Here is a 56984-nt window from a genome sequence, read left to right as displayed (position 1 = left end):
GGAGTGGACGGCGTACAGGTCCTCGACGACCGTGCCGTCCGTGGTGACGCCGACGAAGTCGTCGTACGCGATCGTCTGGCCGAAGCCGCCGCCGGGCGGCGGGCCCGACGGGGTGGCGCTCGCCGTGGCGTCCGCGGAGCCGGTCTCCTCGGCGCCGGCCGAGGAGGCGGCCCAGCCGCCCATGACCGCGACGGCGGAGACGCCGCCCGCGAGCAGGGCCTTGTTCATGAACCAGCGACGGGAACGATGGGCCGCCTGAGTACGCGGCTTGTGTCCGTGGTTTTCGTTGACCATGAGTCCAACGATTTCGTCAACACTTCACGATGCCGTAGCAGCGACCTGTGCATGACATAGGAATCGGAGCCGGTCCTGTGCGAGCGGCGCGCACTCAGACCGAGCGGTCCGGGACGCCCCCGGGGAAGACCGTTTCCCGGGCGAGGAAGGCGAGTTGGGCGCGCTTCTCCGGGAGCTGGACGTCGGGAAGGTCGACCTCCGGCAGCACGACCACCGGGCCTGGAGTGAACCCCTGGCGGCGGAAGCGGGCGATGGCCCTCTCGTTGCGCACGTCCGGGTCGACCACGACGCGGGCGCGGTCCAGGCCCAGCAGGACATACGACGCCACCGCGCTCAGCAGCGCCGTGGTCCAGCCGGGCCGTCCACCGCCGGGTCCGGCCGGCGCCATCAGCAGATGGACGCCGATGTCACCGGGTTCGACCGCGTAGCAGTCACCGACCCGGTCGGCCGCCGGCTCGTACGTCTGGAGCAGCGCGACCGGTTCGCCGTCCTTCACGAGCAGATGGGCGTGATGGGTGTCGAGCGCTTCCATGTGGGCGTATATCGCGGTGACCTCGGCCTCGGCCAGGCCTCTCATGCCCCAGAAGGCGGCCCGGTCCGCGTTCACCCAGCCATGAACCACCGGGCCGTCGAGCTCCGCGTCCATGGGCAGGACGCGGACGGTGCCGTACCCGTCGACGAACTGCTCGTGCAGAGCCGCGCGCGTGGAATATGTGTCGGACATCGGTCCCCCTCGTTCAGCCGGTCACGGTCGTGCGCCGGCGCTTTCCTGTGACCGTCCTGTGCGCCACTCGGTCATATTAGGTTAGGCTCACCTAACTGATTACCAGAGTGAAGTCGTACCGAAGGGTGAGGAAGCGATGGGGCAGGCGCAGGGGCGGGGTTGGGAAGGCGCGGTTCTCAAACTGCTGCGGGCGAAGGACTACGCGTTCACCGTGACGGGCGCCGAGGACGTCACGGCGGAGTTCCGCCGGGTCCACTTCACCGACGGGGGCATGCTGGCGGTGACCGGCGTCCACCCGACGATGTGGGTGAGGCTGTGGTTCGACAACGCGGGCAAGCCCCACCAGCGGGCGTACACCCTGGTCGACCCGGATCCGACGGCCGGAACCTTCAGTCTGGAGTTCGCCCTGCACGAGGGACGCGCGAGCGACTGGGCCAGGGCGGCGAAGCCGGGGGACCGCATCGAGGCGACCGTCCAGGGCACGGGCTTCGAGCACCCCGAACCCGCGCCCTCGCATGTCGTCGCCGTGGCCGACCCGGCCTCCCTGCCCGCGCTGAACTCCCTGCTCACGGCGCTCGGCCCGGTCCCCGCGACGATCTGGTTCGAGGGCAGCCTGGAGGGCCTGCCCTACCGGGCCGCCGCGCACCACGACGTACGGCAGGTGACGCGCCGCGACGGCGGACGCCATCTGGTCGACGAGGTGAAGGCGGGCCTGCCCGAGCTGCTGAAGGACAGCCCGCAGCCGTACGTGTGGATCGCGTGCGACACGGCGACCACGCGTGCGCTGTCGGCACATGTCCGCAAGGAGTTGTCGGTGCCGAAACAGCGGGTCAACGCGCTCGGCTACTGGCGAGCGAGCTGAGCGTGCACGCGTGACGGGGTGCGGGGGCCGACGGGTACGAAACCCGGGCCCACTGCCCTCGAACCGCGGGCCGCGGGCCCACTGCCCGCGAAGTGAGCAAGCCGCGGCCGACCCGGCCACCCCTCCGCCGCCCTGACCGCCCTGGCGGCCCCGGTCGACCTTGCCGCCCCAACCGCCCTGGCCGCTCTGACCGGCCTGGCTGGCCATGCGGCCGGGCCGGCCTGACCGCTCTGGCCGGCCCGGCCGCGATGACCGTCCTGGCGGACCCGGCTGGCCTGGGCGGACGGCTCTGGCCGTGCTGGTCGGCCTGGCCACCCTGCCCCGTCCTGGCGGCTTCGGCCGACCCGACCGACCTGACCACTCTGGCCGACCTGGCCGACCCGGCTGGCCTGGCCGACCCGGCTGACCTGGGCGGACGGCTCTGGCCGCGCTGGCCGCCCTGGCCACGCTGACCCGTCCTGGCGGCTTCGGCCGACCCGACCGACCTGACCACTCTGGCCGACCTAGCCGACCCGGCTGGCCTGGCCGACCCGGCTGGCCCGGCCACTGTGACCGCCCTGGCGGCCCGGTCGACCTGAGCGCTCTCACCGTCCCGGCCATGCTGACCACCCTGACCGTCCTGACCGCTCTGACCGCTTGGCCGGCCCGGTCGGCCTGACCGCTCTGGCCGACCTGTTCGGTGTGACCACTCTGGGCGGCCCGGCCGGTCACCGCCCGGTACCGCCCGTTCGGCGGCGCTGAACGGGGGGCGGGCCAGGAATCCATCCAGCATGCAGTCCCCCACGCAGTCGCCCCCGCAGTCCCCGGCACCGATCGTCGCCGCCGGACAACCCGCGTCCGGATCCGCCGGAACCGCTCCACCCGTCGCCGCCCAGCCCGAGGGGCGTGGCGGCGACGGTCTGGAGGCCCGCCTGGCCGCGGTCAAAGGCGAGATGGACGCCCGTCTCGCGCTGGCGGCCGTCGCCTACGAGGTGAACACGGCCCACATCGAGACCCCGCCGGTCGACTGGTCCCGCATCGGGGCTCCGGTCGCGCCCGCCCCCACCGCTCCCCCGGGCCTCGCCCCGCCCGCCACCCCCATCGCGGCCCTCCTGCACCGCGCGTCACTGCGCCTGCGGACGGACGGCTGGTGCGCGGGAGCGCTGGTCGACGAGGACGGCCACCTGTGCGCGCAGGGCGCGATCCGCCGGGAGTCGGGCGGCGACCGTCACGCCGAGGCGCAGGCGATGACGGTGCTGCTGGAGGCGATCCGCAGACGGTTCGGCCCGCGCGTGGAGTCCGTACCGTCCTTCAACGACGCCTGGGGCAACGGCCGCGAGCCGACCCGCATGCTCGAACAGGCCGCGATCCTGGCCGACGCGCGCGGCATCTGAAGCGCGAACCGACCGGGGAGGTCCGGAACCGCGGTCTCCGTCAGCCGGGACCGGCGCCGAGGACGGTACGGAACGTCACCGACACCCGCCGGCCCCGGGGCACCCTGCACGCGCCGTCCGGGTCACTCTTGCGGGCCGCGATGCCGTGGCGCCACGCGTACCGGGCCGCCCCCGTCATCACACACAGACTTCCGGGAGCGAGGAGGACACCGGTCTTCCTCCCGTCCTCGGGCTGGGTGAAGTCCATGACGCAGCCGGAGCCGAGGGATATCGCCGCGACGACCGGCCCGAAGCAGGGGACGCAGTCGACGTGCGCGCTGATGCCCTGTCCCGGCCGGTACTCGTTGATGATGACCTGGTCGGCTCGGGGATCCATGATCCCTTCCCGGGCCAGCCGATCGGCCTGCCGGAGCGCCCAGGGCGGCAGCGGCGGCGCATCCGCCGCCGTCCGGGCGCCCGCCGTCACCGAGCGCCGACCGTAGTCGTACCGGTGACCGTAGTGCTGCACTCGCCGTCTCAGTTCCGTCGACCACACCCCGGCCTCGATCCGCGCGAGCATCTCCTGGCACGCGTCGGGGTCGAGCCAGCCCGGGATGTAGCGCAACCCCGGAACCGCCACGGAGTCCGCCTCGTCCCCCGCGTCGAACGACAACTGCCCAAGCCCCTCGGTCATGCTCGAAGACTAGCCAGCGCCACTGACATGCCGGTGGCGGCGACGCAGGTACGAGCCTGGAGCCGAGCCCGGTCCGGGCGGGAGACGGCGATCTCAGCGGAACGCGGCGATGTGGCGCCGGGCCCAGTCGGCGAACGTGCCGGGCGCACGGCCCAGGACCCGCTCGATGTCGGGGCTGATGCGCAGTTCGGCCGGGGTGGGTTCACCGAGGATGGACAGCGTGGTCTCCACCACGGGCTCCGGCATGAACCGCAGCATCCGCGCGCGAGCTTCGTCGCGGGTCTGCTCGATGAACCGGACGGGCTCGCCGAGCGCGTCGGCGATCGCCTCGGCCTGCCGGCGGGGCGTGTTGAGCGCGGGACCGGTCAGCTCGTAGACCCGTCCCGCGTGGCCGTCCTCGCGCAGGGCCGCGGCGGCGACCTCGGCGATGTCGTCCGGGTCGACCGTCGGCAGGCCGATGTCGGCGAACGGCGCGGCGACGGTCCGCTCGGCGCGGACCGACTCGGCCCACGCGTAAGCGTTGGAGTCGAAGCCTCCGGGCCGCAGGATCGTCCAGGCCAGGCCGGATTCCCGGACGGCGTCCTCGATGGAACGCGCGGTGTCGCCGTGCGAGGCCGACCCGGGCCGGGTCGCGACTCCCTGCGAGGACAGCAGGACCACTCGCCCGACGCCGCCGGCCTTGGCGACGTCGAGGATGTCCCGCGGACTCAGCAGCTGCGCGCTGGGGCCACCGTTCTGGAGGAACAGCGCCTCGGCTCCGTCGAACACGGGCCGAAGGCTCTCGGGATCGGTCAGGTCGGACCGCGTGTGGTGGACACCCTGCGGCACGTCCGCGTCCGAGATCGCCCGCGATGTCGCGGTCACCCGGGCACCGCCGGTCGCGAGGAACCGGACGAGCGACCCGCCCACGTTGCCGGTCGCCCCCGTCACTACAAACATGAACAACTCCCGTGTCGATTCAGCATGGTTGCCGCGCCCGCGCGGGCGGGACCGTCGCGGAGAAGGGTTCTCCCGGCGACACGAGGGACGCTAACAGCGCCGATATAGTAGGTACCTAGAGGAAAGTGACTATCCCCAGGGGCGTCCGTGGCCGACAACACCGACTGGGTGGCGGCCGACGCCGTCGACCCTCAACTCGCCTGTCCCACCAGCGCGGTTGTCGACATCGTGTTCAGCCGGTGGACCACACCGATCCTGTGGACGCTCAACGCGCACGGCCGCATGCGTTTCGTCGAGCTGGAGCGACGGATCGGCACGATCACTCCGAAGGTGCTGACCCAGCGACTGCGGCAGTTGGAGCGCGACGGCATGGTCGTCCGCACGTACCACCCGGAAGTCCCCCCTCGGGTCGAGTACGAGATCACCGAGCTGGGCCGCAGCCTGGCCCCGCTCTTCGCCCACCTCGCCGGATGGGCGGCCGCCAACCTGGACAAGGTCGAACAGGCCCGGCAGGACTACGACACCGATCCGCCCCGCTGAGCGGACGTCACGAGGGTTCCCCCTGGGCGGACGGCTCGGTGGCCGTGGCCCAGAGTTCGTTGAACGTCCTCACCTCTCCGTCGACCCGGCGGCCGTCCGCGTCCAGCCGGGTCTTCACGTTGCCGTCCTGGTGGTCGGGGTCGAACTCCAGGCACAGTTCGCTGTCGAAGATGACGACGTCGCGGGCCGCCGTCGCCCTGCGGTTCCGCCGCCCCGGGGAGCCGTTGGAGGAAAGGACCCGGTAGCGCACGTCGATGCTGAAGGCACGCTGCTCCTCGCAGAGTTCGAGGAACCGCGTCATGAACTCGGAGTCGTTCTTCTCGGACTCCTTGATCATGAAGAGCCGCCGGATGGTCACGTCCCGGACCCGCATCGCCTCGATCTGGGCGTCCAGATACGGCTTCGCCGAGTCGGTGTCCCAGAAGGGCTGATCGACCGAACTGCTCGTGGCGTCGATCGTGCGGCGCGCGCATTCGGTGAGCCTGATCAGCCATTCGGTGTTGTCCCGGGGCCACTGCGCGGTCATCGCGGTCAGATCGGTGACGACGAACGCGAGGCTCTCCGTCTCGGCCCTGGCGAACGCCTTCACGATCTCCGGCCCCTGCTGCCCGACCCGGCTCAGGCTCCGGATCAGACGCGTCGCGTCACCGGCGCTCATCCCCGCCTGGTCCAGCTCCCGCAGCAGGCCGGCGGCCTCGCTGAGCTGCAGGAAGTGTTCCTGGTTCTCCCGGTTGCGCTCCCGCTGGCCGGTCTCCATGTCCGCCAGCCGCTGCTCGAAGTCGACCATGTACTGGATGATCAGGGCGGATCCGCCGATGACGACGGACACCGCGATCTTCCACAGTTCGTCCCCGGACTGGTGCACCAGGTTGGTGAGCACGTACGCGATGGTGCTCACGACGATGGTGACCAGTGTCTTGAGGACGATGGGCGCTATCCGTGTTCCGCCGGTCGGCCCCGGTGTCCCCGATGCTCCATGCATGCCTGTCACTCCCCCGCCCAGGTGTCTCCTGGATGGTGCCCGATCAGCGCGGAGTCGGCACCTCTTGAGGCAACTGGATCGCGTGGAGGGCGAGTTGATCCCGAATACGCTGTGTCGACGCGTTCCACTGCCTGCTGTAACCCGGTCTCTCCTCCAGGTGGTTCCACGTGGCGTGCAGGCCGGTGTCGAGGCGGGCCCGGGGCATCCACAGATGCAGCAGGTGGTCCACGAGCGGGCGCACCACCTTCACCATGCTCCGCACGTCACCGGAACCGGCCGCCAGTCCGTCGAGTTTGCCCACGACGGTCGTGAGGAGCCAGTCGTGCAGAGCCAGGTCCTCGCAGAGCGCGGCGGCCCCGGTGAGCGGTGTTCCGGGCGCCAGGCGCAGGCGCAGGGTCCGCAGGCCGTCCTCGGCCAGCGTGAAAAGGGACGACGGTTCCTCGTCGGCGGCGGCCTGCGTCGCCGTCCAACGCAGCCTGGTGTCAGTGGTGTTGAGGGGGGCGTCGTGGTCGAGGACAGGATGCCGGGTGATCCGCGCGAGCATGCTCTCGGCGATCGACCCGACGTCCAGATGCCCGGGCCGGGTTCCGCCGAGAAGACCCTTGGCGACCGGATGCCGCGGGAGCCGTCCCACGGTGACCAGGGTTCCGGGCCGGGCGAGGTAATAGCCCCAGGGCTGGCGCCTGTCGGTCCCGGAGGCGGGGATCGAGAAGGAGGCGGTGGACTGCAGGACCCGGCCCTCGGTGAGCACCGCTCGCGTGGTCACCGTACCCACTCCGCGCACGCGGGCACCCGTGGAGGTGGGCAGGGCGCAGTCCACGCCGGTGAGGACGTCCGGGGAGACCACGAGACGGTTGGGGCGCCGGGAGGCCCTGACCCGTTCGTCGGCCCGCAGGTCCAGCACGCGCAGGGCGGCCCGTTCGTCCAGCGCCTCGCGGGTGGGCAGCATGCAGGTGCGTACCTCGCCGCAGGCGAGGACGGGTGGAGCGAGCCCTGGGTGATCGCCCCTCACAGGTCCGGTGCCGCCCCTCACAGGTCCGGTGCCGCCCGTCGCAGACCCGGTGCCGCCCGTCACAGGCCCGGTGCCGGCCATCACGGGTCCGGTGGAAACACGTAGGACGTACGGTCGGCGATGTCGGCGGGCACGGTGAACCCCTCCCGTGCCGCACGCGACATCGCCTGGTCCAGCGCGGCGGCCTCCAGGTGGACCTGTCCGAGGACGATGCGTACGGCGTGTTCCACGGGGAGGAACCGGGTGGGGAGCACACTGCAGGTGGAGTAGGCGCTGAAGGGCTGGGCCCGGGAGTTCAACCGCACGACGGGGGGAAGTTCGTCCCAGTCCTCGGGGAACTCCCGGTCGTCCCAGAGGACCGGCGTGAGGACCGCGCGGCCGTTGTCGCGCAGGAGCCCCAGCCGGACCAACTGCCAGACGGAGGCGAGGAAGGCACAGGACCACGTCCTCTCCTCCCCCGAGTCGCTCCACAACTCGACGTCCATGAAGACCGAGTGGCCGCGTGCTGTGTTCTCGCTCGGGGGCTGCCAGCTCGCTCCCGTGGAGTCCAGGGCAGCGGAGGTCCGTTGAGCCGGGGTACGGCGGCCGTTGCTGAGCCAGCCGGTGCGGCTGACGGGCGGCCGGAACCCTCCGGTGCCGGGCGGCGGGGACTCCACCAGCCGGTGCAGAACGGACTCGGCGAGGCGCACCTCCGTGCCGTCGGTGCCGGGTGCGACCGCGCAGCCGGATTCGCGGGCGAGGTAGTCGATGGTCAGCCCCGCGTCGGCGGCGGCGCTCAGGAGGGGCGGGATCAGCCGGTCGGGGGTGGACAGCCGTGAGAAGTAGTCGTCGATCAGGAAGCAGGTGCTGACCCGTGCCCTCCCGTTCGCGAGCCGGGCCGCGGTACTCGCCCTGACCGCCTCGGCCCAGGGCCGCGCCGTCGCGAAGTGCCGGCGCAGCCGGTCGGCCCCCTCGGCGAAGTCCTCCATGTACAAGTGCCCGAGTTCCAGGGAGACATGAGAGAACGGGACGGACTCCGTGTGCGGTTCGGCGCTGGTCTCCCGGAAGGCCCCGGTCGATCGGCTCACAACTCCCCCCAGTGTGCGTCGTCGTGCAGGCGTCGGACCAGGTCGTCCAAGGAGTCCAGGGTTGCCTTGCCGGCGATCCTGCGGTCGACCACGTCCTCGTCGGTGATGAGGCGTTCCTGCCACTGGAGTACGGGCTCCAGCGGAATCGACGCGAGGACCCGGCTCTCGCCGATGCCCAGTTCGGCGGCGAGTCGCTCCAGTCTCTGGTCGCACTTCCGCAACCAGGCGTACTGAGCGGGTGTCACCTGGGCCCACAGAGGCGAGTCCAGATCGGCCACGGCGGCCCGGACGAAACGGATGGAGCCGTCGAGCTCCCCCGGTTCGTGCCCCAGGTCCTGGCCGGCCCGCAGGATGCCGCGTTCACCGAAGGTGAGTTCGGCGGCCGCCCTCACGTGCTGGTGGGTCCAGCGATGGAACACGAGCCAGCGGCGCGTCAGTCTGCCGAGCCCGCCGCGGGGAGCGGTGGCGGCGAGGACCAGGTCCATCGCGTAACTGCGCCCGGCGCTGAGGTCGACGACGATGAGGTCGAATTCCCTTTTGAGGCGCAGTACGAGGTCGACGCAGCGGTGGAGTTGATCGTCGCCGGTGACGAACTCGCCGCCGGAGCGGTCGCCCGGGAACAGGACGAGGCTGCCGGAGCCGCTGGGCCGGTCGCGCAGGTCGGGGTGTTCCGTGCGGGTCCAGACATCCACGCGGTGCGGTTCGCCGATCGCACCCCGGAGATAGGAGTGGAGACCGGTCTCGCGGACGTCCAGGTCGGCGGCGGGCAGGTCGAACACGGCGGTGGCGGTCGGCGAGCCGAAGTCGAAGTCCAGGAAGCAGACGTCGTCCCCGGCCAGGGCACTGCGGTAGGCGAGGTTGGCGCTGGTGACGGAGCGGCCGGTGCCTCCCTTGTCCGAGGCGGCGAAGACGAGCACGCTCACCCCTCCCCGTCCGTGGCACGGGCGAGGGTGTCCAGTCGCGCTAGGACGCCGAGCGCGAGCGCGAGCGAGGTCCCGGGCCGGTCCTCGATCAGCTCCCGGGCGCGGCGGAGATCCGCTTCGACACCCTTGATCCATTCCCCCTGCCGGGACCCGCTGAGCGGTGCCGGGTGGTTCTTCTGTTCCCGTCCCAGCAGATGGGCGGCCTCGCTGATCACCTCCTTCGCCGCCGCGGTCGCTTCGACGCTCCGGATCGGCGAACGGTCGTACAGGGCGTGGGCGGCGACCATGCATTCGGTGACTCGCTCGGTGATGCTCCAGGACGGTGTGGTCGCCGGAGCCGACGTCTCGGGATGGACGCCGGGCACGTTGTCCCAGAGTCCGACGCCCTCGCCCTGGGTGATGCGTCGGCGCCATACGTGGTCGAGGACGCTCTCGGCCAGTCGCAGCAGCCGGTCCTGGGAGCCGATGTCGTTCGCCAGGGAGCAGAGCTGGACGGCCCGCTTGAGCAACTGCGTGGAGAAGTCGTTCATCACCCAGGTCATGGCCGGGCCCCGTTCGCCGCCGCCCAGCAGGGGCATGACGATCCCCGGACTGTGCAGCGCGACGGCCGGGTCCTCGTGGAGGGCCCGGCCGGTGATCCTTCCGCGTTCGGCGAGACGTTCCATGACGGCGACGATCCGGCTGAGGTCGTGGTCGGTGGTTCTCCGGCGCATCAGGTCGTGGACCAGGATGGAGACGACGGTGAGGGAGAAGTACTCCGACTCGGCCTGCCGGCGCGTGGTGCGCCAGGGGATCTCCTCCAGGAGCCAGGCGTCCCCGTCGAAGCGGGCGATGCCCGACCAGTACTGCTGGGTGATCTCGAAGCGCAGTCTCAGGGCCGAGGCCAGGTGCTGCTGCTCGGCGTCGAGCAGTCCGAGGGTGAGGGTGCGCTCCGAGAGGAGGTCGATGATGCCGTCCAGGGCCACGACGGTGAAGTGGAGGTAGGGAACGGGGTGCGCCGTCCCTTCCGGCTGTCGGCTGCCCTCGGGGTCGGACGTCGTGGAGACCACCGGGGCGTTCTTGACCACGCTCCACGCCCAGCCGCACTCGAACAGGCGGTTCTCGTTGCGCAGTTCGTCGCAGACGTCGGTGTCGAGGCCGAGGGCGAGGCTTTCGGTGATGAGGGCGCGCAGCGGTTTGAAACGGTGCTGGAAGCGCTGCACGACCTGCCGGTCGGACAGCCGGCCCCGGCCGAGCCGGCGCGCGAGCGCTTGGCCCTGGTCGGAGGACACGTCGACGACGTCGACGGTGAAGGAGCGCAGCAGGCCCACCATCGCCGCGGTCAGCCGGCCGCTGGTCTCCTCGCGCAGTTCGTCGATGCGGGCGACGGCGGACGCGCGTGTCGTCGTGTTCCGGTACACCTTGAGGAATCCGAGGGTGGCCAGGCACAGGCTCACGGACATGGAGTAGGAGTCGACGACGTCCGACTCCCGCTGTTCTTGGGACAGTTCGAGGCCGGGGTCGGCGGACCCGAAGGAGTGGCCGCCGGCGAACGTGGGTGATTCACCGTCGTGGTGCCTCTTCATGAACTCACCCAGGATCTCGATGAGCCGCACGGGAATGTCCGTGGAGTCCCCCACCTGACGCAGGGCCTTGCCCACGTCCCGCTGGGTGGTGTCGGGATCGTCCAGGCGAAACGCCGGGATCTCCGTCGCGGGGTACAGGAGGCAGAGCAGCCGTTCCGCGTCCGCGACGCTGCTGAGGACGCCCTGCTCGCCCCAGGACCATCCTCCTTGCCCGAAGGAATGACGAGCCCATGCCTGCCACATGTCCAACAGTTGCTGGCGTGGTTTGATCTGCATTCCGCGCTCCCCCATTACGGAACCTCGTCCCGGCGACCCCTCAACCTTGGCCCCACGGCCGTGTCCGCGCCCGTGCCCGTGCTCCGGAAATGACCTTCGAATACCGTCGGGTCACCGGAATCCGCACGCGAGAATCATGGACGTATAGCCGGGACGCACCTCCCCCGGACTGCCGATCCGGTGGGTCCGCACGTGCTGGGTCAGACGCTCGATACTTGCGGTGATCTCGGCCTGTTTCATCTCGCAGGCGGGAAACCAGGTGTCCCCCACCCGATACCCCTCGGAGTTCTCCATGAAAGCGGCCGCGAACGGCGCTCCCGGAGCAAGGGATTCCAGGAAGTGCTCGACGGCGCTGTGGAATTCGTCGGGCGATGTGGAGATCGACTCGGCGACGAAGAACATCGTGCCTATCTGCCACTTCTCGCGCCGCTCGACGGGTCGCAGGACATCACCCTGCTCGACGCGGGCCACCTCGCTCAGCCGCTGCCAGGGGCCGCCGGGCATCGAGGCGTATGCGTCGTCCTGGCAGAGCTTGCGCCAGAAGTCGTCCCAACTGCCGTCGTGCCGGGCGATCTGCCGCCGCAGGTAGCGGAGGTTGGGCCGCGCCTTGTCCAGCAGGGTGATCTCGTCGCACCAAGGCAGCATCGACAGGGCCGGATAGAGATTGGCTCCGGCTCCCACGTCGATGCCCCGGACCGGCCGGGCCGGAGCGGCACGGAAATGATCGCTGAAGTGAGCTCGTACGATCGACATGATCGCCTCGTCCACGGAAAGCACCGTGCGGTAGTTGTTCTCGACGTATTGTGCGGGGTCGAAGGCGTCCCACGGCGCGTCCGCGTTCAACTGCGCCTGTTTTCCCGGTGATCCCAAAGGCATGCCCCACGGTATCAATGCTCCCGATCCCCGACTTCCTCTCCTTCGGAATCCCCTCCCGATGAAGGAGGCATGAGGGGCGCACGGTCGCACAGGGCTCCCGACACTTGGGCCGAAGACTTGAACAGCGCGAGTGGCGGGGCGATTCTGGTCCGATGCCAGCACTTCACTCTTCGGTCGTTCGGGTCGGCAAGGCCGGCGATCAAGACTTGTCCGAACTGATCGACCTGGATCATCACGCCTTTCCTGCCGACCCGTTCCCCTTTTCGCTCATGCGCCAGTTCATGGACATGTACCCGGACCACTTGCTCGTCGCGGAGGGCGACGACGGGCGCATCTGCGGATACGCGCTGGCCACACCACCGAACAAGGGGCAGAGCTGGATCGTCAGCCTGGCGGTCGATCGCGGCGTACGAGGCAAAGGAGTGGGGCGGCAGTTGATGCTGGAAAGCCTCAAGTCCCTGCGCGCCGCCGGCGCCAGGACCGTCCGACTGTGGGTGGAGCCGACCAACGTCCACGCCATAGCGCTGTACGAGTCCCTGCGGTTCGTCCCCGATCCGGCGGGTCCTCGGCCCGACCATTTCGGCCCCGGCGCCCATCGCCTCCTGATGTCGCTGGCTTTGAGTAGCTGAACGGGGCACGCGCTGAACGGGGGACGCGGTCCCCCGCCGAACGGGGCACGGCATCCCCCGTCACCACACGTGCAACCGAACCGACCTGTGCTGCCGCCCGGACGCTCCGGGTACGGCAGCACAGGTCGGACCCACCTACGCCCTATGCGACTTGACCGGGCGGCACCCGGACGTGCCCGCCGCTAGGACGCCGAAGGGCCCTCGGTCTCGCGTCGCCTCGCGAGCAGCGCCTTCGCCAGGACCTTGTCCCGGAAGGGGTTCGCGGGGCTCAGGGCCTTCGCCACCTCCACCGCCTCGTCCAGCAGCGCCATCCGCTGCTCGGGCAGGTCCCGTACCAACGGCGAGGCGCTCGCCTCCACCAGGACGTACGCCAGCTTCGACCCGTACACTTCCGGCTCGACCGGTGTCAGGATCCGGTAGATCCACAGCCCCCTGGCTCCGCGCACCACCCGCGCGTTGGCGCTCAGCAGCATGACCCGCGCCCGCATCACCATGTCCTGATGCATCAGTCCCCCTTCGCTCCACCACCCTCGGCCCGCCCCGGCACACGACGAGACAGCACAACGAACGCGCCGACAGCCCGATACGGGTGCCGGCACGCATGCCGATGAGTGGATGACGACGAGTCTGCGGGCAGGCCACCGCCGCTGCCAAGACCGAAAGGACGTGCGCTCCGTCCTACCGCGAACGCCCCCGAACAGGCATGATGGACCTGACACTCTGCCAGACCCATCCCACGCGCGGCCTGTACGTCACCACGCGAGCGCCAGCAGGCCCTGCTGCTGCGCGACGACGAGAAGGACGGGGCGCCGACGAACCGTACGGCGGTGGACCTGGACGGAGGAACGGCGGTCATCCGGACGCTGGCCGCGGGCCGCCGATAGCCCGCTCCGCGCCGCGCCGTGCATAGGATCACCGGCATGGCACTGCGACCTGTTCACGTGAACGTCAAGGCCGTCGACGCTTCGGCGGTCGGCCGGTTCTGGGCCGAGGCGCTCGGCTGGAGTGCGTACAGCCCCGGCGTGACGACCTACGTCGGGCCTCCCGGCGGTCCGGTCTGGCCGGACCCCGTCGTTCTCGGCATCGACGTCGTTCCGGTACCGGAGCCCAAGCCAGCGACGAAGAACCGGGTGCACCTCGATCTCGCCAGCAGCTCGGCCGCCCATCAGGCCGAGCTGGTCGACCGCTTGAGGACGCTCGGCGCGACGCCCGTCGACGTGGGCCAGGGCGACGTGCCGTGGACGGTCCTCGCCGATCCGGAAGGCAACGAGTTCTGCGTGCTGGAGCCCCGCGACATCTACCGGGACACCGGGCCGATCGCCACCGTGGTGGTCGACTGCGCGGATCCGGGAGCCATGGCCCGGTTCTGGGGTGAGGCGATCGACTGGACCGTGCACGAGGTGACCGACGATCACGCGAGGCTGCGGTCCGCCAAGGGTGTCGGCCCCTATCTCGAATTCCTCCGCATCCCCGGGACGAAGGCCCTGCCGGACCGCGTCCACCTCGACCTGCTGCCGTACCCCGGCGACGACAAGGAGGCGGAGGTGGCCCGGTTGCGGGCCCTCGGCGCCACCGATCTCGACGTCGGCCAGGGAGACGTGCCGTGGACGTGCCTGACCGACCCGGAGGGGCACGAGTTCTGCGTGCTCACCCTGTCCTGACACGGCGCGGCGCCCCGCCGGCAGACGCCACGCCGAGGCGTCATCGCCGTTCGTAGAGCATGTAGAAGCTCCACTGTGCCACCGCGAGTCCTCCGACGAGCACGAGGATTTTGGGGCGCAGCAAGGGTCGCAGCAAGGTCGCCGTCCTGCCGACCAGGGTCATCACCAGCATGCAGAGGAATCCGGCCGAGACGAACACGGCCGCCCCGGCGGATGCCTGACCTCCCGAGGCCTGGCTGATGTCGGCGATGGCTGTGGCCGCCACGAGGCCGGCGAGCACTCCGACCACGACGGGCCCGCCGGTACGGGCCCTGTGGTGCGGCGGCGACACCACTGCCGCGCCGCGTTCCTCGTCGTGCCCCGTGAGCCGCGCGCCTGCGGGCGGGGACGCCGCGGCCCTCGCGAGGCCTTCGGCGCCCTGCCCCTGCTGTGGCGGCACGGTCGCCTGCTCTCGTAGTTCGTGGGCCAGGCGCATCACCTCCTGCCGTCGCAGGACGAGTTCGTCCGGTGTGATGTCGTCCCGTTCGTCGAACCGCAGGCGTTCCCGCACGCTGTGATCGTCGGTCGGGTGCTTCGGTTCGACGCGGCGGGTGGTGGCGGCGGTCGACGGATCTCCTTCAGGGCGCGCTTCGACTGCACGCGGGCCGAGAACCACATCGGAGACTTTCGCCGCGATGGCGGTGAGTGCGGCGGGAAGTCGTCCTCGTGCGCGCAGTGGGCGGTCCGTGAGGCGGCCGCTGAATTCACCTTGGCTCGGTGTGGTCATTCCTGATCCTCCATGATGGGCTGCACCGGGGGTCGCTACCCCATTTCTTGTGTCTTGATCCTGCATTGGGCACGGGCTCGATTGAGACGGATACGGACCGCCCCTGACGTTTCGCCGGACATTTTGGCGATCTCGGCGGGCTTGAATCCCGCATACGTGAGAAGCAGAACTTCCTGGTGTTCCGGGGTGAGCTGTGTCAGCATCTCGACGAATCCCCGGAACACCAGCACTTCTTCCCCGTGGTCGGGGCCGCTCGGTTCCTTGACGTAGGACTCTCCCTCGGCGCTCGTCCGAACAATGGGCACCGTGGAAACGGTTCGCTCGTTCTTCCGAATGTGATCCTTGAGTTGATTGGTGAACACCCGCAGGACCCATCCCACGGGATTGTCGACTTCGCTGTACTCCAGGGCGAGTTTGGCGAGCGTCAGGTTCATCTCACCCGCGTGGTCGAAGTCCTGTACCCCCGCGCCGACCTTCTTGGCCCAGCCGTACAGGCGCCGACCCGATCGTTCATAGAACAAGTCCCATGTCGCGGGCTTGGGCCCGCTCGATGAGATCCGCTCTTTACTCATGTTGTTCCCCGCCCGATGTGTAGCGCCGCACCGTCGCCGGCCTCACGGGCCGACCACGCCACACCCGCGGTGATGAACCAGGGGCGCAGTCGCGACAAGTCTTACGACGGCGGGCCGGACGGATTCGTTACGAACCTCCCCGCCGACCCACGCGCGATTTCGAAAGCCCGTCACCTTATCGACGGGCTTGTGCGCTGATAGCACGATCCCGCCATGATCAAGGCTTTCGCCGGTACCCGAGGGTCTTTCCGGGTATTCGCCTGGCATATGAAATTCAAATATCTGCACGCGATTGATCTCGCCTGTTTGCACCTGGTGCATAAATGTTCGGCGCGCTTCATGCATATATGCGGCGCTGCCGAGCGGGCGCTCGGAAAGGGCACTTCGCATCGTCGCAGCGGGCCGGCGTGGCCGAAGTGCGACGCGCAACGGCCGGTTGACCGGTTTTCGGCTCCGGCGGCACTCGACGACCCACCGACGTCTCCGACGACACCGGCGAGCCCCGGACACACGGAGGCGGCCCCGGCAATCGGGGCCGCCTCCGTGACCAGGGGATCAACCGCCGTACCCACGGGTCCTGTCGCTCAGTCCATGGGGAGGAAGTACTCCCACGGCCAGACCAGGCCGTACAGATGCAGCCAGTACGTGAGCACGTACATCACCGGTTCCATCAGCACGGCCGCGACGGCGGCGAACACGAGCGCGAGCTTCCACTCGTGCAGCAGCCCACTGCGGCGCCGCCCCGTCGCCTTCTCCCTCTGCCGGGTGTGGACGTCCAGTTCGAGGACCGCCGCCTTGCCGAGGAGCCAGTCGAGCCAGGCGGCCGCGACCGTGCCGGGGAAGGCCGCGACATGACTGCCCGCCACCGACCAGGCCGAGAGGCCCAGTTCGCGCCGGTACGCGAACGCCTCATGCACGTCCTGGACCCAGGCCCGCCTTTCCCCGCTGGGCATGAAGAGCGCGGCGACGCTGACGAGGACCCCGCGCGCCAGGACTGCCATGGCCGCGCGGCCGTTCCAGTGGATCCATGTGCGGCTGACGTATTTGGCGAGGTCCCAGATCAGCACCGTGACGCCGAGACCTGCCGTCATGAAGAGAAGCAGCAGGCCCCAGACGTAGACGCTCGTCCTGAGGACCGCGGCCGGTTCCGTCGTCGGCCAGAACTGCCCCACGACCGCCTGCGCGGTCAGTACGGGCAGTCCCGTGACCGCGATCATGGTGTTCAAGCGGCGACGTAGTGGTTCTTTCCGGAACCAGCCGTACCACCCGGCCAGACCGCTCTTGAGGTTGTCGAGCACTGACCCTGTCCTCCGTTACTCGGGAGTTATGCCTCCTTCGTTTTCGACGGTGGGACGACTCCGCCCGTTACCGAGGACCCGAACATCCTTCGCCTGGCCTCCACTTCGGCGAGCCGCTGACGTATCGCGCCCAGGTGCTGCGGATCGATGCGGTAGTACACCCGTGGTGGCCGGGGGGTCGAACGCAGCATGCCCGCGGCCTCTTCGCGTGAGAGCAGCCACCCGACACCTTCCAGCCTCCGCAGGATCGGATAGACGGTTCCCGCGCCGTAGCCCGTCTCCTGCGCCACTTCCAGGCCGAAGACCTCACTGGCGGGATCGGCCATGTGACGGTCGATCAGCGCTCTGGCGACATCCATGAGCGCCTTCGTGAAACGTAACGTCGACACGAACTCGTGGTCGATCATGCTTCCTCCCGCCCCCCGGCTTCAGCCTTGTCACCACGGTATAGCGTGCGCGATAGACGAGGAATGATTTGTCGGTTTCCGCTGCCGAAGCGCAAGGACTCGGCCAACGGCTCCAAACATGAATCCGGTTGCACGGCCGCGATCACACGAACCGACCACTCCGCGAAATTGACGAGTCGTCACATAATTGTTCGAATACGCCAGTTCATCTGGTCAGGCGGGGAACCCGCGCCCGACCTCTCACCGGCGGCGATGACCTGGCCCCCGGCGATGCTTGGCTAGTGTGAGCGGTTCCTCGGCTCGGCGCGCACTCCCCTCCGGTGGACGCGGCGTCACGTTCTACGGCCCAGGTACGCCCCGATGTCTTGGTGAGAGCGCAGGGACTGGTGTGAACGAGGTGTCGCCCGCGATTCCCGCTTCGGGAGAGGACCGGCATGCCACATGGCTGGAGCTGTTCTTCGACCTGGTCGCCGTGGCCGGAGTGGCCCAGATCGCGCATCTGCTGCACGGCGAACCCGGCGCCGCCGATATCGGGCTGTACGCGCTGCTGTTCCTGGCGTTCTGGAGCGCTTGGATCGGCTTCACGCTGTACGGGAACGTGGCGGGCGAGGGCACGCACGCCCGCACGGTGCTGGCAGCGATGTTCGGCATGGCCGTCATGGCGGCCGCCGTGCCCGGCGTCCACGCGGGCGAGGACGGTCAGGCCAGGGCTCTGGCGCTCGCCTACGTCCTGATCCGGATTCTCGCCGGCCGCGCCTGGCGGCATCGCCGGGAAATCCTCGTCGACTGGCCCGCCGCCCAGCTGTCCCTCGGCGTGATCCCGTGGATCGTCTCACTGTGGACGCACGAGCCCGTACGGTACTGGCTCTGGGCCCTGGGCATCGCCCTCGACCTGTGGGTCACGTTCACCGTGTCCGCCCGCGACGTCATCGAGAGCCGCAAGGCCCACGACGAGCGCGAGAAGAAGCCCTCCCGCAGCCGCGACACCGTGCCGCCCGTCTCGGTGGCCGCGCCGCACGCCGACCACCTGAGCGAACGGCTCGGCCTGTTCGTGATCATCGTGCTCGGCGAAGGTGTCGCCCAGGTCATCGAGGCCGCCTCCGACGCCACCTGGGACAGACGGCTCTACGGTCTCGCGAGCGCCGCCTTCTTCCTCCTGGTCGCCCTGTGGTCGCTGTCCTTCCGGCACGGCTACGCAGGGGTTCCGTATCTCACCGCGCGGTCGCTGCCGGCCCGCGCGGCGCTCCCGTTGCACTGCTTCGTCACCGTCTGCCTGGCGGCGCTGGCGGCCGGACTGGGCGCGGCGACGGAGCACCTGCACACGCTGCCCGACACCACGCGATGGCTGCTGTGCGCTTCTCTGGCCGGGTACTTCCTGCTCACCGGCATCGCCGCGCTGCGGAGGCCCGAGGGCGTGCGCCGCTGGATGCTCTCCGTGGTCCTGCCGTGCTGCGCGCTGCCGCTGCTGCTCGCCGGGTTCGGCGGCGGGCTCGGGACCGTGGCCGTGGTCTGGCTGCTCGTGGCGGTCACGTTGTGGCCGACGTTCTACGAGAGCCGGCGTGCCAAGCTGGTCGGGCCGGCGACCCGGCCGGGCGCGTGAACGTCGTGGTTCGCACCGCTCGCCGGGGCGGCGGAGAACGGATCGGACGCGAGCGGGCCGCCGGCGTCGGTGCTCGCCGCGTGCCCGCGCCCCGCTCGCGTCACGTCACCGGCCGGAAGAGGCCGACGACGGCACCTCACCAGCTGTGCGCGACGTCGACCACCAGGCGGTCGGAGAGCTGGGTCACCTTGAACGGCAGCCGGGCCCGAACGCCGAGTCCCACCTGGGTGACTCCCTCGAAGCTGGCTCCGAACTTCGCGTCCCGGAAGGTGCGGTAGCCGGTCAGGTTGACACCTGGAAGAGGCCGGCCGCCCCGGCCGGGGTAGGTCTCCGTGTAGGTCTCCGGGTCGTACGAAGGCGCGGACACCAGGATCTCGAGGATCGCCCCGCCGGAGACCGGGATGCGGATGCCGGACGGGTCCTGGATGAAGGCGTCGACGTAGTGCACGGTGTACCCGATCGGCGTGGTGCCGGCGGTGGGCACGTCGAAGACCATGCGGTCGTAGCAGTCGTGCTGACCGGTCCTGATGTTGGTCAGCGACCCGTTGTCGGCGTCCGCCGCGGTCTTCGGAAGGCTGCCCCAGCCGGTCGGACACACGACCGCCGCCGTGGCCGCACCGGCCGGCGCGGGCGCGGCCACGACCGCGCCGACACCGGCCATCGTCAGGGCGGCAAGTACCGCCATGGATCGTCTCGTACGCATGGTTCCCCCTTGGGGTAGCGGCTCTCGGTTTGCCTGCCATGTACGACATGACGGTCACGGTTTTGGTTGTACGGACCGCCCCGAAAAGTGGAATGTCGTCCGGGCCCTCCGACCGCTCTCCCCAACGGGCTTCTCAAAAGGCCGAGTTGTCGAACCAGAGGGTCAGCAGCTCCTCGTCGCCGTCCCGTTCGACGGCCTCCGCTGCGCGGTCGAGGCGGCCGTAGACGAGTAGCAACAGGTCCGCCGCGGTTCCCCGAACGGTCGCGTCGGCCGCGTCGGCCGCCACTCCGGACGCGTCGAGCCCGAAGCCGTCGGACCGCAGGCGCACCAGCCAGTCGCCGTCACCGTCGGTCGTCCGGAAGCGGATGGTCCTGTCGGGGCCGCGCAGGTTGGCGACATCGGGCGCGAAGGAGGCGGCGAACGGCAGATTGACGAGGAACTCGTCGACGCCGTCCACCGCGAGCGTACGGTCGATCGCGGACGTCAGGCCGAGTGCCCGCTCGGCGTCGACCCGGTGCACCAGGGTCTCGAAGAGCATCCGGCGTGCCCAGAAGCGTGCGTGCTGGTCGACGCCCCAGGCCCACATGGGGAGTTCCGGATCGGTGGCCGCGAACGCCTCCGCGGCCACCGTCGCGCTCTCGGCCAGCCAGTCCGCGTAGCCGTCCCACCGCTCCGGAAGTCGCAGGTCCACGTCCCGGGTTCGCGGCGGCGCCTGGACGCGGGCGTACAGGAGGGCCGAGAACCAGCGCTGGACGCTGCCGGTGTGCCGGACCAGGTCGGCCAGCGTCCAGCCGGGGCAACTCGTCACCGCGGTGGCCGGATCGGCGTTCTCGAGCGTCGCGACGAATCGGGCGGTCTCCACCGCGATCGCCGCGCGGTGGTCGACCGGGGTCGCCGCGTGCCGGTTGCTGTCCGAGGACATCATCGTCGGGGTGCCTTTCTACGAGGGTACGGACGGGTCTGCCGAGCGCCGGTGCGCTGGCGCAGTGACGCGGTGACGCGGTGACGCGGTGACGCGGGATCGACGGCCCCGGACGGCTGCTGATCCCGCGTGACCGAACAGGCTTTAGGGCATGGGGCGTTGTACGGACAGGAACGCGATCACACGGACGTGGTCTCGGCCCCGGCCGCCGCGAGCTCCGCGTTCTCGGGGTCGGCGCTCTTGGCCACCACGGGAGTGCGCGGCGCGTGGGCCGACCTGAGTCCGAGGAGGGCGACGACCACGACCAGGACGAACGCCCCTCCGGCGATGGCAAAGCTCAGGGTGAACTGGCTCTCCTCGGGGAGGGTGGGCATGCCGGCCGGCAGCTTCACGGACTTGGACGCCAGGAGCGAGGTGATCACCGCGCTCGCGACGGCGCTGCCGACGGAGCGAGAGATGGAGTTGATGCCGTTGGCGATACCGGTCTGGTGGGCCGGGACGCCGGCGACGATGAGGGCGGGCATGGAGGCGTAGCCGAAGCTGATCGCGAGACCGATGAGCATGCCCGCGCTGATGACGGAGGCGCTGGTGTCGTGGGCGGCGGTCAGCCAGGCGAAGCCGAGTACTCCGAAGCAGGCTCCGGCGGCCAGCGTGACGCGTGCGCCGAGCCTGCGCACGAGGACGCCGCCGAACTGGGCACCCACCAGGGAGATGAGCGTGGTCGGCAGCAGGTAGACGACGGAGGCGGCGAGCACCGAGGCGCCGAAGCCGTAACCGACGAGTTCGTCGGGCATCTGCACGAGGTACGAGACGCCGATGAACTGGGTGAACATCGCGAAGCCCAGCAGCAGTCCGGCCAGGTTGGTGAAGAGAACGGGCCGGTGGACGAACATCTTCATGTCCACCATCGGTTCCTTGACCCGGTTCTCGGTGAAGACCCACACGGCCGCCATGACGACCGCGCCGGCGAACGCACCGAGCGTCCGGCCGGAGGTCCAGCCCCACTCGTGTCCCTGCGAGATGGGCAGCAGCAGGAGCACCAGCAGCAACCCGAGGGTCAGCGCGCCCAGCCAGTCGGTCCGTCCCCCCGTCTTCGTGCGGGACGCGGGCACCACGAACAGCACACCCACCAGGGCCACCACGGCGAGCACGACGGCCAGCCAGAAGGGACGGTGGTAGTCGGGGTGCGACCCCTGGGTGAGGAGGCCCGCGCCGACCAGCGCGAGCCCGCTGCCGAACGCGAGCGTGCCGCTGACCAGGGCCATCGCTCCGTGCAGCTTCTCCGGCGCGATCTCCTCACGCAGTACGGAGAGGGCGAGCGGGAAGATCGCGGTCGCCGCTCCCTGCATCACGCGCCCGACGATCAGCCAGGTCAGCGAGGTCGTGGTGGCGGCGAGCACCGATCCGGCGATCATCACGACGAGCACGCCGACGAGCGTGGGCTTCTTGCCGTGCTGGTCGCCGAAGCGACCGAGCAGCGGGGTGAACACGGCGGCGGACAGCAGTGTGGCGGTGGTCACCCAGCTCACGTTGGCCGTGCTGGCCTTCAGATCGCTCTGGATCATCCCGAGGATCGGGACGACCAGGGTCTGCATCATCGAGACGACCATGGCGGCGAGCCCGAGCACCAGGACGATCCCGGTCTGCCCGGAGGACCTGGTCGACGCCGCTTGCTGTGTGTGAGACACGGAAAGTCTGCCCTAACTACTTAACAACCTCGATGCTTGAGAACTTCAAGCAACAGCTGACCGTAGCCCTGAATATTTGAGATGGTCAAACTTCCTGGCGTAGGGTGAGTCATATGACAGGAACCAGCGGTGTGGACACGGACCAGCTCATGGAGCTCCTGTCGGTGTCGCTCGGGGCCTATTACGGCGACTTCACGGTGGCCGCGGCGAGCGAGAACCTCACGGCCAGCCAGGGCAAGACGCTGAACGTCCTGCGCCGGGGTCCGGCCGCGATGCGGGCCCTCGCCACCATCCTGACCTGCGACGCCTCCAACATGACGGGGATCGTCGACCGACTGGAGAAGCGCGGTCTGGTACGGCGCGAGCCGAGCCCCACCGACCGGCGCGTCAAGAACGTCGTCCTCACCACCGAGGGCCGGCGCGTCATCGAAGTGATCCGCGCGAAGATGGACACCACGCGCGCGGGGCTGGACAGGCTGAGCGAGGAGGAGCGGGCTACGCTCTACGCCCTCCTGCAACGCGCCTTCACGGCGGAGCCCGCCACGCTCCGACCCGGAGCCTGAGGACGCCCGATTCCGGGAGCCCCGTCCCGCCCGCCGCCGAGACGATCGACGCCTGATTCATTCCGGTGAGCAACCTCTTCGGCCCCCGCGAGAGGGTCCTCGACATCGGGCGCGCGAGCTCCCGGTCGTAGCGATCAAAGCGCTCGCGATCGCGGCGGGTGTGCTGCTGGGGCTGGTGATGGATCGCATCACCACGCTGCAGACCGACGCGATCCGCGCCGCCGCCCCTGCCGTGCCCCCGCCCCAGGGGTGATCCGCCAGCCCCCCGGCACCGGTTGAACGACGCCGCAGCCGAACCGCTGCCCGTCTACGGCGCGTTGAAAATCGCCGCACGCCGGCAGGCGGCGCTCCACGTTTCGGTTCCTCGTACTTCAGGCTCCGCTCCCCCTGGTCGGGAACCGCCGACGACGAGGGATCGCACCGCCGGCTGATCCAACTACCGAGCCAGGCAGAGCAGTTGGGCGCCGGGCAGCACGCGGCACTTTCTCGCCAAGGACCCGAACCTCGATTGGTCTACACCTTGACTGGTACAGACCAAAGCGGTTGAGTGTGGCTCCACACCCCCCACCACGGTCGCCCGGACTCCGCGGCACCGGCGTTCCGTCGGCGTACGCGCATGGCTCCCCCCGCCTCCGCAGCGGCCCCGCTCCGCAAAGGACTGATCCCGTGTCACAACGCCGCGCCGCATCCCTCCTGGCCGCGATCCTGATCGGAGGCTCCGCACCGGTACTGCTGCCGGCCGCCGGCGCCTCCGCCGCATCCTGTGCGAGCTACCCGGACTGGGTGGCCGGCAGGTCCTACGCCACCGGCAACGTCGTCCGGTACACGGACGGCAAGACCTACATCGCGGAACACGACAACCCGGGCTACGACCCCACCATCAGCACCTGGTACTGGGACCCCTACGCCTGCGACAGCGGGCCGACGAACCCGTCCGGCGGGTCCTGTTCGAGCTACCCGGCGTGGGTCGCCGGACGGTCCTACGTCACCGGCAACATCGTCCGGTACACGGACGGGAAGGCCTACATAGCCGAGCACGACAACCCTGGCTACGACCCCACCATCAGCACCTGGTTCTGGGAGCCGTACGCCTGCGACGGCGGCTCGACCAACCCCTCCGACGGATTCGTCGTGAGCGAGGCGCAGTTCAACCAGATGTTCCCGAGCCGGAACTCCTTCTACACCTACAACGGCCTCAAGGCCGCACTGAGTTCGTTCCCCGGCTTCGCCAACAGCGGCAGCGACACCGTCAAGAAGCAGGAAGCGGCCGCGTTCCTCGCCAACGTGAACCACGAGACCGGTGGCTTGGTCTACGTGGTGGAGCAGAACACCGCCAACTACTCGCACTACTGCGATTGGAGCCAGCCCTACGGCTGCCCGGCCGGTCAGTCGGCGTACTACGGGCGCGGTCCGATCCAGCTCAGCTGGAACTTCAACTACAAGGCCGCGGGCGACGCGCTCGGCATCGACCTGCTGGGCAACCCGAACCTCGTCCAGACCGACGCCGCGGTCGCCTGGAAGACCGGCCTCTGGTACTGGAACACACAGTCGGGCCCCGGCACCATGACGCCCCACAACGCGATGGTCAACAGCGCCGGATTCGGCCAGACCATCCGCAGCATCAACGGCTCGCTGGAGTGCGACGGCAGGAACCCCGCACAGGTGCAGAGCCGGGTCGACGCCTACCAGCGCTTCACCTCGATCCTCGGCGTCACGCCGGGAGCCAACCTGTACTGCTGACCGACCGGGCGACGACGGGACACGGAGAGCCGGGGGTGCGCCGCCATCGCGGCGCACCTCCGGCCAACCCGGCGAGTGCCCGCCGAGCGCCTGCCGAGCGCCTGCCGAGCGCCCTGCGCGTGCCCGGCCCGACCGCGGTGCGACGCGACATCACCCTCACGCGCCACACGAGCGGCGGGTGGGAGAGTGCCCTGACACCGGGTAGTCGTTCGGTATGGACACATATGAACCGGATACTTCCCTCGATGCCCGGACAATTCTGCCGTCAGAGGGCGTCTCGGCCCGATGGCTGGCCGCGCTGGACCGCATCGAGCGGTCGAAGGCGGCGGACCCCGTGATCCAGAAGCTGCAGGGGGCGATCCGCTCGCTGCCGCTGGACGCGGCCCGCGATCTGCTGCACGGCAGGCCGCTGGGCCATCCGCTGCACCCGGTCCTGGTGCAGGTCCCGATCGGCTGCTGGCTGTCGGCCGCCGTCATGGACGTCATGCCGGCGGGGCAGCGCGCCGCGACGACCCTGACGGCCGTCGGACTGGCCGGGATCGCCCCGGCGGCGATCACCGGGTGGGTCGACTGGGCGGACCTGCCTCCCGAGCAGGCCCGCGTCGGACTGGCCCACGCGGTCGCGAACGTGACGGCGGTGGCGTTCTTCGCCGCCTCCCTGACGGCACGATTCCGCCACCGCCCGGCGAAGGCGAGGCTGTGGTCGCTGGGCGGGCTGGTGGCGGTCGGCGTCACCGGCGCGCTGGGCGGGCACGTGGCCTACCGGCAGGCCGTGGGAGCCTGGCCGGCCGCCTAGCCGGTCCCCCGCTCAGCCACGAGGCGCCGCGGCGGGGGCATCTCCCAGTGCGGCGGGGGCGTCTCCCGGTCCGGACGTCTCCGCGAGGATTTCCTCGCGCAGCGTCGCGCAGCAACCGCTGAGCAGACGCGAGACGTGCATCTGCGAGACGCCGAGCCGCTCAGCGATACGGGTCTGCGTCATGTCGCGGAAGAAGCGCAGGTAGAGGATCGTCCGCTCGCGCTCGGGCAGCCTGGCCAGGGCGGGCTTCAGTGCCTCGCGGTCCACGACCAGGTCGAACCCCGAGTCGAACTCGCCCAGCGCGTCCGCGAGGGAGTAGCCGTCGTCACCACCGGTGAGCCCGGCGTCCAGCGACAGGGTCGCGAAGCTGTCCAGGGCTTCCAGACCCGCCCGTACGTCGTCCTCGCCGAGCTGGGCGTACTCGGCTATCTCGGCGACGCTGGGCTGCCGGTCGGCGTTGGTGGGCGCCAGGTCCTTCACTGCGCCGCGGACCCGGTTGCGCGCCTCCTGGACGCGTCGGGGTACGTGCACGGCCCACATGTGGTCACGGAAGTGGCGCTTGATCTCACCGACGATGGTCGGGACCGCGTAGCTCTCGAAGGCGTTGCCCCGACCGGGGTCGTACCGGTCCACGGACTTCACGAGGCCCAGAGCGGCGACCTGGGTCAGGTCCTCGACGGATTCGCCCCGGCCGCGGTACTTGCCGGCGATGCGTTCCGCCATCGGCATCCAGGCCTCGACGATCTCTTCGCGCAGGGCCTGCCGCTCGGGCCCGTCGGGAAGTCCGGACAGGTGCGAGAAGGCGGCGTCGGTATCGGGGGCGTCGTCGTGCCGGTGGCGCTGCGTTGCAGTAGTGCAGGTCATGTGCTGACAGCTCCCTCAAGGGTTGCTGACTCGACAGAAACACCATGGGGGCGCGCACATAGTCGGTGACACGTGCCGGAGCGAACGCTCTCACGGACGTGCCTTTTATCCGAAGCACTGTCCTCTGCGTCCCCTGCCCTCGGAGCGATAAACCCGTATCGGGACAATGTGACTCCATGAAACCGGCCGACAGGGCAGCGTGACGCCGGCGCCGCTGTTCGGTGCCGCTTCGTGTCGGACCGCATCTCGACGGTGACGGGCCGCACGCGGCGTTCCCGGGGACGGTGTCCGAGGAATTCCTCTCGCGGATTCTGGATCTTCGCGGGAACTGGACGGCTCCCCCGTCCGACTGCCTCACCACACGGCCGCATGCAGGCCGATGGAAGGACGCCGCAGCCCGGTCGTCGGCCGGGCGCCCGCCGCTCCGGATCGAGGAGCGACGCCGTGCGGCCGACACAGAACGAGGTGGGAACGTGTCCGTCAACTCCGACGCCCCCGAGCAGCCGGCTCCGGGCGAACGGCTCACCGAGCCTCCCGAAGGCACGAAAGCCGCGGCCGTGCAGCCCAGACCGGAGCGACAGCCCTCGGGCTTCGGGCCGTTGATGGCGCGACTGCACTTCTACGCCGGAGTTCTGGTGGCGCCGTTCCTGCTCGTCGCCGCGGTGACCGGGCTGCTCTACACCTTCACTCCTCAACTGGACGCGTTCGTCTACGACAAGGAGCTCACGGTCGCGCACTCGTCCGGCACCGCGCGGCCGCTGGCCGAACAGGTGGACGCCGCGCGGGACAGTCACCCGAAGGGCACGCTCGTCGCCGTCCGGCCGGGAAGCGGGGAGGAGACGACGCAGGTGGACTTCGCCCTGCCCGAACTGGGCGAGCGCGCGCACACCGTCTACGTCGATCCGTACACGGGGAAGGTCACCGGACAGCTCACCACCTGGTACGGATCCACGCCTCTGAAGACATGGCTGGACGACCTGCACCGCAACCTGCACCTGGGCACGACGGGCCGGTACTACTCGGAGATCGCGGCGAGCTGGCTGTGGGTCCTCGTCCTCGGCGGCCTGGTCCTCTGGTGGCGCAGGCAGCGCCGCAACCGGACCGCGCGTCGCCTGCTGCTGCCGGACCTCGCCGCCAAGAAGGGCGTGCGCCGCACCCGCAGTTGGCACGCGGTGACGGGTGTGTGGCTCTCGATCGGTCTGCTGGTCCTCGCCGCGACCGGTCTGACCTGGTCCCGTTTCGCGGGCGCCCACTTCGGTGAGGCACTGGACGCGCTGCGCTCCGGAACGCCCGGCGTGTCGACCGCCCTGCCCGGCGCGTCCGCCGACGAGCAGGGCGGCCACCACCACGGCGGCGGAACGGACGCCCACAGCAAGCACGGTGCGGACCCGACGGCCATCGACGCGGTCCTGGAGGCGGCACGGCACGACGGTCTGTCGGGCCCCGTCGCCATCGGCGTGCCGCAGGACGCCACCACCGCGTGGACCGTGTCGCAGAACCGCAACCTCTGGCCGGTGGGACGCGACAGCGTCGCCGTCGACGCCTCGAGCGCCAAGGTGATCGACCGGGTGGACTTCGCCGACTGGCCCGTCCTGGCCAAGCTGACCCGCTGGGGCATCAACGCCCACATGGGCACGCTGTTCGGCCTCGTCAACCAGATCCTGCTGGCGGTGCTGGCCATCGGCCTGACCTGCATGGTCCTCTGGGGCTACCGCATGTGGTGGCAGCGCCGCCCCACACGCTCCGACCGCGGTGCCCTCGTCGGGGTCCCGCCGGCGCGCGGTGCCTGGCGCGGAATCCCGTACGGGGCCTTGGTGCCCGGTGTGTTGGCCGTCGTCGCGCTCGGCTGGGCGCTTCCGCTCTTCGGCATACCGCTGGCCGTGTTCCTGGCCGTCGACGTCCTCGTGGGTGTCGTGCGAAGCCGTCGGCCGGCAACGCCGGTGACCGAGTCCGGCACCGCGGACTGACCCTCATCACAGCTTGGACTCACGGCACTTGGCGGGGCCGCACATCGAACGGTCCCGCCAGGCGGCCGAGTTCCCCGAGAGGGCTTCTGGTGCGCCGTCTCAGGAGGCCGCCACGACGCCCGCGGGGTCCCAGGCTCCCTCGAACTCGGCCGACGGATACGGCGTCCGCTTGCTCTCGGTGAGCAGGCGCCGGGCGAACTCGCCCATGGTCAGGGCGGCTCGGGCGTTCCGGTCGATGATCCCGGCGATCTCGCGGGGTACGCCTTCGGGGCGGTGCCCCGCGATCCATGCGCGCAGGAACGCCTCGTACCCCGTGTCGTCGTCCGGACCCGCGGGCAGGTGATGGCGCAGCAGGTGCCGGGCGTTGTGGGAGCGGTCGTACAGGCGGTGGGCGGAAAGGAACTCCGCCTCGGTCGCCGTGAGTTCGAAGCCGGAACTCAGCGCGAGGCCGAAGTCCGCGAAGTACAGCCGTCGGCCGTCGGTCAGGACATTGGCGAAGTGGGCGTCGAAATGGACGAATCCGTGTGAGCTCATGAAGGCGGTGCCGCGTTCGAGGGCCTCCTCCGCCCACCGGAACGGCGAGCCGTCGCCGCCCTCCGGCGCGGTGGTCCGGTGGTCGTGCAGCCAGTCGGCGAGTGTCCAAGGGATGTGTTCGACGAAGAGGACCAGGCAGGCCGAGGACCGTCCGATGGCCTCCAGGCGTTCGCGCACGGCCGGCGAGCCCTCCCAGTGCTCGACCGCCCCGTCGATGCCACCGAACGCGTCGGCGAACCCTTCGGGAGGCGAGTCGGGCAGCACCCGCCAGTGATACAGCAGCGGGAAACCTTCGTACTCGTTGCCGAGGACCCAGTGGGTGGTCATGACGTGCGCGGCCAGTTCGCGCCACGCGCCGAACCCCGCCGAGCCCACTCCGTACTGGTAGAACATCGGCAGCCCGAAGAGGTTCGCCGTCGATCGCGCGTGCTCCGGCCGTATCTCCGTGTCCGTCAGGGGGACTTTCTTGACGAACACGCGCGTGCCGTCGACGTCCAGCTCCGCGGACCTGCCGCCGATGCCGGCCCCGAGCGGGGAGGCGCCGGCGACGGCCTCGCCGAGCCGGCGGTCGCTCAGCAGGGAGAGGCGCGTGGCCACCTTCCCATGCGTGGCCAGCCGTTGGGCGTGGCCCGGTTCCGGGGTGTGCATCGGCGGCTCCTCGGTGCCCGGGCCCGGGCTTCGGCGATCTTGTGGCCGCCGTCGACCTTATCCGGCGGGCCTCCGACGGTCTGACCCGCTGCCCGGAGGCGGTGCCGGTCGTCACCCCTTCGGGGCGGAGACGGAGACTCGCCCCCGGATGGGGAACCGCGCGGCCGAGGGACGTGTAGAGATCCGCACATGACCACAGCCCACTGGCTCTTCGGCGACCAGCTCGGACCCCACTTCCTCGCTCCCGGTCCGGAAGGGCCGGACCGGGACGCGCCGGTGGTCATCATCGAGGCCCGCTCCGTGTTCCGCCGCCGGCGTTTCCACCGGGCGAAGGCCCATCTCGTCCTGTCGGCGATGCGGCACCGTGCGGCCGAGCTCGGCGGGCGCGTGCGTTACGTGCGCAGCGAGACCTACCGGGAGGGGCTGCGCGAAGCGGTCGGCGACGACCCGGTGACGGCGCACCACCCCACCTCGCACGCGGCGCTGCGGCTTGTCCGGTCGCTCGACACGGTCACCGTGCTGCCCGCCCGCGGGTTCCTCGTGCCGCCTGCGGACTTTCGGGCCTGGGCCGACGGCCGCGGGACCCGTGCGCTGCGGCAGGAGGACTTCTACCGCTGGGTGCGCCGCGAGCACGATCTGCTGATGGACGCCGACGCCCCGGCGGGCGGGCACTGGAACCTCGATCACGACAACCGTGAACCCCCGCCCCGGGGAGAACGCACCCTGGGCGCGCCGGCACCGTACCGGCCCCGCGAGGACGAGATCGACGAGGAGGTACGGCACGACCTGGACCGGTGGGAGCGCGAAGGGGCGGTGCGCTTCGTCGGGCGGGACGGCCCCCGCCGGTTCCCCGCCTCGCGGCGTGAGGCACTGGCCGCGCTGCGCCGGTTCGTCGAGCACCGGCTGGCCGGGTTCGGACCGCACGAGGACGCGATGCTGGAGGCCGATCCGGTGATGAGCCACAGTCTGCTGTCCTCGTCGCTGAACCTCGGTCTGCTGCACCCGCTCGAATGCGCCGAGCGGGCCGAACAGGCCTGGAGGGACGGACAGGCGCCGCTCAACAGTGTGGAGGGGTTCGTCCGGCAGATCGCCGGATGGCGCGAGTACGTATGGCAGCTCTACTGGCACTTCGGCGACGACTACCGGGACAGCAATGTCCTGCGGCACGACGCGCCGCTCCCGGACTGGTTCCTGGAACTGGACGCGGACGCCGTGACCGCGCACTGTCTGGCCACGGCTCTGGCGCAGGTGCGCGACACCGGCTGGACGCATCACATCCCCCGGCTGATGCTGCTGGGCAGCTACGCGCTGCAGCGCGGGTGGGACCCGCGGGCGGTGACGGACTGGTTCCACCGCTGCTTCGTCGACGGCTACGACTGGGTCATGCTGCCCAACGTCGTCGGGATGTCCCAGTACGCCGACGGCGGACGGATGACGACGAAGCCGTACACCTCGGGCGGCGCCTACGTGAACCGCATGAGCGACCTGTGCGGGGGCTGTGCCTACCGGCCTACGGAACGCGCGGGTGACCGGGCCTGTCCCTACACCACCGGGTACTGGGCCTTCCTGCACCGCCACCGCGGGCGGCTCGCCGGCAACCACCGGACGGCCCAGGCGGTCAGGGGACTGGACCGGCTCAGGGACCTGGACGAACTGCTGTGCCGGGACCGAGAGCTCGGGGACGCGCCACCGTGACGCGAGCGGGTCCGGCCGGACCCGGCGTCGTAACACCAACGCACTCCCGCGGTTGACGGCCGTGGCGTGCGCGGTGACCGTTGGAAGGTGGAGCCCCGTCGTGGCGGGGCTGAACCGCCTACTTCCGCGGGGCGAGTTCCCTGGACGGGATGGCGACGCGGCGGGACGCGGGCCCGTGGACCCGCCGCGCGGTCTCCCCGCTGCCGCACGACGCGAACTCGCGCCCCGACGCAAGGGAGCACCGCACATGACCGAGGCCCGGCACGACCGCCCCGCATCGGACCCGCACTCCGCCTCCCGCCCGGACCCTTCGGCGGCGCGCCACGCGGACAGCCGCCCGGCGGACCGGCCCGGCAGGATCTCCGACCTGCGCCGGGTCGGCATCTCCCCCGACCACTGGTATCCGGTGGCGACCTCTCGCAAGGTACGGCGCAACCGGACGTTCGCGGCCGTCTTCGCCGGTGAGCGGATCGTGCTGTACCGGGGGCGCAGCGGCGTCGTGCACGCGCTGGAGGACCGGTGCGCGCACCGGCAGGTGCCGCTGAGCATGGGTGTGGTCGAGGGTGACATCCTGCGCTGCTGCTATCACGCGTGGGCCTACCGGGGCGACGGCCGCATCTCGCAGATTCCCTATCTGCCCAAGGGCTGCGAACGGCCGCCGCGCGGGGTGCGCTCGTATCCGGTGCGCGAGGCCTACGGGCTGGTGTTCGTGTTCCCCGGTGACCCGGCGCTCGCCGAGGAGGCGCCGTTCCCGTTCCTTCCCGAGTACCACTCCGCCACGCACCGCACCATGACGTTCTCCCGCACCGTGCGCTGCCACTACTCGTTCATGCACGAGAACCTGCTCGACATGAACCATCAGTTCCTGCACCGGAGCGTGCTCGGCCGGATCCAGCCGGAGCTGCTGGGGTACGACGCGGGGCCACGGCACGTCGAGGCGCGCTATCTCTTCGTCCCGGCCGGAGGGCGCAAGGACCGGGGCGCGGGCCTGCTGTCCGCGGAGGGGATCGGCGGGAAGGACCGGCCCGATGTCATCACGATCCGCACCGAGTATCCGTACCAGACCCTGCGGGACGTCCCCGAGGGCAGCGACCTGCCGGTGTTCTCGCTCTGGGCCGCCTACGTACCGGAGGACGCGGAGCAGCGGGTCAATCACGCCTACGGTCTGCTCACGATCGCGAAGCCGCCGGTGCCCGGGGCGCTGCATCTCGCCTGGCCGCTGATCCGCCGTTTCACCGAGCGGGTCTTCACGCAGGACCGGACGGCGGTCGAGGCCGAGCAGCGGGCCTGGGACGAGCAGGGCGAGGACCACAACCACGAGGTGTTCCCGCTCATCCTCGACCTCCGCGAGGTCCTGCGCGACAACGGTGTGCCGCTGCGTCCGGAGCGGGCGTCCGGCTGCGCGCCGTGCGGGATGGCCGCCCCGGCGCACCACGCCGCCGCCGGTGTGGGGGCCGCCAGGGCGCCGGGACGTGCCGGGGGGCCGCAGTCCGCCGGCCCCGCCGTGGAGGGTGCCGGTCCGGCCGCCGAGGGCGCGGGCCGGTCCGAGTAGTCGCGCCGGGCCGCCGGACGCCCCGCGGGACGCCCCCGCCGCAGGGCGCCGCGTCCCGGTCGGCGTCAGTCCGCGGTGGAGACCCGCGCCGTCTGTTCGGTGGCCGGGGAAGCCTGGGTGATCACCTCGGAACGCCGTCGGCCCCGGTCCATGACGCCGCCGGTGAAGGCGAGGCCCAGACCGGCCACGGCGAGGGCCGCGCCGACGAGGTTGGGCGCGGCCCAGCCCCAGCCCGCCGAGATGACCAGGCCGCCGAGCCAGGCACCGCCCGCGTTGGCCAGGTTGAACGCCGAGTGGTTGGAGGCCGCCGCCATCGTCGGGGCGTCCTTGCCCTTGGCCATGAGCAGCATCTGGATCGGCGTGGTGATGAGCGAGCCCATCGCGCCGATGAAGGTGATCGTCAGCAGTGCGGGCACGGTGCTGTGGACCGCGAAGTAGAACACGACCAGGGCCGCGGCGAGCAGGACGAGCCCCCAGTACATCGTCGGGCGCAGCGCGCGGTCGGTGAGCGGTCCGGCGATCAGGGTGCCCAGCGTCATGCCCACGCCGTAGAGGGCGAGCACCCAGGTCGTCGACGTGCCGGAGAGTCCGGTCAGGTGCGTGAGCATGGGGACGAGGTAGCTGTAGACGGCGAAGAATCCGCCGAAGCCGACCACGGCCGTGGCCAGACCGATGACGACCTGCTTGTTGCCCATGGCCCGCAGCTCGTGCCGGATGCCGGCCTGTCCCTCGCGCGGCTGGTCCGGGACGAAGGCGGCCAGCGCGGCCAGGGCTATCAGACCGATGACGGCGACCGCCCCGTAGGCGGAGCGCCAGCCCAGGTGCTGGCCGAGCGCCGTGGCGGCCGGGACCCCGACGATGTTGGCGATGGTGAGTCCGAGGAACATCTTCGAGACGGCACGGGCCGCCCTGTCCGGGGCCACCAGACGCGAGGCGACGACGGCGCCGACACCGAACAGTGCGCCGTGCGGCAGACCGGCCAGGAAGCGCGCGGCGAAGAGGCTGCCGAAGCCGGGAGCGAGCGCGGAGGCCGTGTTGCCGATCACGAAGAGCCCGGTCAGCAGGAGCAGCAGCCGCTTGTGCGGGACGCGCGCGCAGATGCCCGTCAGCAGCGGCGCGCCGACAACGACACCGAGCGCGTAGGCCGACACGACGTTGCCGGCGTGCGGTACCGACACACCGATTCCGTCGGCGATCTGGGGAAGCAGCCCCATCGTGGCGAACTCGGTCGTGCCGATACCGAACGCAACGACGGCCAGGGCCAGCAGAGCCAAGGGCATGGTGCAGGAGAACCTTTCGAAGACAACGTTGCCAGGGACCAGGGTGATACGAACTCGCCCGCGGTCTCCACGTCCCGTCGCGCCGGGCGTGGTGCCCCGGAGCGCCCCCGGGACGAGGGTGAGCCCATGGGAGTGCAGCAACGGGGCGGGGGCAATCCATTCCAAGATCGCCCCGTGTTCCACGGCGTCGGGCCGGGCCCGCTCCCCCAGGCTTCGCGGTGGTCGGCCCGGGCAAGTGAGCAAGGATAGCCGCTGTGGCCAGGCCGCCGTCCGGGCAGGGGTCGGCACGGGCCTTCGGCCCACGCGGCCGGTCACGCGGGGGTCACGCGGCCGGTCACGCGGCGAAGCCGAAGTCGGTGACGTATGCGTACGGGCCCCACGGGCCGCGATCGCCCGCTTCACCGGCACGGCCGTCGCCGTCCCGACATCGCGCGCGTGCCGCGCGAGGACGGAGGCGGCCGCCGAACCGATCAGGCCGGCGCGTCGGACGCCGCCTCCACCCGGCGACCGACGGGCACGACACGCACACCGGCGTCCTGTACCGGCTTCGCCGGCCCGGTGGCTCTCGGCGGGCGGCGGACGGCGGCCGATGGGGGTCGGCCGCCGCCTCGGCGGTACGGGTCAGTGGCCGGCGTCCCTCACCAGGGCGCTGGCGCGGCCGGCTGGACCACCGGCGGCCGGTCGTCGCAGGTGATGGTGTTGGGCAGTTCCCAGGACGCCATCCAAGGGCCGGTCGTGCCGCCTCCGTCGTTGCCGCCGAGGTCGTTCACCGTGAACTCGGATCCGGAGGCGGGGAAGTTGAAGGATCCGCAGTTGTTGATGCCGACCGCGCCGACGTTGCGGGCGTCCACGTTCTCGAAGGACGCCGAGCCGGCGGAGCGTGCGCTGAGCACGGAGGTGCCCGTGCCGTCCACGCGGATGTCCTTGAAGCGGACGCCCCGGATCGCGTACTTGTCCTTCACCGGGAAGTCGGAGACGAGCATGACCGCGTTGTAGGTGTTGTCGAGGAAGTGGTCGCCGGTGACCTCGATGTCGGCGTCGATGTCCCGCTCCAGGGCGTAGAACCAGATGGCGCCGAGACCGATCTTCCAGTTGAGCTCGAACGGCCCCGAGCGGACCGTGGTGTTGTCCGTGATCCGCAGGTGTCCGGTGAACGGCTCGGCTCCGAAGCGGGAGCCGACCTGGATGGCGCTGCCCTCCCTGACGGGGTCCGCTATGAGGTTGCCGGTGACCGTGTTGTCGGTGCCGCCGTACAGCGCGATGCCGTTGGCGAGGACCGGGCTCTGCACGGTGTTGTGGGCGAAGACGTTGCGCGCGTCGCCGGTCTTCTCCGACCACATGGCCAGACCGTCGTCGCCGGTGTTGCGGACGAAGGTGTCCGAGACGCTGGAGTCGGTCACGCCCGTATGGAAGTTGAGGCCGTCGGCGATCTGGTCGGCGATCACGGTGCGAGTGACACGCAGACCGGTCATCGGCCCGTCGAACCACATGCCGACCTTGGTGTGGTGGAGATAGAGGCCGTCGATCGTCGAGTCACTGAGCGCTCCGCCGACGGCGTTGACCTGGTCGGTGTCGACGCGTTCACGGACGTCGCCCTCGACGGCGAAGCCGGACAGGTGGACACCGTGACTGCCGCCGTCCGCCGCGTCCTTGCCGTAGAAGCCGACACCCGTGTGGACGGAACCGTCCGGCGCGGGGGTGTCGAGGGTGACCTGGTGCCCCTTCACGACCGTGTACCAGCTCCCCGCCCCGACGATCGTCACGTCGTCCACGGTGATGTGACGGTTCACCTGGTAGGTGCCCGGCGGCAGGTACACCTTGAGGTGCCGCTTCTTGGCGTAGGCGATGGCCCGGTCGAAGGCGTCGCCCGCGTCCCTCCGGCCCGTGGGGTCGGCGCCGAAGGCGAGCACGTTCGCGGCACCCTTCTCGACGTGGGGCGCACCGACGAGTTGGGTGTCGAGCAGGTCGATCACGGTCCAGGCCGCGGCGCTGTTGCCGGGCGCGGTGAGGCGGACGGTGTCACCGGCCGCGTACCGCTTGCCGAGAAGCAGCCGCTGCTCGTCGTAGAAGTGGCTGGGCCTGAACGGCTTGTCGATCGTGGGCGCCGGAGTGGTCGCGGCCGGGACACAGCCGCACTCGGTGATCCACCAGTCGGGGTGCAGCAGTTCGCCCCGGGGGTCGTTGCTGAAGGGGTACTGGTTGTAGAGCCAGGAGTACCGCGAGGTGAGGGTCATCGTGGTGCGGTGCCGGCCGTCCACGGAGACGTCGAGGGGCGCGGTGATGCCGCCGCCCTTGGGGGCGTCGGGGATGCTGTAGCGCACGGTGAGGGCGTTGGCGGCGCGCGGCAGGGTGAACTCGACGTACTGGCCCGGCTTCAGACGTACCGCCGTACGTCCCGACGCCTCGGAGGGCAGGGTGTAGGCGGTGCGGTCGGGGCCGATGACCGTGCCGTTCGTCGAGGCGTTCTCCGCCTCCTGCTCGGCGAAGTCCACCGCGGCGCCGCGCCCCGCGACGAGGGCGGGATCGAGTCCGGCCCGGGTCACCGCGGGAGCACCCCCGCCGCGCCCGGAGGCCGTCGGGCCTCCTTCGCCGGCGCCGCGCCCGGAGGCCGCCGGGGCCGGAGCACCGAGCACGAGCACGAGTCCCGCTGCCGCGGCGGCCACCGCCGCGACCGTCCGGACCGGTCTTCGAACGGGGCGGCCGACCCGCTCCGCAGCCGCGTGGGTGGTGTACCGCGCCATCGGATTCTCGTTTCTCTCGGAGCCGAGGAACACCGAGGGCAGCTCGGTGCGCGGCGGCACGGCGGGGAATCAGCCGTGCCGCTGCGTACCGGGACATTAGGGCGCGGCGGGACACCCGGACAAGACGTCGAACACGTCTTTCCGGGATTCAGTAGCGATCCTGCAAGTCAAAGTCGATTTCTTGCAGAACAACGCTCGTCATCCGTCACTGCCGGACCGAGCACTCCAGGATCCGGCCGTCGACCGTGCCGATCAGCAGGTGCCCGTGCGGGGTCACCGCGAGCGACAGCGCCGTGGTCGGGGTGCCGTCTATCTCGAGCCCGGTGTGCCATCGGACGGTGCCGTCGTCGGCGTCCAGTGCGGTCAGCGCACCCGAGTTGCAGGCGACGTAGACCGTGTCCTCGTCGACGTCGAGCGCGGTGGCCGGATGATCCATACGGTGCTGCCACCGCGCCGCGCCGTCGAGCGACCGCCGAACGACGTAGGCGCCGCCGGGCTGGAGGCCGACGCCGTCGTGGACGGCGCCCGCGTACACCAAGGAACGCCCGATCTCGGCCGCCGGACCGCCGAAGTGGTGCTCCCGCGGCTCCCAGGAGTGCGGGACGAGTGGCCGCGCCGTCCCGTCCGCACCTACGGCGACGATCCACTTGTCCTCGTGCGGCGCGTCCGGTCGTGTGCCCACCAGAACGTACGGGCTGCTCGCACGCCGGACCGGGAACGCGTGGTTGACCAGGTCGAACGCGCCGACCTCCGGGCCCTCCTCGCGGGCGTCGAGGTCGAAGACCGCCGGCCGTCCGGAACGCCCGTGCACACGGTCCGTCGGCCTCACGAGCACCCTGCTGCCACCGGCGACCAGGGTCCCGGACCGGTCCAGGTCCAGCGTTTCCAGTACCTCGCCGGTGTCGACGGCGACGCGGGCGATCCAGGGCGCGCCCCGCTCCCGCCGTCCGTCCCGGCGGCGCGGGCGGCGTTCGGCGTTGGTCCACACCGAGGTCCCGTCGGAGGAGAGCACCAGCTGGCGGCCGCCTTCCTCGTCCTCGACCACCCAGTCCCGTTCGCCCGACGGCAGCCACGACTCCGCCAGAACCCCGTCCAGCGCGGCCAGCACGCGACCGCCCTCCCCGCTCTCGACGGCCCACACCTGACGCCGGGGCGACCACCGCCGGCCCGCGGCCGACGCGAGGTCCGCGAGGAAGCGGCGCGTCCGCGCCCGGTGGTCCCGGCGCGTGGCCGGCCCCGCTGGAGCCGCGAGCTCTTCCGCTTCGATCGCCCTCGACCGCACCGCGCTCCAGTCGTGGCGGGAGACCGCGACCGTGTGCCCCTGCTCGTGCGCGTCCGGATTCTCCCAGTCGTCACAGGGCGCCAGGACCAGACGCAGCTCCCGCTCTGTGAGCCAGGCGACGCCCAGCACCTCCCGCTCGTGGCGCAGCACCGACACCACGGTGCCGGAGTCCAGGTGGAGCAGGAGGAGTTCGCCTTCGAACGAGTAGCCACCGTCGTAGCGACCCGTGCCGACCGCCAGCAGCGGCAGGGCCGGGTGAAAGGCGAGCGAACGCACGGGATACCTGGATCTCACCAGGTGTTCGCACCGCAGCGCGTCCCTGTCGTAGACGCCGATCCGGTGCCCGGTCCAGCACGACTGCGCCGTCCCGCACCCACTCCACTGAAGCGCCCCGACGTCCCTCGCCACGGCGACCCGCCGCGAACGGTCGTCGACGACGGCCAGACTCGGCAGCCCCGTCTCGGCGAAGGGCCCGTCGCCCAGCACACGGAGGACCAGCGGCGGAACAGTCATGCGGGAAGCCTCCGAGGGGCGGGACGTCGACGACCGCCGCCCCTCGCCCGGGACGCCGGCGGTCCATGATCCCGTCCGGCCGCCCCGGCCACCATCGGATATCCACCGGCCCCCCGGTGAGGCGGCCCGCCGGTCAGGGGCGCTTCAGGCCCCACGTCTGCAGAGTGAAGGGGCGGCCCTTCTCCTCGCCCGTGATCAGCGGCACGTCGAGAAGTTCGAAGCCCGACTTGGTGGCCACGGCCACGCTGGCGGCGTTCTCGGCCTCCAGTTCCAGGATCACCTGCTCCGCGCCCAGCTGTTCGAAGGCGTACGCGGCCATCACGCGTACCGCGCGTACCGCCAGCCCCTGGCCGCGGTGCGCCGGGCCGACCGCGTAGCCGATCTCCGTGCCCTCGGGGGCGCGCCGCAGCATCACCTCGCCGAGCGGCGCTCCGCCGTCGACCGTGATCGCGAGCAGGACGGCGGTGCCCTGCGCGCGCAGCTCCCGGTCACGGTCCAGGCGTGCGCGGGCGGCGGCCTCGTCGAAGGGGGAGACGATCGGAGTCCAGTACGCGATGTCGGGGTGGTCGAACAGCTCCGGCATCGCCGTCAGGTCCGCCTTCGTCCAGTCGCGAAGGACGAGCCCCTCCCCCGAGAGCTCGATCCGCTCGGGAAACGACGACGTGGTGCTGCTCATGGTGCGGGACCTCCCTGGCCTGTTCGAACGAGCCACGATAGCCCGAACGCGGAGCGCCTCCTCCTGACGGAAAGCCGACGGGTGTGCTCACGACACTGGGATCATGAGTCATGCGACCGGATGACTGGCACCTCACCGAAGACGTCGACGCCTTTCTGGCCCGCGCCGGACACTTCCTGCGCTCACGGCCCGGCCGGCACATCATGCAGCTCACCTGGGCCGAGAGGATCCGCAAGCGGGGGGCGAACGCGTTCGGCACCGCGGCGCCCTTGTTCGGCGTGCTGGAACAGAGGGGCGAGGTCCGGGCCACGTTCTATCGTCTCCCACCCAAGGGATTCGGCCTTTCCCCCCTCACGCCCGAGCAGGCGGACGCCCTCGCCGCCCGCCTGGCCTCCCTCGGGGACCCCGTTCCCCACGTCAGCGCGGACCACCGCACGGCCACCCTCTTCGCCGAGGCCTGGCAACGGCACACCGGCGCGAACCCGAAACTGCGCGAGACACGGCTCCGGCTGTACCGCCTCGAGACCCTCACCCCACCGGAGCCGATGCCGGCGGGCCGCAGCCGCGTCCTGGGCGAGCAGGATCTCGACCAAGCCCTGTTCTGGTGCGGCGAGTTCGCGCGGGCTGTCGGAGAGAACGTGTCCATCAGCGCCGACACGTGGGCCGACACCCGCTTCTCCGACAAGCGCTACACGCTCTGGGAGACCCCGGACGGCACTCCCGTCTCCGTCGCGGGCATGAACCCTCTGATCGGCGGCCAGATCCAGGTGGACATCGTCTACACGCCGGCCGACCGGCGCGGTCGCGGATACGCGGGCGCTGTGACATCCGAGGTGAGCCGCGCCGCGCTCGCCGCGGGCGCGAGGGACGTGGTGCTGTTCGCGGACCTGTCCAACCCCACGAGCAACGCCCTCTACCAGCGCCTCGGTTACCGCGCCCTCACCGACTGGGCGGTGTACGACCTTCCGCGCGACACGTCGGAGAGCCCGGCGGCATGACACCCGCGCTCAGGGCCGGAGACGGCGCCGCGGTGTGCCGTCCGGACTCCTGGTCGAATTGACCTAAATTGGCCAAACATGGGACGAAGTATCGGAATCAGCCGTCGGTCGGTGCTCAAGGCCCTCCCCGCAGCCGGTCTCGCGGCGGCGATGGACGAGACGTCGGCGGGGCGGCGCGCGGCGGCTGTGGCGGCGTCCTTCCCGCAGCCCGCCGTCCGCACCTCGCGGCCGGCACCCGGCCCGGCGTCGCCGCCGGCCCTGGCGCAGACACTCGACGTCCGGTTCACGGACGTCTCCGTCCCCGGCTACGGACGGGTGACCACACGGACCTACAACGGGACGATCCCGGGGCCGACCCTGCGTGTGCGGGGCGGGGACGTCCTGCGGCTGACGCACGTCAACGGGCTCCCGCCCAACGCACCCCACAGTGGCGATCACAACGTGCCGCACCACGCCAACAGCTTCAATCTGCACACCCACGGGATGCACGTCTGCCCGTCCGGACACTCCGACAACGTGCTGCGCGAGTTCGCACCGCGCACCGTCGAGGAGGACGCGGCGGGCGCCCCGGAGCCGCGCTACACGACAACTGTCCACGTTCCGGCCGGCCACCCGGCCGGAACGTACTGGTACCACCCGCACCTGCACGGATCCACCGCCGAGCAGGTGCTCGGCGGCATGGCGGGAGTGATCATCGTCGAAGGCGACATCGACGAGGTCCCACAGATCAAGGCGGCCGCCGACATCGTCGTCTGCGTCAACGAGCTCAAGTTCAAGGACGGCAAGGTCCCCGCTTTCACCTCGGGCGGGTGGACGACCGGCGTCCCTTCCACCTTCACCGTCAACGGCACGGTCAACCCCACCCTCCACCTGCGCCCCGGCGAGGTCCAGCGATGGCGGCTGGTCGCCGCGACCGCGTTCACCGCTCTGCGGCTTCAGGTCACCGGGGACCACGGGGGCCTGACGATGCACCAGATCGCCCAGGACGGCGTCGCCTTCGCCGGACCCGTCGCCCTGGACATGGTGGAGCTGTCCATGGGCAACCGGGCCGATGTCCTGATCCGGGGCGGCGCACCCGGCACGTACGAGCTGCGGGACCGTGCGGTGCCCGTGCCCCTGATGACGATCGAGGTCGCCGGAGAACCCGTGGAACCGCCGATGGCGCTGCCCCTCTCGCTGCCCCCGGGCAGACCCTTCCTCGACGAGCGGGACATCTCGGATCCCGGGGCCGACCGGGAGGTCGTGTTCCACACGGACGCGGGTGCGTTCACCGGGGCCTTTCCGAACGCCTTCCGCATCCTGGGCAGCAACCCGACCCCCGCGGCGCACCCCGGCGGCGACCTCACCCGCGACCCGGCCTACGGTCTGTTCGACCCCGGCCACACGAACCACACCCTGACGCTCGGCACCGTCGAACGCTGGACCGTCCGCACCGACGAGAGCCTGCCGGCCCACAGCCATCCCTTCCACCTGCACACCAACCAGTTCCTCGTCACCCACCGCAACGGTGAACGGCTCGACCCGCCCGTCTGGCACGACACGATCGGCCTGAACGGCGGCACACCCGGCGACCGGGTCACCTTCCTCGTCCGGTACGAGGACTTCACCGGGCACACCATCGCCCACTGCCACCAGCTCCACCACGAGGACCTCGGCATGATGCAGGCCGTCCACTACGTCGAACCCTGAGGGCCGGACGACCGCGGACTTCGCGTTCTTGGTCACAGGGTGTGGTGCAGCCAGCGCTGCAGGACCTCGTTGACGCCCGCGGGGAGGGAGCTGATCTGCTCGATGACCGCACGGTCCTCGGGCATCGGGGGAATGCCGGCGGCGGTGAGGGTCGCGTGCAGGGCCAGCCGCCGCTCGTCCCGCGGGTCGAGGGTGTAGGCGAGGCGGTGGGCGGGGTTGGGAGGCGCGAGGAGGAAGTCGCCGTCGTCGCGGCGCTGCGCCTGAGCGGGCACGGCGGTGTCACGGTGGTGCACGGCATAGGGGTCGACGAAGGCGCGGGAACCGAGGGTCTCACTGTTCCAGGGGGTCATCTCTGTCTCCTCACCGATGTGTTGCGAACCACCTGTCGAGATCACCGCGAGGCCCTCCGCGGTTGCGTTCGCGCCCGAACATCACGCTGACGGCGTCATCGGCGGCTGATCACCTCGTACGACGGGACGACGGCCGCCGATGCTACGAACCCAACGCGGCCGCCGGCCACCAACGCGCCCTCGCTCGCCGCCCGGCCGCGAAGTCGCCCTCCCGCGGCTCCGGTTGCGAAGTCGCCCTCCCGCGGCCCCGGTCGCGAGGTCGCACTCGCTCGACCCCGGTCGCGAAGTCGCGCTTCAGGGCCCCGGCCACGAAGTCGCCCTCGCTCGACCCTCGGTCGGGAAGCCACCCTCGCCCGAGCGATCACCGCCGGGACGTCACCCCCGCCCGCCGGACCAGCGCACGGCGGCGGCTCCGGCGAAGTCCCCGGCATGGGCGAATCCGCCGAGCATCACGAGGTCGCCGTCCTTCACCCGGCCCGAGGTGATCGCCTGGTCCAGGGTGACCGGGATCGCCGCGCCGAAGAGATTGCCGCACTCGTCGAACGTGTTCAGGTGCCGTTCGGCGGGCAGTTCCAGCGCCTCCGCCCAGTTGCGCAGGAAGGTGCGGTTCGGCTGGTTGGTCACGAGCACGTCGATGTCGCCGGTCGCCACGCCGAGCCGTCGGCACAGGTCCGTGATCACCTCCGGGACCAGCCGGTTGCCGCGGGCCAGCACCTTGGCGACACTCGCGTCGGTGAAGCCGATCCGGAACTGGGACTCCCCCGGCTCCCAGTACTTGCGGCCGTCGTCGACCGCCAGGGTCATGTCGCCGGCGTGCTCGCCGATGTGCCGGGTCTCCACGTCGAGGACCGGAGCACCGGCCGACGTCGTCACCCATCCCACTCCGCAGCCGTCACCCGGGATCGCGGCCTGCGCCAGCCGGCGTACCTCGGACTGGGTGCACCACTGGCCGGCGGCGCTCTGCGCGTTGCAGATCAGCGCGGTGCTCGCGTCGGTGGTGGTGAGGATCTGCCGAGCCAGCTTGAGCATGTACACGAAGGAGGCGCAGCCCGCGTTGGCGACGTCGACCAGCCACTCCGGGTTCAGGCCCAGTCGGCGTGCCACTTCGGTGCCCGCGCCGACGAACGGCAGGTCCGGGAGCTGGCTGTGCACCAGCAGGACGTCCACGCCTCGGATCTCGTCCCTGCCGTGCCGTTCGATCAGCGGCTGCACGGCACGTTCGATCATGTCCGTGTTGGTCTCGTCCGCGGCGACGTGGTGCCGTGTCCGCGGGACCTTGAACATGGGGTGGCCGCGCAGCTTGTCCTCGGCGCCCGGGTACTCGGTGAAGAACTCGGCGGGGACCGGATCGCCCGGAAGGTAGCCGGCGACGTCGGTGAGGCTGACCGTGGTCATCGGGCCACCGCCCTCGGGGGAGCCACGCTGACCGGTTGGCCGTTGCGGTGGCGGTGTTCCAGGATCGCCTTGAGGTTGTTCATCTCCACGGTGTGGCCCGCGTAGAACAGGTCCCAGTAGTCGCCCACCCAGGGCCGGTCGGGGCGGGGTGCGAGACCGGGGTGCGGGTTCGTGTCGTAGTAGGGATGGCGGCAGTTGGTCCAGGTGATCACCGATCCCGGCTTGTCGAGCACGAGTCGGGCCGGCACGACACGCATCAGGTAGATCATCCACAGCTTGTCGCCCTGGTCCCAGGAACAGTGGTAATCCACGGTCATGGCCTCGGGGTTGGCGACGGTCCTGCAGTAGATCCTGGTGTCGTCCTCGAGCCGGTCGCGCCCGACCCACAGTCCGGGCGTTCCGGAGGGCGCGAAGTCCCGCAGACTGCACGTCCATTCCTCCAGGTGGTGGCCCTGGCGGAGGTAGTCGTAGGTCAGTTCGGGCGGGCAGTCGACGTATTCATGGATGGTGCAGTACTGCCCGTAGACCTGGTGATGCGGGTAGACGGAGTGGGTCAACTCCACGCAGTGGGCAGTCAGTTCGTCCCGGCCGGGGTTCTCGATCCGCATCAGGCCCGGGATGTCAGCCGGCGCGGACGACGCGTCGCTCATCTGCATTCTCCTCGTTGTCGGCGGGTTCGGCACGATCGGCCTGTTCCGCACGGGCACCACGTTCGGCGTGTTCCGCGCGGTCGGCACGCTCCGGACGGTCGGCGCGGTCGGCACCGCCCGTGGCTTCGGCGAACGGCTGGAAGGGCAGGAACGGAGGGATCTCCTTGGGGTCGCAGTCCACTGCCACGAAAACGGGACCGGTGCCCGCGTTCCCGCGCAGCAGCGCCTCGCGCAGCTGCGCCGCGTTCTCGGCACCCGTGACGTCGAGGGACGGGAAGGCGGCGGCGACCCCCGCGGCGATGTCGGTCCGGCCGAACACGTCGTCGTCGCGGACACCGCCCTGAAGGAACTCCTCGCGCAGCGCGCACATGGCGTGGGCGTTGTTGTTGAAGACGACGAAGGTGACGGGCGCGGCGTGCTCCACGGCGGTGTGCACCTCCGCGCCATGCATGAAGAAGGCGCCGTCGCCGGCGAGCACGTAGGTGCGGCGCCCGGTGGCGAGCGCGGCACCGATGCCCGCACCGAAGGTGTAGCCCATGCCGCCCATGCCGAGCGCCACCACGAAGCGGCCGTGGCGCGGAGCCGGAAGCAGGTGGACCGCGCTGGCACCGGTGTTCCCCGCGTCCACGAAGACGTGCGCGTCCTCGGGCAGTGCCGCCTCCACGGCGGCGAGGGCCCGGGGGTACGGAAGGATCCGACCGTGGGCGTCCGGGGAGTCCGGGGTGACGGCGGGTGTGACGGCGGGGGCCGGCAGGGGGCCGGGGTGGCGGGGGCAGGCGCGTGGACTCGACGCGAGCCGGCCGGTCACCGCGCGCAGCGCGCCCCGCAGGTCCCCGACCAGCGCCTTACCCGCCACGAACGGTTCTTCGGAGTCCAGGCACACGACGTCGGTGGCGGCGAGGGCCCGCTCCAGCCCGCCGCGCGCCAGGAGCGGCAGCCGAGTGCCGACCAGCAGGCACACGTCGGCCCGTCGCAGACAGTGTTCGACGTTGGCGTGGCCCATGACGCCGGCCACGCCCGCGAACCGTGGGTCTCGATTGTCGAAGACGTCCTTGGCGTCCGGGGTGACGGCCACCCACGCGCCGAGGTTCTGGGCCAGCTCGGACAGCTCCGCCCGTGCGTCAGCCGAGGCGACGCCCTCTCCGGCGATGACGAGGACGGTGTCCGCGGCGCGAAGGGTCTCCGTCACCTCGGAGAGAACGTCCGGCGACAGCGCGGCCGGTCCGGGTGCCGCACCCGCCTGCCCGGCCCGCGCCTGCGCGGCTCCTGTCGGCGCCGCATCCCGGTCCGGCACGCGAAGCCGAGCCTGTTGCACGTCCTTGGGGAGCAGCAGCACCGCGGGCCCACGCGGCTCGGTCAGCGCCGCCCTCATCGCCCGTGGCAACAGCTCCACGAGCGAGTCCGCGTCCTCGACCCGGGCGCAGAAGCGGGAGATCGGGGTGAAGACCTCGCCCGCGTCGAAGGAGTCCCCCTTGCCGCTGGTGTCCTGGAACGCGCCGTGGCCCTCCTGAGCCGTCGGAGGCTGGCCCACCAGGGCGAGCAGCGGCACCCGGGACGCGTACGCCTCCGCAAGCCCCGGCACCAGGTTCATCGCGCCACCGCCGGAGGTGGCGGCGACCACCCCGGGGCGCGCGGTGGTCCGGGCGTACCCGTCGGCCATGGTGACGGCCGAGAACTCGTGCTTGGCGACAACGCCTTGGACGGTGCCGCCGCGGTGCACGGCGTCGTACAGGTCCTCGATGTTCGCGCCGCCGACACCGAACAGGTGGGTGACCCCGGCCCGGGCGAGCTCGCCGGCCAAGTAGTCGACCATGCGTACCGTCCCGGTCTCGGGTGCGTCCGCCGCGGTGGTCATACGGGGCTCCCGTCCCTCTCGTGACGCCGGTCGACGAGACCGGACGACGTGATGACCTGAAAGCGGTGCCGGTATTCCTTCGGGGTGACACCCAGGCTTCGCCCGAAGGAGCGGAAGAAGGTCTCGGGGGCGGCGAATCCACAGCGGCCCGCGATCTGGCTGATCGGCAGATCGGTCTTCTCCAGCAGCTCACGGGCGCGGGCGATCCGGGTGCGCTGGACGTACTGCCCGGGAGTGGTGCCGACCTCGCGGCGGAAGACCCGGGCGAAGTTGCGCGGGCTCATATTGGCCCGCTCGGCCATCTCGGCCACGGGTAACGGGTTGTGGAGGTTCTCCAGGATCCACTCCTGTGCCGTCCGGATCGGCGGATGGTCCGCCAACTGGGCGTCCAGCAGAGCGCTGAACTGGGACTGCCCTCCGTGCCGCTTGAGGAACAGCACGAGAAACCGTGCCGTCTCCAGGGCGAGCGCCGCTCCGTGATCGGCCTCCACCAGGGCGAGCGCCATGTCGATCCCGGTCGACACGCCCGCCGAGGTGACGAAGGGGCCGTCCCAGATGAAGATCGGCTCGGCGTCCACCGTCACCGCCGGATAGCGGCAGGCCATCGTGTCGCTGTACGCCCAGTGCGTGGTGGCGCGTCTGCCGTCCAACAGGCCCGCCTCGGCCAGCAGAAAGGACCCACCGCACACGGACGCGACCCTGCGCGACCGGGCCGCCGCCGTGCCGATCCACGAGATCAGCACCTGGTCCCGCAGCGCCTCACCGACGCTCCAGCCTCCTGGTACGAGGAGTGTGTCGATGGCACCCTGCCCCGCCTCCAAGGGCATGGCCCCCACGCTCACGCCCGAACTCGTACGCACCAGTGGCGCGTCGGCGGAGACCAGCTCGATCCGGTACCGGGCCGCCCCCGGATCGAGGAGCCTGTTGGCGATGTCGAACACTTCCATCGGTCCGGTGATGTCCAGCGCCATGGCGCCCTCGTACACCACCACAACAACACGTCGCTCTGCCACGGTCACAGCCTGTATCGGATCTCCGACTGACTGCAATGACAGTTCACTGACGCATCCTGCCAACAAGGTTCTGCGCGACGGGAGTTACGGGCGGCTGGCCAGGCAGGTCGCGACGGGCGCCGCCGACGACGGGTGAGGTAACTCACAGGCATGGAGCCGTCACCCGGGGGCCCGGCCCCAGGCACCCGTCAGGGGACTACGGGACCCGGGCGATCAAGTGGGCGTCGAGAAAACCCCGTTCGGAGACCGGGTCGAACGTCAGCTCGGCGACCTTGACGAGCCCTGCGCCGGCCAGCAGCTCGGCGAACCGGTCGACCGGCCAGCTGTAGGCGGGAGCCACCTTGTGATCGAAGCGGATCGGCTCCGGACCCTCGGTCCCGAAGAACGACACCATGAGCAGTCCCCCCGGCGCCAGGACACGCACCTGCTCGTCGAGCAGCGCAGGCAACTCCGCGGGCGGGGTGTGGATCATCGAGTAGCGGGCCAGTACTCCGCCGAGCGCGCGGTCCTCGACGGGCAGGGCCTCCATGCGCGCCTCGTCGAACCGCAGCGCCGGATGAGCCCGCCGGGCGTGCTCGACCATGGCCGGGGAGAGGTCGAGCCCGAAGACGTCCAGCCCCAAGTCGTGCAGCATGGCGGTCAGATGGCCGGGCCCGCATCCGACATCGGCCGTCCTCAGGTTCCCCGTCTCGCGCACCAGCTCGGCGAAGGCGCCGACCATGGCCCGCGCGAACGGCTGTGTCTCCAGCCGGTCGGCGAACATCGACGCATAGAGCTCGACGACCCCGTCGTAGGCCGTCCTGGTCTCGTCCTGGTGATCCGCCACGCGCAAGAAGCTACCCTCCGCCGAGCGTGATGTCGTCGGCTCATCCAGACGTCTTGACCTTGTACAGGACGCAGAGCCGGCGGCGGAAGCCTCCGCGGCGCCACCGCCACCGGGCGGTGACGCACACTGGTAAGGGCACTCCCGACCGGGGTGTGCCGCCGAGGCGCTTCGCGATCACGGAGGGAAGCACCGCCGACGGGCAGGATCCGGAAGCCAGACCGGGAGAAGCCATGACGCCAGGTACGACGCCCGGGCGGGAGGCGGGTGTATTGCGCCGCAGTGCCGTACGTCTCCTCCTGAAGCGGCGCCACCGCCCCGCACCGGTTCGCCCCTCGCGCGCCGCCCAGCTGCGGGCGCTCGCCGCACTGCTGGACGAGGCCGTGGCGGCACAGACTCCGGCGGACCGGGTGGTCGCCGCCTGCGGCGAACCGGGCCCCCTGTCCGGGCAGACCGCCCAGGAGGCCGGACGCCAGTGCGTGGCCCTGCACCGGCTGCACGCGCGGGTACGGGATCTGGTGCTGACGGAGGCCGACCTCGTCCGTGCCCAGGAGTACGCGGGACGCCTACTGGCCTACGACCAGTGGATGATGCGCGAGGCCATGGACCTCGCCTTCCCCACCCACCGGCATCCACGCGGCGAGGCGGCCCGGCTCCACCTCAACGGTCTGGGAAGACCGGCCGACGACCTGCGCAGGCTCCGCGACGCGCTGCGCTCCGAGAGCGAGGGCGAGGGCGAACCGGAGAGCCGGGAGCTCCGGGCCGGTGGCCCATGACGCACCACGCCCATGACGGCCATGGCCCATGACGCACCATGGGCCAACGCGGGCCATGCCCATGACGGCCCCGCCGTCCCGCGCCGCGAGACGGTGGGCCCGCGAGACCATGGGCCGCGAGATGGTGGGCCCGCGAGACCACGGGCCGCGGCACGCGTGAGCCTGCGCGGCTCCGCCGTCCGGTTCAGCGCAGGGTGCGCTCCAGTCGCTCCGCCACCAGCTTCACGAAACGCCCCGGCTCCTTGGGCCGCCCACCTTCAGCGAGCACGGCGAGTCCGTACAACAGGTCGGCGGTCTCGGCGAGTTCGGTGCGGTCCCCTGTCTCCTTGTGTGCCTTGTTCAGGCCTTGGACGAGCGGGTGGGCCGGGTTGAGTTCGAGGATGCGCTTGCTGGGCGGGATCTCCTGGCCAAGGGCCCGGTACATGTTCTCCAGCGCCGGAGTCAGATCATCCGCGTCGGAGACGACGCAGGCCGGCGAACTGGTCAGCCGGGTCGACAGGCGGACGTCCTTCGTCTCCTCACCCAGGTGTTCCTTCATCCAGCCCAGGAGAGCCGCGTACGTCTCGGCCTGCTTCTCCCGCTCGCCGTCGGCCTGTTCGCCGCCCTGGTCGCCGAGATCGATCTCGCCCTTGGCGACGGACCGCAACCGCCTGCCCTCGAACTCGCCCACGGCGTCGACCCACACCTCGTCGACGGGGTCGGTGAGCAGCAGGACCTCGATACCCCGTTCCTGGAACGCCTCCATGTGCGGAGAGTTCTCGATGGTCTGCCGGGACTTGCCGGTCATGTAGTAGATGTCGTCCTGCCCGTCCTGCATCCGCTCCACGTACTCCTGGAGGGTGGTCGGGGCGTCCTGGGAGTGCGTACCGGCGAAGGACGCGACGGCCAGCAGGGCGTTCCGGTTGTCGGTGTCGCTGAGCAGGCCCTCCTTCAGCACGGCTCCGAACTCCCGCCAGAACACCGTGTACTTGGCGGCGTCGTTGGCCTTCATCTCCTTGACGGAGGACAGGATCTTCTTGGTCAGCCTGCGCTGGATCATCCGGATGTGCCGGTCCTGCTGAAGGATCTCCCGCGAGACGTTGAGCGAGAGGTCCTGCGCGTCGACGACGCCCTTGACGAAGCGGAGATAGGGCGGCAGAAGCGCTTCGCAGTCGTCCATGATCAGTACACGCTTGACGTAGAGCTGCAGGCCTCGGCGGAAGTCCCGGGTGAACAGGTCGTGCGGCGCGTGCTCCGGGAGGAACAGCAGCGCCTGGTACTCGAAGGTGCCCTCGGCCTGGAGGCGGATCGTCTCCAGGGGGTCGCGCCAGTCGTGGCTGACGTGCTTGTACAGCTCGTGATACTCGTCGTCGGAGACCTCGTCGCGCGAGCGCGCCCACAGGGCCTTCATCGAGTTCAGCGTCTCGGGCTCGGAGGTGTCCTCGCCGTCGGCCGCCGGCGGGACGAGCCGGATCGGCCAGGTGATGAAGTCGGAGTACCGCTTGACGATCTCCTTGACCTTCCAGGCCGAGGTGTAGTCGTGCAGCTGGTTGTCGGGGTCCGCCGGCTTGAGGTGAAGCGTGACGGCACTGCCCTGCGGGGCGTCGTCGACCGTTTCCAGGGTGTACGTGCCCTCGCCGCGCGACGACCACCGGGTGCCCTTGGACTCCCCGGCCTGCCGGGTCACCAAGGTCATCTCGTCGGCCACCATGAAGCCCGAGTAGAAGCCGACACCGAACTGCCCGATGAGCCCCTCGGCCCCGGCCGCGTCCTGGCCCTCCTTCAGTTCCTGGAGGAAGGCGGCGGTGCCCGAGTTGGCGATCGTGCCGATGAGCTTTCCGACCTCTTCGTACGACATCCCGATGCCGTTGTCCCGCACGGTGAGCGTACGGGCCTGCGGGTCGAGTTCGATCTCGATGTGCAGGTCGGACGTGTCGGCGTCGAGTCCGTCCTCCCGCAGCGCGGCCAGACGCAGCTTGTCGAGCGCGTCGGAGGCGTTGGAGACGAGCTCGCGCAGGAAGACATCCTTGTTCGAGTACACCGAGTGGATCATCAGCTGGAGCAGTCGGCGGGCTTCCACCTGGAACTCGAACGTCTCGGTCGCCATGCTTCGCAGTCCTCACAGTTTCCTGGATCACCGAATCGGAGAACCCACTTTGACATCTTCTGGGGCCTGAAGGCCCGGGATTCCATCTGCTCCCACTGCGGCGACACGGCGAGCAGCTCCTGGCGGGTTCCTGTTTCCCTGCGCTGTGCCGCCACGGGTGCCGGTCTCACCTACACTCCACAGGCTGATGCCACCAGTCCGGCAGCCTTGGCGACGTTGACCGCCGCGTTGACGTCCCGGTCAAGGACGGTCTTGCACGCCGGACACGTCAACTCCCGGACGTTCAGCGGTTTGGGGCCGTCCTTGACGCCACACGCAGAGCACACCTGGGAGGTCGATTCGAACCGGCCGATCTTCACCAGGGTGCGTCTTTGCGGGACAGGTCCCGCTGCAACTTCTTCAGGCGCTTCTCGGCCCGGCGCAGGAAGCGCGGGCTGTCGATCTTCCGGCCGTCGGAGAGCACGGCGAAGTGCCCGAGGCCGAGGTCGATGCCGATCTCCGGCGTCGTCCCCAGCAGTACCTCACAAGCGTCCGTCTCCACGACGAAGCTCGCGAAGTACGGGCCCGCCGCGTCCTTGACCACGGTCACCGTGGACGGCGTGGACGGTAATGCGCGCGACCAGCGCACGGTAACGTCGCCGACCTTGGGCAGCCGCAGCTTCCCGCCCGGTGTGATCCGCCATGAAGCATTCGCGGTGAACCGGAGCGACTGCCGGCTGTCCCGCTTCGACTTGAACGCGGCGCACCCGTCCTCGGGTGCTTTCCCTTGAGCCCGTCGAAGAAGTTCCGGTAAGCGCCGTCCAGGTCGCGCAAAGACTGTTGAAGGATCACCGAAGACACTTCGCCGAGCCAGACGCGTTCCGGTGTCCTCTTCGAGGCCGTCAGGTTCCTGGACAATTCCGCCGAGGTGACAAACCCCAGCCCCGCCGCACGGGCTACCTCACGCACACGCAGCGCGTCGTTGAAGACGACCCGCGCACACCCGAACGCCCCCGCCAACGCCCCACGCTGACCGGCGCTCGGATACAGGCGGAACGAGTACCGGAGCTGCACAGCGATCACCCGAATCCGCAAAGGTCGAACAGTCACCTGTAGAAACCGCAGGCCGAGAATTTGACCTCCGGGGGCTCATGCCGGAAAAGTTCCCGGAGGTAGCAAGCCTCGGCCTCGCCCTCACCTTGTCGCCGTGCTGGTCATCGGGCACCCTGGGCCAATCCAATGCCCTCTGAGAAGCCGCTGCACCAGCGGACATGGTGGCGCGAATACTCGGACAGCGCGCTCGTATGGGTGACCTTCCGTTCGCACGGATGCAGTCGAGGGGTCTCCTCGCAGTTCGGCGAGCGTGAATAGCCGTGATTCATGGATGGTTCCCCGGCCGGCCTTTGAAAATCCGCACATTCGTTCGCCAAGGGTGACGGCGCCTACCTGCCTCGTCCCGCCCTGTAGCCTTCAGCATGTTCGGGGCCAGATCTTACCGGCCACTGAATACCCGAGGGAGAAACCGCCTCAGTGCTTTTCTTGTGACACCCGGCAATAAACTCCCGCACGTGATCTCTGCATAACCTCAAGGGGGACATAAAATTGCAGCTTCGAAAGAATCCAGCAAAGCGCTTGCGGATTTATGCCGTCGGAGCCTTCGCTGTGCTTGGCATGCTGACTGGCACCTTGGGGGAGACGGCGTCTCCAGCTTCAGCTGCCACCGGCAGCATTCTGCCGCCGTTCGACGTCGGGCAGCGGTGGAATATCTGCCAAGGCTACGGAGGTAACGTCTCCCATACTGGGACGTCCCAGTATGGCCTCGACCTCACCGGGTCGGGGTGTGGAAATTCCGCTTCGGGCAGAAACGTCCGTGCTCCGATCAGTGGCAGCGTCCACTATTACCAGGCTTCGACCGGGACCTTGTGCATCAACGCAACTAACGGCAAGAGCGTGGCTCTCACTCACATCAACAGCTCCATCACCAGTGGAAACGTGAATGCTGGTCAACGGGTTGGCACGGTTGCCGCACCGGGACAGCGCGGCAACCGCGGGGTAGCGCACATCCACCTCCAGATGTGGTCGTCTTACGGTTGCTGGGATACCGGGAACGGAGGTGTCCCATTCGACGGCGGGCACGGGGCGCGAATCTGCGGAGCACCCGATTTGACTACAAATGGACCGAGCGCCGGTAATGGCGCATGGAGCGGAACCTCTTTTACGGGCCAGAGCTGTGGGCCGACCAAGGTCGGCCTGATGGCACTACTGAAGGAAAACGGCGACCTGAAGGTCCAGAAGACCACCGGCACTTGGGTGACGATCATGCACGGTGTCACCAATTTTCAGGTCAACCAGGAAAAGATCTTTGCGCAGCAGGGCGGTTCCCTCTGGCAGAGGAATGGAGTTGCTGGTGCCTGGAAGCGAATCCGCGGGAGCGGCGTCAAGTCGTTCAGTGTTGAGGGCGACCAAGTCGCTGTCATCCTGACCGACAGCACACTGCACTACAAGAGCGGCAACAGCTGGCCGCTGATGCTGCGGAATGCCACCGCTGTCGACCTGGACGGCGACAAGTTCGTTGCCAGGCAGGCCGACAGTACGCTGCGCATCAAGACAGGAACCAACGGCAGTTGGCGATTGCTGCGGAGCGACGTCCGGACATTCGACATCGAGGACGGTGTCGTCGCTGTCGTTCAAAACGATGGGACGCTGCGGTATAAGAACGGTAATACCTGGCCGGTGCTGTTCAGAAATACCAAGTCCGTCGTCTATGACGATGGCCGATTCGGCGCTATCCAGGCTGACGGAACCCTCCGCATCAAGATCGGCCCTGGTGGAAGCGCGACGAAGTGGGCAGATGGAGCCCTCAGTTTCGACTTCAGGGTAAGCCGTGTCGGCATCATCAAGGGTGCGGAAAAGAGGCTCTGCCTAAAAAAGAGTCCTACGGGCGCCTGCAGCCTGATCACCACCGGCGTGAAGACAGTACAGGTGCTATAGGCCCTGCTGACCGTTCCTGACGATCGCCCTCGCCCGGATCCGTCACAGGCCGTATTCTCGCGGCGACGCCGGTTATGAGCACCCGCTCCAAGCGAGTGCCCTAGGGGCTGTCTTCATTGAGGCCAAGGCGTCCAGCGTGGATGGCTCGCGGGAAAGCGGATGACAGTGTCCGGCCTCTGGTCGACCATTGTTCCGTGACCCCTGACCTGCAGAGCTTCGCCCTCAGTGTTGTTGTCCCCGACCAGGTGACCCGTGGAAGCGCAGTGGAAGTACGCCCCCAACTTGGAGGGCGAGACGTAGTTGCTGAGGTATTCGAGGAAGGGCCGGGCGAAGACCCTCGCTATCTCCTGTTCCCTGATGGGCCACTTCATGCTCACGCGTCCCCGCGCGAGGTTCGCTTGGCAGAGGCAACGTGCACTGAAGGGTGCTGCGGTGCTCTGTATGTCACGATCCGTCGCGATGGCGAACAGGTAGTTTGGGGTGCATGGCGCAACCCCGATGAAGATGAGATCGACCTGCCAGAGTTCAGGTTCGATGCTCAGCAATACCAAGCAGAGGTGGAGCGCGCAACGCTGGACCGTTCTTGGGAATGGCCGGCCAGGACTGTTGCCCGCCTCCTGGAAGACGAGCTTCGCCAGCGCACCGCCTGGTTGGAGCGCTGGGGGTGTGAACTTGGCAGGGTCTCTGCCTGGCTCTGGGAGCCGGATCAAATCAATCTCCTCCTGTTCCACCCTGGCCGAGCCGCCATCAAGGATGGCCGTCCTTGGCTCCAGTTCCGGATGACCTTGGACATCTCCAGTGAGGACCCGGCCGACCAGGCCGATCGGCTGTTGGAGGAACTCACGGCGTCTGACCCACGCATGGCCGCCGATGTCTGCGGCGGCTCGCCGGAGTTCGCCCGCCGGCTCGGCTATCCCTGGCCGCAACGCCACAGGACGTGACCCTGGGGTCTGATCTTGGCTGCTGGATCATGGTCTGGTGATACGTCGCCAACTCCGCCCACAGCGGCACCACCGGCGAGGAGCAACACCGCACCCGCTATCACGCACCAGTTCGTAAAACGTGACGCGGCACGGCCGGGGCAGCGCCATCTGCCGCCGCCCCGGCACCGCCGGTGAGGCTACGACTGAGTGGGCATCACCTGGTAGCAGGCCGGGCCGTCGAGATCCCCGGCGATCCACGCCCAGTACATGCGGCCACCAGTCACCGGGCCGACGACACCGTCGGCGTCCAGGCTGTAGGCCTGCTGGTATCTCCTGACCTCGGCAAGCGTGTTGTCACCGAATACGCCGTCCACGCTGATGAGGTGGTTGTTCCTGCCCTGCGCCGAGTTCCAGTGGTTCAGCGCGTACTGCACGCACTGCACGTTGAAACCGGAGTTCCCGTAGCGGATGGTGGGCGCGCCGACCCTGGCACTCGCGGACGACGTCCCCACGCCGATGAGTACGGCAGCGCTCAACGCCACTGCTGCACCCCGCAGTACCGACTTCGTACGGTGCTTCATTGTGCGATCCCCCTCGTTCCACGATGACCGAGACATCCAAGATCATCTTTGGTCGCGATCACTATAGAGCCCCGGTGTGACATTCACGCGACGCGATCCGGCAGGGACTCCGTGGCGGCACGTCGAAAGGTCACCGCGTCCGCCCGACTACGACGGACGTGGATCGGCGGGTCAGCACGGTGCCTTCCTCGTCTCACCGGCAGAGCTGCCGTCATCGACCATCGAAGGCTCGCGGCTGAGGCGTTGGCTACCCGATGAGTTGTTCCGCCACCTGGCGGTACTGCTTCGAACGGTCTCTCGCCAGTTTCCACAGAGCAGCCAGACCGTCCGTCCGCAGCCGGTCCTGCGCCTCCTGCTGGCAAGCGAACTCGAAGCGGGCCAGGCCGTCGAAGGAGCCGATACGGACGGCGGACGGCCAGGTTGCCGCAGCGCGCGAGGCGTAGTCCAGCGCCTGGGTCGGCCCGAATGTCGGCTGCTTCGCCTTGGTCAGTCCCACCGTGGCGAACGCCAGACGCGACCAGTCGTCGACGAAGGTACGGCCCGCGAGCGCTGCCGGATACCTGACGCCCAGGGACCAGCTCTCGGCAAACGCATCGGCGAGCAGGTCGTCGTCGAGTTCTTGGCCGTCGAGGAATGCCGTGATGCTCTCCACTCCCGCCTTGATCGGGATGTAGTGATCGAGCAGACCGGATCGCTCGGTAAGCACCTGCACGGCTCCGCCCTGACGAATGGCGGCCGCGCAGCACAGCGCTTCTCCCACAACGTCAAACGTCTCGCCCACGATCCCCGGTCCCTTGCACAACCTCAATGGAGGGTCCCCAGGCACGATATCCGCAGGAGCACCACAAGAAGCGAGGTATCACGGGAGTGCGCAACACGGTGCCTCCAGTGTCCCCCTGGTACGTCTCGACGCGCTGGCTACGGCGGCCAGATCCCCACCAGTCGATCATGGCGTTGAGCTCGGCAAGCCGTGTCGACTTCGGGAACGGGGACGAGATGGTTGCGGCGGAACCAGCCGATCTGGCTCTCGACGCCACCCTTCTCCTGGGCGCCGCGGATACCCGGCTGGCGGTAGAAGGCATCCAGCCCGTAGGTACGAGCGGAAAGCGGTCCCGCGTTCGGCCTCCACCAGTGGGTGCGAGAGACCCTGTACCTGGACGACGGCGGCCCCAAGATTGTCGTAGCGACTTTCCAGGTCGACACCCCGCCCAGCACTTGAGAGCGTGAACGTGGCCCTCGAAGGGTGAACCCTGCGAAGAATGAACACCCGCGTCGAAGAGAGACGGGGACCTCACCCGCCCGATGACCACTGACCGTCCGCCACGACCGACGCGTCTGCCAGACTCCGACGGCACCGTGCAAGAGCCTCTCTGCCGCGGTCGTCGTCACCGAACTCCAGAAGCGCACCGGCGGCGCACAACGCCTTCCAGAACTGCACGGGCCTGCCGCGCGGAGCACGGGGCTGTTTCCCGGCAAGGCAGAGGAAGGCTGCGACCAGTTCGCCCTTGAAGAGACTGCGGGTCAGTCCGAGCGCAACGCCGCTAGCGATACCTCCCGATGCACCGAAGGCATCTCTCAGAGGTCGTTTTCTCCCGTTGTTTCATCCCGGAATCTGATGTTTGGTCTGCGGTGCCGGGTTGCGCCAGGAGACCGTGTTTTCGCTGGTGAGGCG

Annotated in this window: 51 protein-coding genes and 1 pseudogene (1 of these 52 running past the window's edge); 18 read left to right on the top strand and 34 right to left on the bottom strand. The window is 69.9% G+C overall.

Translation table 11 applies throughout. The features are described 5' to 3' along the window. Nucleotides 1-294: the 5' portion of a DUF3500 domain-containing protein gene (locus ACFYYF_RS31460; protein WP_388780871.1), read on the bottom strand. Its footprint begins 1083 nt before the window's first position; only the first 294 of its 1377 coding nucleotides appear in the window; it begins with the start codon at nt 292-294; the stop codon falls past the left edge of the window. A 94-nt stretch (nt 295-388) separates the two neighbouring features. Beyond that, nucleotides 389-1018: a GNAT family N-acetyltransferase gene (locus ACFYYF_RS31455; protein WP_388780870.1), complete on the bottom strand. Its 630-nt coding sequence runs from the start codon at nt 1016-1018 to the stop codon at nt 389-391. Between the two features lie 136 nt (nt 1019-1154). Here ACFYYF_RS31455 and ACFYYF_RS31450 point away from each other — a divergent pair, with 136 nt between their 5' ends. After that, the gene (locus tag ACFYYF_RS31450) at nt 1155-1880 is read left to right on the top strand and encodes a siderophore-interacting protein (protein WP_388780869.1); all 726 of its coding nucleotides are present in this window, start codon (nt 1155-1157) and stop codon (nt 1878-1880) included. 770 nt (nt 1881-2650) lie between these two features. After that, on the top strand, nt 2651-3253 hold the full coding sequence (locus ACFYYF_RS31445) for a hypothetical protein (protein WP_388780868.1): 603 nt from the start codon (nt 2651-2653) through the stop codon (nt 3251-3253). A gap of 40 nt (nt 3254-3293) precedes the next feature. Here ACFYYF_RS31445 and ACFYYF_RS31440 read toward each other — a convergent pair whose 3' ends face one another. Together ACFYYF_RS31440 and ACFYYF_RS31435 are read right to left on the bottom strand one after the other, a co-directional pair. Further along, the gene (locus ACFYYF_RS31440; RefSeq protein ID WP_388780867.1) at nt 3294-3926 is read right to left on the bottom strand and encodes an alpha-ketoglutarate-dependent dioxygenase AlkB; all 633 of its coding nucleotides are present in this window, start codon (nt 3924-3926) and stop codon (nt 3294-3296) included. 93 nt (nt 3927-4019) lie between these two features. Beyond that, nucleotides 4020-4865: an NAD(P)H-binding protein gene (locus ACFYYF_RS31435; RefSeq protein ID WP_388780866.1), complete on the bottom strand. Its 846-nt coding sequence runs from the start codon at nt 4863-4865 to the stop codon at nt 4020-4022. 147 nt (nt 4866-5012) lie between these two features. Between ACFYYF_RS31435 and ACFYYF_RS31430 the strand changes: the two genes are divergently transcribed. Continuing rightward, nucleotides 5013-5405, top strand: a complete 393-nt coding sequence (locus ACFYYF_RS31430; RefSeq protein ID WP_388780865.1) for a winged helix-turn-helix transcriptional regulator — start codon at nt 5013-5015, stop codon at nt 5403-5405. Nucleotides 5406-5412: 7 nt separating this feature from the next. Here ACFYYF_RS31430 and ACFYYF_RS31425 read toward each other — a convergent pair whose 3' ends face one another. The 6 genes from ACFYYF_RS31425 to ACFYYF_RS31400 form a co-directional block, all read right to left on the bottom strand. Beyond that, nucleotides 5413-6387, bottom strand: coding sequence for a hypothetical protein (locus tag ACFYYF_RS31425; RefSeq protein WP_388780864.1), 975 nt, complete (start codon nt 6385-6387; stop codon nt 5413-5415). A gap of 43 nt (nt 6388-6430) precedes the next feature. Next, on the bottom strand, nt 6431-7420 hold the full coding sequence (locus ACFYYF_RS31420; protein WP_388780863.1) for an SCO2521 family protein: 990 nt from the start codon (nt 7418-7420) through the stop codon (nt 6431-6433). Between the two features lie 59 nt (nt 7421-7479). After that, nucleotides 7480-8466, bottom strand: a complete 987-nt coding sequence (locus ACFYYF_RS31415) for an SCO2522 family protein (RefSeq protein ID WP_388780862.1) — start codon at nt 8464-8466, stop codon at nt 7480-7482. Beyond that, nucleotides 8463-9383: an SCO2523 family variant P-loop protein gene (locus ACFYYF_RS31410; RefSeq protein ID WP_388781000.1), complete on the bottom strand. Its 921-nt coding sequence runs from the start codon at nt 9381-9383 to the stop codon at nt 8463-8465. Before ACFYYF_RS31410 ends, ACFYYF_RS31415 begins: the two co-directional genes overlap by 4 nt. A gap of 2 nt (nt 9384-9385) precedes the next feature. Beyond that, nucleotides 9386-11230 carry an SCO2524 family protein gene (locus tag ACFYYF_RS31405; protein WP_388780861.1) on the bottom strand — a complete coding sequence of 615 codons (1845 nt, stop codon included), beginning with the start codon at nt 11228-11230 and terminating at the stop codon, nt 9386-9388. Between the two features lie 111 nt (nt 11231-11341). Next, complete coding sequence (locus tag ACFYYF_RS31400; RefSeq protein WP_388780860.1) at nt 11342-12106, bottom strand: SCO2525 family SAM-dependent methyltransferase; 765 nt, start codon at nt 12104-12106, stop codon at nt 11342-11344. Nucleotides 12107-12258: 152 nt separating this feature from the next. On the opposite strand from ACFYYF_RS31400, the gene ACFYYF_RS31395 reads away from it, so the two are divergent. Further along, the gene (locus ACFYYF_RS31395) at nt 12259-12735 is read left to right on the top strand and encodes a GNAT family N-acetyltransferase (RefSeq protein WP_365483160.1); all 477 of its coding nucleotides are present in this window, start codon (nt 12259-12261) and stop codon (nt 12733-12735) included. A 182-nt stretch (nt 12736-12917) separates the two neighbouring features. Here the strand turns inward: ACFYYF_RS31395 and ACFYYF_RS31390 are convergent, their stop codons facing one another. Beyond that, nucleotides 12918-13241 (bottom strand): hypothetical protein, encoded by a 324-nt coding sequence (locus tag ACFYYF_RS31390; protein ID WP_361686266.1) that lies wholly within the window; start codon nt 13239-13241, stop codon nt 12918-12920. A gap of 225 nt (nt 13242-13466) precedes the next feature. Here ACFYYF_RS31390 and ACFYYF_RS31385 point away from each other — a divergent pair, with 225 nt between their 5' ends. Beyond that, nucleotides 13467-13619: a DUF6191 domain-containing protein gene (locus tag ACFYYF_RS31385; protein ID WP_388780999.1), complete on the top strand. Its 153-nt coding sequence runs from the start codon at nt 13467-13469 to the stop codon at nt 13617-13619. A gap of 36 nt (nt 13620-13655) precedes the next feature. Continuing rightward, the gene (locus ACFYYF_RS31380) at nt 13656-14396 is read left to right on the top strand and encodes a VOC family protein (protein ID WP_388780859.1); all 741 of its coding nucleotides are present in this window, start codon (nt 13656-13658) and stop codon (nt 14394-14396) included. Between the two features lie 40 nt (nt 14397-14436). Here ACFYYF_RS31380 and ACFYYF_RS31375 read toward each other — a convergent pair whose 3' ends face one another. From ACFYYF_RS31375 to ACFYYF_RS31360, 4 genes are all read right to left on the bottom strand, one after another. Next, nucleotides 14437-14946, bottom strand: coding sequence for a hypothetical protein (locus ACFYYF_RS31375; RefSeq protein ID WP_388780858.1), 510 nt, complete (start codon nt 14944-14946; stop codon nt 14437-14439). Between the two features lie 251 nt (nt 14947-15197). After that, on the bottom strand, nt 15198-15734 hold the full coding sequence (locus ACFYYF_RS31370; RefSeq protein WP_388780857.1) for an RNA polymerase sigma factor: 537 nt from the start codon (nt 15732-15734) through the stop codon (nt 15198-15200). A 584-nt stretch (nt 15735-16318) separates the two neighbouring features. Further along, entirely contained in the window at nt 16319-17032 is a 714-nt protein-coding gene (locus ACFYYF_RS31365; RefSeq protein ID WP_388780856.1) for a hypothetical protein, read from the bottom strand. 26 nt (nt 17033-17058) lie between these two features. Then, nucleotides 17059-17439: a hypothetical protein gene (locus ACFYYF_RS31360; protein ID WP_361686281.1), complete on the bottom strand. Its 381-nt coding sequence runs from the start codon at nt 17437-17439 to the stop codon at nt 17059-17061. Between the two features lie 388 nt (nt 17440-17827). On the opposite strand from ACFYYF_RS31360, the gene ACFYYF_RS31355 reads away from it, so the two are divergent. Further along, nucleotides 17828-19039, top strand: coding sequence for a low temperature requirement protein A (locus ACFYYF_RS31355; RefSeq protein ID WP_388780855.1), 1212 nt, complete (start codon nt 17828-17830; stop codon nt 19037-19039). Nucleotides 19040-19175: 136 nt separating this feature from the next. Here ACFYYF_RS31355 and ACFYYF_RS31350 read toward each other — a convergent pair whose 3' ends face one another. From ACFYYF_RS31350 to ACFYYF_RS31340, 3 genes are all read right to left on the bottom strand, one after another. Next, on the bottom strand, nt 19176-19742 hold the full coding sequence (locus tag ACFYYF_RS31350; RefSeq protein ID WP_361686287.1) for a hypothetical protein: 567 nt from the start codon (nt 19740-19742) through the stop codon (nt 19176-19178). A gap of 133 nt (nt 19743-19875) precedes the next feature. Beyond that, nucleotides 19876-20667, bottom strand: coding sequence for a maleylpyruvate isomerase family mycothiol-dependent enzyme (locus tag ACFYYF_RS31345; RefSeq protein ID WP_388780854.1), 792 nt, complete (start codon nt 20665-20667; stop codon nt 19876-19878). A gap of 176 nt (nt 20668-20843) precedes the next feature. Then, nucleotides 20844-22352: an MFS transporter gene (locus ACFYYF_RS31340; protein ID WP_388780853.1), complete on the bottom strand. Its 1509-nt coding sequence runs from the start codon at nt 22350-22352 to the stop codon at nt 20844-20846. Nucleotides 22353-22465: 113 nt separating this feature from the next. On the opposite strand from ACFYYF_RS31340, the gene ACFYYF_RS31335 reads away from it, so the two are divergent. The 3 genes from ACFYYF_RS31335 to ACFYYF_RS31325 all read left to right on the top strand — a co-directional run bounded on the left by ACFYYF_RS31335 (nt 22466) and on the right by ACFYYF_RS31325 (nt 25451). Continuing rightward, entirely contained in the window at nt 22466-22915 is a 450-nt protein-coding gene (locus ACFYYF_RS31335; RefSeq protein WP_388780852.1) for a MarR family winged helix-turn-helix transcriptional regulator, read from the top strand. A 666-nt stretch (nt 22916-23581) separates the two neighbouring features. Beyond that, nucleotides 23582-24655, top strand: coding sequence for a glycoside hydrolase family 19 protein (locus tag ACFYYF_RS31330; protein ID WP_388780851.1), 1074 nt, complete (start codon nt 23582-23584; stop codon nt 24653-24655). A 214-nt stretch (nt 24656-24869) separates the two neighbouring features. Beyond that, nucleotides 24870-25451: a DUF2231 domain-containing protein gene (locus tag ACFYYF_RS31325; protein ID WP_388780850.1), complete on the top strand. Its 582-nt coding sequence runs from the start codon at nt 24870-24872 to the stop codon at nt 25449-25451. Between the two features lie 12 nt (nt 25452-25463). On the opposite strand, the gene ACFYYF_RS31320 is transcribed toward ACFYYF_RS31325, so the two are convergent. Further along, on the bottom strand, nt 25464-26315 hold the full coding sequence (locus ACFYYF_RS31320) for an RNA polymerase sigma factor SigF (protein WP_388780849.1): 852 nt from the start codon (nt 26313-26315) through the stop codon (nt 25464-25466). A gap of 473 nt (nt 26316-26788) precedes the next feature. Between ACFYYF_RS31320 and ACFYYF_RS31315 the strand changes: the two genes are divergently transcribed. Then, on the top strand, nt 26789-28282 hold the full coding sequence (locus ACFYYF_RS31315; RefSeq protein WP_388780848.1) for a PepSY-associated TM helix domain-containing protein: 1494 nt from the start codon (nt 26789-26791) through the stop codon (nt 28280-28282). 99 nt (nt 28283-28381) lie between these two features. On the opposite strand, the gene ACFYYF_RS31310 is transcribed toward ACFYYF_RS31315, so the two are convergent. Beyond that, entirely contained in the window at nt 28382-29464 is a 1083-nt protein-coding gene (locus ACFYYF_RS31310) for a protein kinase family protein (protein WP_388780847.1), read from the bottom strand. A 189-nt stretch (nt 29465-29653) separates the two neighbouring features. On the opposite strand from ACFYYF_RS31310, the gene ACFYYF_RS31305 reads away from it, so the two are divergent. Together ACFYYF_RS31305 and ACFYYF_RS31300 are read left to right on the top strand one after the other, a co-directional pair. Beyond that, on the top strand, nt 29654-31159 hold the full coding sequence (locus ACFYYF_RS31305) for a cryptochrome/photolyase family protein (RefSeq protein WP_388780846.1): 1506 nt from the start codon (nt 29654-29656) through the stop codon (nt 31157-31159). Nucleotides 31160-31406: 247 nt separating this feature from the next. Next, nucleotides 31407-32711, top strand: a complete 1305-nt coding sequence (locus ACFYYF_RS31300; RefSeq protein WP_388780845.1) for a Rieske 2Fe-2S domain-containing protein — start codon at nt 31407-31409, stop codon at nt 32709-32711. Between the two features lie 65 nt (nt 32712-32776). Here the strand turns inward: ACFYYF_RS31300 and ACFYYF_RS31295 are convergent, their stop codons facing one another. The 4 genes from ACFYYF_RS31295 to ACFYYF_RS31280 all read right to left on the bottom strand — a co-directional run bounded on the left by ACFYYF_RS31295 (nt 32777) and on the right by ACFYYF_RS31280 (nt 39203). Next, nucleotides 32777-33991: an MFS transporter gene (locus tag ACFYYF_RS31295; protein ID WP_388780844.1), complete on the bottom strand. Its 1215-nt coding sequence runs from the start codon at nt 33989-33991 to the stop codon at nt 32777-32779. A gap of 638 nt (nt 33992-34629) precedes the next feature. After that, nucleotides 34630-36732 carry a glycosyl hydrolase family 28-related protein gene (locus ACFYYF_RS31290; RefSeq protein ID WP_388780998.1) on the bottom strand — a complete coding sequence of 701 codons (2103 nt, stop codon included), beginning with the start codon at nt 36730-36732 and terminating at the stop codon, nt 34630-34632. Between the two features lie 205 nt (nt 36733-36937). After that, on the bottom strand, nt 36938-38527 hold the full coding sequence (locus tag ACFYYF_RS31285; protein WP_388780843.1) for a hypothetical protein: 1590 nt from the start codon (nt 38525-38527) through the stop codon (nt 36938-36940). Nucleotides 38528-38660: 133 nt separating this feature from the next. Further along, entirely contained in the window at nt 38661-39203 is a 543-nt protein-coding gene (locus ACFYYF_RS31280; RefSeq protein WP_388780842.1) for a GNAT family N-acetyltransferase, read from the bottom strand. Nucleotides 39204-39313: 110 nt separating this feature from the next. Here ACFYYF_RS31280 and ACFYYF_RS31275 point away from each other — a divergent pair, with 110 nt between their 5' ends. Then, nucleotides 39314-40201 carry a GNAT family N-acetyltransferase gene (locus tag ACFYYF_RS31275; protein WP_388780841.1) on the top strand — a complete coding sequence of 296 codons (888 nt, stop codon included), beginning with the start codon at nt 39314-39316 and terminating at the stop codon, nt 40199-40201. Nucleotides 40202-40279: 78 nt separating this feature from the next. Then, nucleotides 40280-41890 (top strand): multicopper oxidase family protein, encoded by a 1611-nt coding sequence (locus tag ACFYYF_RS31270; RefSeq protein ID WP_388780840.1) that lies wholly within the window; start codon nt 40280-40282, stop codon nt 41888-41890. Between the two features lie 32 nt (nt 41891-41922). Here ACFYYF_RS31270 and ACFYYF_RS31265 read toward each other — a convergent pair whose 3' ends face one another. The 6 genes from ACFYYF_RS31265 to ACFYYF_RS31240 all read right to left on the bottom strand — a co-directional run bounded on the left by ACFYYF_RS31265 (nt 41923) and on the right by ACFYYF_RS31240 (nt 47979). After that, a complete protein-coding gene (locus tag ACFYYF_RS31265; RefSeq protein ID WP_388780839.1) occupies nt 41923-42240 on the bottom strand; it encodes a hypothetical protein in 318 nt (105 codons plus the stop codon). A 375-nt stretch (nt 42241-42615) separates the two neighbouring features. Further along, entirely contained in the window at nt 42616-43635 is a 1020-nt protein-coding gene (locus ACFYYF_RS31260; RefSeq protein WP_388780838.1) for a 3-oxoacyl-ACP synthase III family protein, read from the bottom strand. Continuing rightward, nucleotides 43632-44285, bottom strand: coding sequence for an SRPBCC family protein (locus ACFYYF_RS31255; RefSeq protein ID WP_388780837.1), 654 nt, complete (start codon nt 44283-44285; stop codon nt 43632-43634). Before ACFYYF_RS31255 ends, ACFYYF_RS31260 begins: the two co-directional genes overlap by 4 nt. Beyond that, on the bottom strand, nt 44257-46140 hold the full coding sequence (locus tag ACFYYF_RS31250; protein WP_388780836.1) for a thiamine pyrophosphate-binding protein: 1884 nt from the start codon (nt 46138-46140) through the stop codon (nt 44257-44259). Before ACFYYF_RS31250 ends, ACFYYF_RS31255 begins: the two co-directional genes overlap by 29 nt. After that, on the bottom strand, nt 46137-47153 hold the full coding sequence (locus ACFYYF_RS31245; RefSeq protein ID WP_388780835.1) for a GlxA family transcriptional regulator: 1017 nt from the start codon (nt 47151-47153) through the stop codon (nt 46137-46139). The genes ACFYYF_RS31250 and ACFYYF_RS31245 overlap by 4 nt, the downstream gene beginning before the upstream one ends. 196 nt (nt 47154-47349) lie before the next feature. Then, nucleotides 47350-47979: a class I SAM-dependent methyltransferase gene (locus tag ACFYYF_RS31240; RefSeq protein ID WP_388780834.1), complete on the bottom strand. Its 630-nt coding sequence runs from the start codon at nt 47977-47979 to the stop codon at nt 47350-47352. Nucleotides 47980-48209: 230 nt separating this feature from the next. Between ACFYYF_RS31240 and ACFYYF_RS31235 the strand changes: the two genes are divergently transcribed. Beyond that, on the top strand, nt 48210-48752 hold the full coding sequence (locus tag ACFYYF_RS31235; protein WP_388780833.1) for a hypothetical protein: 543 nt from the start codon (nt 48210-48212) through the stop codon (nt 48750-48752). Nucleotides 48753-48936: 184 nt separating this feature from the next. Here ACFYYF_RS31235 and htpG read toward each other — a convergent pair whose 3' ends face one another. Further along, nucleotides 48937-50838 carry a molecular chaperone HtpG gene (gene htpG / locus ACFYYF_RS31230; RefSeq protein ID WP_388780832.1) on the bottom strand — a complete coding sequence of 634 codons (1902 nt, stop codon included), beginning with the start codon at nt 50836-50838 and terminating at the stop codon, nt 48937-48939. 173 nt (nt 50839-51011) lie between these two features. After that, nucleotides 51012-51891, bottom strand: a pseudogene (locus ACFYYF_RS31225) (RNA-guided endonuclease InsQ/TnpB family protein); the annotation flags it as partial. 1179 nt (nt 51892-53070) lie between these two features. On the opposite strand from ACFYYF_RS31225, the gene ACFYYF_RS31220 reads away from it, so the two are divergent. Together ACFYYF_RS31220 and ACFYYF_RS31215 are read left to right on the top strand one after the other, a co-directional pair. Beyond that, a complete protein-coding gene (locus tag ACFYYF_RS31220; RefSeq protein ID WP_388780831.1) occupies nt 53071-53808 on the top strand; it encodes a hypothetical protein in 738 nt (245 codons plus the stop codon). A 398-nt stretch (nt 53809-54206) separates the two neighbouring features. Next, a complete protein-coding gene (locus ACFYYF_RS31215; RefSeq protein WP_388780830.1) occupies nt 54207-54749 on the top strand; it encodes a hypothetical protein in 543 nt (180 codons plus the stop codon). Between the two features lie 179 nt (nt 54750-54928). On the opposite strand, the gene ACFYYF_RS31210 is transcribed toward ACFYYF_RS31215, so the two are convergent. Both ACFYYF_RS31210 and ACFYYF_RS31205 read right to left on the bottom strand, forming a co-directional pair. After that, the gene (locus tag ACFYYF_RS31210; RefSeq protein WP_388780829.1) at nt 54929-55312 is read right to left on the bottom strand and encodes a peptidoglycan-binding protein; all 384 of its coding nucleotides are present in this window, start codon (nt 55310-55312) and stop codon (nt 54929-54931) included. A gap of 247 nt (nt 55313-55559) precedes the next feature. After that, nucleotides 55560-56093, bottom strand: a complete 534-nt coding sequence (locus ACFYYF_RS31205; RefSeq protein WP_388780828.1) for a hypothetical protein — start codon at nt 56091-56093, stop codon at nt 55560-55562. Between the last annotated feature and the right edge of the window lie 891 nt (nt 56094-56984).

The organism is Streptomyces sp. NPDC001914 (genome assembly GCF_042891215.1).
Classification (GTDB): Bacteria; Actinomycetota; Actinomycetes; order Streptomycetales; family Streptomycetaceae; genus Streptomyces.
The sequence above is the reverse complement of the archived record's forward strand: the minus strand, read 5'-3'. Positions and strand labels throughout refer to the sequence as shown.

Bases quoted from the DNA above. Each gene is read 5' to 3' on its own strand.
- ACFYYF_RS31455 (WP_388780870.1), bottom strand. From the start codon at position 1,018: ATGTCCGACACATATTCCACGCGCGCGGCTCTGCACGAGCAGTTCGTC.
- ACFYYF_RS31450 (WP_388780869.1), top strand. From the start codon at position 1,155: ATGGGGCAGGCGCAGGGGCGGGGTTGGGAAGGCGCGGTTCTCAAACTG.
- ACFYYF_RS31445 (WP_388780868.1), top strand. From the start codon at position 2,651: ATGCAGTCCCCCACGCAGTCGCCCCCGCAGTCCCCGGCACCGATCGTC.
- ACFYYF_RS31440 (WP_388780867.1), bottom strand. From the start codon at position 3,926: ATGACCGAGGGGCTTGGGCAGTTGTCGTTCGACGCGGGGGACGAGGCG.
- ACFYYF_RS31435 (WP_388780866.1), bottom strand. From the start codon at position 4,865: ATGTTTGTAGTGACGGGGGCGACCGGCAACGTGGGCGGGTCGCTCGTC.
- ACFYYF_RS31425 (WP_388780864.1), bottom strand. From the start codon at position 6,387: ATGCATGGAGCATCGGGGACACCGGGGCCGACCGGCGGAACACGGATA.
- ACFYYF_RS31405 (WP_388780861.1), bottom strand. From the start codon at position 11,230: ATGCAGATCAAACCACGCCAGCAACTGTTGGACATGTGGCAGGCATGG.
- ACFYYF_RS31400 (WP_388780860.1), bottom strand. From the start codon at position 12,106: ATGCCTTTGGGATCACCGGGAAAACAGGCGCAGTTGAACGCGGACGCG.
- ACFYYF_RS31395 (WP_365483160.1), top strand. From the start codon at position 12,259: ATGCCAGCACTTCACTCTTCGGTCGTTCGGGTCGGCAAGGCCGGCGAT.
- ACFYYF_RS31390 (WP_361686266.1), bottom strand. From the start codon at position 13,241: ATGCATCAGGACATGGTGATGCGGGCGCGGGTCATGCTGCTGAGCGCC.
- ACFYYF_RS31380 (WP_388780859.1), top strand. From the start codon at position 13,656: ATGGCACTGCGACCTGTTCACGTGAACGTCAAGGCCGTCGACGCTTCG.
- ACFYYF_RS31370 (WP_388780857.1), bottom strand. From the start codon at position 15,734: ATGAGTAAAGAGCGGATCTCATCGAGCGGGCCCAAGCCCGCGACATGG.
- ACFYYF_RS31360 (WP_361686281.1), bottom strand. From the start codon at position 17,439: ATGATCGACCACGAGTTCGTGTCGACGTTACGTTTCACGAAGGCGCTC.
- ACFYYF_RS31350 (WP_361686287.1), bottom strand. From the start codon at position 19,742: ATGCGTACGAGACGATCCATGGCGGTACTTGCCGCCCTGACGATGGCC.
- ACFYYF_RS31345 (WP_388780854.1), bottom strand. From the start codon at position 20,667: ATGATGTCCTCGGACAGCAACCGGCACGCGGCGACCCCGGTCGACCAC.
- ACFYYF_RS31335 (WP_388780852.1), top strand. From the start codon at position 22,466: ATGACAGGAACCAGCGGTGTGGACACGGACCAGCTCATGGAGCTCCTG.
- ACFYYF_RS31325 (WP_388780850.1), top strand. From the start codon at position 24,870: ATGGACACATATGAACCGGATACTTCCCTCGATGCCCGGACAATTCTG.
- ACFYYF_RS31320 (WP_388780849.1), bottom strand. From the start codon at position 26,315: ATGACCTGCACTACTGCAACGCAGCGCCACCGGCACGACGACGCCCCC.
- ACFYYF_RS31310 (WP_388780847.1), bottom strand. From the start codon at position 29,464: ATGCACACCCCGGAACCGGGCCACGCCCAACGGCTGGCCACGCATGGG.
- ACFYYF_RS31305 (WP_388780846.1), top strand. From the start codon at position 29,654: ATGACCACAGCCCACTGGCTCTTCGGCGACCAGCTCGGACCCCACTTC.
- ACFYYF_RS31300 (WP_388780845.1), top strand. From the start codon at position 31,407: ATGACCGAGGCCCGGCACGACCGCCCCGCATCGGACCCGCACTCCGCC.
- ACFYYF_RS31295 (WP_388780844.1), bottom strand. From the start codon at position 33,991: ATGCCCTTGGCTCTGCTGGCCCTGGCCGTCGTTGCGTTCGGTATCGGC.
- ACFYYF_RS31290 (WP_388780998.1), bottom strand. From the start codon at position 36,732: ATGGCGCGGTACACCACCCACGCGGCTGCGGAGCGGGTCGGCCGCCCC.
- ACFYYF_RS31285 (WP_388780843.1), bottom strand. From the start codon at position 38,527: ATGACTGTTCCGCCGCTGGTCCTCCGTGTGCTGGGCGACGGGCCCTTC.
- ACFYYF_RS31280 (WP_388780842.1), bottom strand. From the start codon at position 39,203: ATGAGCAGCACCACGTCGTCGTTTCCCGAGCGGATCGAGCTCTCGGGG.
- ACFYYF_RS31275 (WP_388780841.1), top strand. From the start codon at position 39,314: ATGCGACCGGATGACTGGCACCTCACCGAAGACGTCGACGCCTTTCTG.
- ACFYYF_RS31270 (WP_388780840.1), top strand. From the start codon at position 40,280: ATGGGACGAAGTATCGGAATCAGCCGTCGGTCGGTGCTCAAGGCCCTC.
- ACFYYF_RS31265 (WP_388780839.1), bottom strand. From the start codon at position 42,240: ATGACCCCCTGGAACAGTGAGACCCTCGGTTCCCGCGCCTTCGTCGAC.
- ACFYYF_RS31260 (WP_388780838.1), bottom strand. From the start codon at position 43,635: ATGACCACGGTCAGCCTCACCGACGTCGCCGGCTACCTTCCGGGCGAT.
- ACFYYF_RS31255 (WP_388780837.1), bottom strand. From the start codon at position 44,285: ATGAGCGACGCGTCGTCCGCGCCGGCTGACATCCCGGGCCTGATGCGG.
- ACFYYF_RS31250 (WP_388780836.1), bottom strand. From the start codon at position 46,140: ATGACCACCGCGGCGGACGCACCCGAGACCGGGACGGTACGCATGGTC.
- ACFYYF_RS31235 (WP_388780833.1), top strand. From the start codon at position 48,210: ATGACGCCAGGTACGACGCCCGGGCGGGAGGCGGGTGTATTGCGCCGC.
- htpG (WP_388780832.1), bottom strand. From the start codon at position 50,838: ATGGCGACCGAGACGTTCGAGTTCCAGGTGGAAGCCCGCCGACTGCTC.
- ACFYYF_RS31220 (WP_388780831.1), top strand. From the start codon at position 53,071: ATGGCACTACTGAAGGAAAACGGCGACCTGAAGGTCCAGAAGACCACC.
- ACFYYF_RS31210 (WP_388780829.1), bottom strand. From the start codon at position 55,312: ATGAAGCACCGTACGAAGTCGGTACTGCGGGGTGCAGCAGTGGCGTTG.